The sequence below is a fragment of the Thalassospira sp. UBA4513 genome (genome assembly GCF_002388495.1).
GTDB classification, from domain to species: domain Bacteria; phylum Pseudomonadota; class Alphaproteobacteria; order Rhodospirillales; family Thalassospiraceae; genus Thalassospira; species Thalassospira tepidiphila.
In genome coordinates, this window is record NZ_DGMR01000040.1 from 396 (window position 1) to 56791 (window position 56396).

Annotated in this window: 58 protein-coding genes (1 of these 58 only partly in view); 18 read left to right on the top strand and 40 right to left on the bottom strand. The window is 55.3% G+C overall.

The window, feature by feature from the left end; translation table 11 throughout:
* Positions 1–1446: 1-deoxy-D-xylulose-5-phosphate synthase (gene dxs, locus B2T33_RS19640; RefSeq protein ID WP_286792944.1), on the top strand; the 1446-nt coding region annotated here is incomplete at its 5' end.
* A gap of 78 nt (positions 1447–1524) precedes the next feature.
* On the opposite strand, the gene B2T33_RS19645 is transcribed toward dxs, so the two are convergent.
* The 7 genes from B2T33_RS19645 to dctP all read right to left on the bottom strand — a co-directional run bounded on the left by B2T33_RS19645 (position 1525) and on the right by dctP (position 9379).
* Complete coding sequence (locus B2T33_RS19645; protein WP_286792945.1) at positions 1525–2313, bottom strand: SDR family oxidoreductase; 789 nt, start codon at positions 2311–2313, stop codon at positions 1525–1527.
* 102 nt (positions 2314–2415) lie between these two features.
* Entirely contained in the window at positions 2416–3123 is a 708-nt protein-coding gene (locus B2T33_RS19650) for a YkgJ family cysteine cluster protein (RefSeq protein WP_286792946.1), read from the bottom strand.
* Between the two features lie 268 nt (positions 3124–3391).
* Positions 3392–4918, bottom strand: coding sequence for a malonate--CoA ligase (locus tag B2T33_RS19655; RefSeq protein ID WP_286792947.1), 1527 nt, complete (start codon positions 4916–4918; stop codon positions 3392–3394).
* 12 nt (positions 4919–4930) lie between these two features.
* A complete protein-coding gene (locus B2T33_RS19660) occupies positions 4931–6247 on the bottom strand; it encodes a malonyl-CoA decarboxylase (protein ID WP_008891286.1) in 1317 nt (438 codons plus the stop codon).
* A complete protein-coding gene (locus B2T33_RS19665; protein WP_008891287.1) occupies positions 6247–7563 on the bottom strand; it encodes a TRAP transporter large permease in 1317 nt (438 codons plus the stop codon). The genes B2T33_RS19660 and B2T33_RS19665 overlap by 1 nt, the downstream gene beginning before the upstream one ends.
* Before the next feature lie 12 nt (positions 7564–7575).
* Positions 7576–8265: a TRAP transporter small permease gene (locus tag B2T33_RS19670; protein WP_008891288.1), complete on the bottom strand. Its 690-nt coding sequence runs from the start codon at positions 8263–8265 to the stop codon at positions 7576–7578.
* 106 nt (positions 8266–8371) lie between these two features.
* Complete coding sequence (gene dctP / locus B2T33_RS19675) at positions 8372–9379, bottom strand: TRAP transporter substrate-binding protein DctP (RefSeq protein ID WP_286792948.1); 1008 nt, start codon at positions 9377–9379, stop codon at positions 8372–8374.
* A gap of 315 nt (positions 9380–9694) precedes the next feature.
* Between dctP and B2T33_RS19680 the strand changes: the two genes are divergently transcribed.
* Together B2T33_RS19680 and B2T33_RS19685 are read left to right on the top strand one after the other, a co-directional pair.
* The gene (locus tag B2T33_RS19680) at positions 9695–10372 is read left to right on the top strand and encodes a GntR family transcriptional regulator (protein ID WP_286792949.1); all 678 of its coding nucleotides are present in this window, start codon (positions 9695–9697) and stop codon (positions 10370–10372) included.
* A 62-nt stretch (positions 10373–10434) separates the two neighbouring features.
* Positions 10435–11175: a TlyA family RNA methyltransferase gene (locus B2T33_RS19685; protein WP_286792950.1), complete on the top strand. Its 741-nt coding sequence runs from the start codon at positions 10435–10437 to the stop codon at positions 11173–11175.
* Positions 11176–11209: 34 nt separating this feature from the next.
* On the opposite strand, the gene B2T33_RS19690 is transcribed toward B2T33_RS19685, so the two are convergent.
* The 3 genes from B2T33_RS19690 to B2T33_RS19700 form a co-directional block, all read right to left on the bottom strand.
* Positions 11210–11638 carry a GlcG/HbpS family heme-binding protein gene (locus B2T33_RS19690; protein WP_286792951.1) on the bottom strand — a complete coding sequence of 143 codons (429 nt, stop codon included), beginning with the start codon at positions 11636–11638 and terminating at the stop codon, positions 11210–11212.
* Positions 11639–11767: 129 nt separating this feature from the next.
* Positions 11768–12244, bottom strand: a complete 477-nt coding sequence (locus tag B2T33_RS19695; protein WP_286792952.1) for a DUF2269 family protein — start codon at positions 12242–12244, stop codon at positions 11768–11770.
* A gap of 40 nt (positions 12245–12284) precedes the next feature.
* On the bottom strand, positions 12285–12902 hold the full coding sequence (locus B2T33_RS19700) for a TetR/AcrR family transcriptional regulator (protein ID WP_197145271.1): 618 nt from the start codon (positions 12900–12902) through the stop codon (positions 12285–12287).
* A gap of 116 nt (positions 12903–13018) precedes the next feature.
* Here B2T33_RS19700 and B2T33_RS19705 point away from each other — a divergent pair, with 116 nt between their 5' ends.
* Positions 13019–13684, top strand: a complete 666-nt coding sequence (locus B2T33_RS19705; protein ID WP_197145270.1) for a hypothetical protein — start codon at positions 13019–13021, stop codon at positions 13682–13684.
* A gap of 30 nt (positions 13685–13714) precedes the next feature.
* On the opposite strand, the gene B2T33_RS19710 is transcribed toward B2T33_RS19705, so the two are convergent.
* The 4 genes from B2T33_RS19710 to fabI all read right to left on the bottom strand — a co-directional run bounded on the left by B2T33_RS19710 (position 13715) and on the right by fabI (position 17890).
* The gene (locus B2T33_RS19710) at positions 13715–14329 is read right to left on the bottom strand and encodes an intradiol ring-cleavage dioxygenase (protein WP_197145269.1); all 615 of its coding nucleotides are present in this window, start codon (positions 14327–14329) and stop codon (positions 13715–13717) included.
* A 181-nt stretch (positions 14330–14510) separates the two neighbouring features.
* A complete protein-coding gene (locus B2T33_RS19715) occupies positions 14511–15812 on the bottom strand; it encodes a hypothetical protein (protein ID WP_197145268.1) in 1302 nt (433 codons plus the stop codon).
* Between the two features lie 60 nt (positions 15813–15872).
* Entirely contained in the window at positions 15873–16976 is a 1104-nt protein-coding gene (gene aroC, locus B2T33_RS19720) for a chorismate synthase (protein ID WP_286792953.1), read from the bottom strand.
* An 83-nt stretch (positions 16977–17059) separates the two neighbouring features.
* Positions 17060–17890, bottom strand: coding sequence for an enoyl-ACP reductase FabI (gene fabI, locus B2T33_RS19725; RefSeq protein ID WP_008891298.1), 831 nt, complete (start codon positions 17888–17890; stop codon positions 17060–17062).
* A 202-nt stretch (positions 17891–18092) separates the two neighbouring features.
* Here fabI and B2T33_RS19730 point away from each other — a divergent pair, with 202 nt between their 5' ends.
* Positions 18093–19451 carry a YihY family inner membrane protein gene (locus B2T33_RS19730; protein ID WP_286792954.1) on the top strand — a complete coding sequence of 453 codons (1359 nt, stop codon included), beginning with the start codon at positions 18093–18095 and terminating at the stop codon, positions 19449–19451.
* Here B2T33_RS19730 and B2T33_RS19735 read toward each other — a convergent pair.
* From B2T33_RS19735 to B2T33_RS19745, 3 genes are all read right to left on the bottom strand, one after another.
* Positions 19448–20791 (bottom strand): mechanosensitive ion channel family protein, encoded by a 1344-nt coding sequence (locus B2T33_RS19735; RefSeq protein ID WP_286792955.1) that lies wholly within the window; start codon positions 20789–20791, stop codon positions 19448–19450. The two genes, B2T33_RS19730 and B2T33_RS19735, sit on opposite strands and share 4 nt — an antisense overlap.
* Before the next feature lie 171 nt (positions 20792–20962).
* A complete protein-coding gene (locus tag B2T33_RS19740) occupies positions 20963–21892 on the bottom strand; it encodes a DnaJ C-terminal domain-containing protein (RefSeq protein ID WP_008891305.1) in 930 nt (309 codons plus the stop codon).
* 216 nt (positions 21893–22108) lie between these two features.
* Entirely contained in the window at positions 22109–22585 is a 477-nt protein-coding gene (locus B2T33_RS19745) for an RT0821/Lpp0805 family surface protein (RefSeq protein WP_008891306.1), read from the bottom strand.
* A gap of 146 nt (positions 22586–22731) precedes the next feature.
* Here B2T33_RS19745 and pdxH point away from each other — a divergent pair, with 146 nt between their 5' ends.
* Positions 22732–23352 carry a pyridoxamine 5'-phosphate oxidase gene (gene pdxH, locus B2T33_RS19750; protein WP_008891307.1) on the top strand — a complete coding sequence of 207 codons (621 nt, stop codon included), beginning with the start codon at positions 22732–22734 and terminating at the stop codon, positions 23350–23352.
* 81 nt (positions 23353–23433) lie between these two features.
* Here pdxH and B2T33_RS19755 read toward each other — a convergent pair whose 3' ends face one another.
* A complete protein-coding gene (locus B2T33_RS19755) occupies positions 23434–23742 on the bottom strand; it encodes an ArsR/SmtB family transcription factor (RefSeq protein WP_008891308.1) in 309 nt (102 codons plus the stop codon).
* Between the two features lie 340 nt (positions 23743–24082).
* Between B2T33_RS19755 and B2T33_RS19760 the strand changes: the two genes are divergently transcribed.
* Positions 24083–24940: a universal stress protein gene (locus tag B2T33_RS19760; RefSeq protein ID WP_064790082.1), complete on the top strand. Its 858-nt coding sequence runs from the start codon at positions 24083–24085 to the stop codon at positions 24938–24940.
* A gap of 207 nt (positions 24941–25147) precedes the next feature.
* Positions 25148–25327 (top strand): hypothetical protein, encoded by a 180-nt coding sequence (locus B2T33_RS19765; protein ID WP_063087136.1) that lies wholly within the window; start codon positions 25148–25150, stop codon positions 25325–25327.
* A 61-nt stretch (positions 25328–25388) separates the two neighbouring features.
* On the opposite strand, the gene B2T33_RS19770 is transcribed toward B2T33_RS19765, so the two are convergent.
* Entirely contained in the window at positions 25389–26084 is a 696-nt protein-coding gene (locus B2T33_RS19770) for an SOS response-associated peptidase (RefSeq protein ID WP_286792956.1), read from the bottom strand.
* Between the two features lie 202 nt (positions 26085–26286).
* Between B2T33_RS19770 and B2T33_RS19775 the strand changes: the two genes are divergently transcribed.
* Positions 26287–27030, top strand: a complete 744-nt coding sequence (locus B2T33_RS19775; RefSeq protein ID WP_008891311.1) for an SDR family NAD(P)-dependent oxidoreductase — start codon at positions 26287–26289, stop codon at positions 27028–27030.
* 26 nt (positions 27031–27056) lie between these two features.
* On the opposite strand, the gene B2T33_RS19780 is transcribed toward B2T33_RS19775, so the two are convergent.
* The 7 genes from B2T33_RS19780 to B2T33_RS19810 form a co-directional block, all read right to left on the bottom strand.
* Positions 27057–27563, bottom strand: a complete 507-nt coding sequence (locus B2T33_RS19780) for a GNAT family N-acetyltransferase (protein ID WP_286792957.1) — start codon at positions 27561–27563, stop codon at positions 27057–27059.
* 72 nt (positions 27564–27635) lie between these two features.
* Positions 27636–28175 carry a hypothetical protein gene (locus B2T33_RS19785; RefSeq protein ID WP_286792958.1) on the bottom strand — a complete coding sequence of 180 codons (540 nt, stop codon included), beginning with the start codon at positions 28173–28175 and terminating at the stop codon, positions 27636–27638.
* A 117-nt stretch (positions 28176–28292) separates the two neighbouring features.
* Positions 28293–28898: a hypothetical protein gene (locus B2T33_RS19790; protein ID WP_286792959.1), complete on the bottom strand. Its 606-nt coding sequence runs from the start codon at positions 28896–28898 to the stop codon at positions 28293–28295.
* A 27-nt stretch (positions 28899–28925) separates the two neighbouring features.
* Positions 28926–30143 carry a 5-aminolevulinate synthase gene (gene hemA / locus B2T33_RS19795; protein WP_286792960.1) on the bottom strand — a complete coding sequence of 406 codons (1218 nt, stop codon included), beginning with the start codon at positions 30141–30143 and terminating at the stop codon, positions 28926–28928.
* Between the two features lie 608 nt (positions 30144–30751).
* The gene (locus B2T33_RS19800; protein ID WP_063087139.1) at positions 30752–31594 is read right to left on the bottom strand and encodes a universal stress protein; all 843 of its coding nucleotides are present in this window, start codon (positions 31592–31594) and stop codon (positions 30752–30754) included.
* A 157-nt stretch (positions 31595–31751) separates the two neighbouring features.
* Positions 31752–32357 (bottom strand): hypothetical protein, encoded by a 606-nt coding sequence (locus B2T33_RS19805; protein ID WP_197145258.1) that lies wholly within the window; start codon positions 32355–32357, stop codon positions 31752–31754.
* Between the two features lie 192 nt (positions 32358–32549).
* Complete coding sequence (locus B2T33_RS19810) at positions 32550–33425, bottom strand: LysR family transcriptional regulator (protein ID WP_197145257.1); 876 nt, start codon at positions 33423–33425, stop codon at positions 32550–32552.
* A 119-nt stretch (positions 33426–33544) separates the two neighbouring features.
* Here B2T33_RS19810 and B2T33_RS19815 point away from each other — a divergent pair, with 119 nt between their 5' ends.
* A complete protein-coding gene (locus B2T33_RS19815; RefSeq protein ID WP_197145256.1) occupies positions 33545–33916 on the top strand; it encodes a VOC family protein in 372 nt (123 codons plus the stop codon).
* Between the two features lie 36 nt (positions 33917–33952).
* A complete protein-coding gene (locus B2T33_RS19820; RefSeq protein WP_197145255.1) occupies positions 33953–34669 on the top strand; it encodes a glutathione S-transferase family protein in 717 nt (238 codons plus the stop codon).
* Between the two features lie 87 nt (positions 34670–34756).
* Here B2T33_RS19820 and B2T33_RS19825 read toward each other — a convergent pair whose 3' ends face one another.
* Positions 34757–35446 carry an orotate phosphoribosyltransferase gene (locus B2T33_RS19825; RefSeq protein WP_044828964.1) on the bottom strand — a complete coding sequence of 230 codons (690 nt, stop codon included), beginning with the start codon at positions 35444–35446 and terminating at the stop codon, positions 34757–34759.
* 262 nt (positions 35447–35708) lie between these two features.
* On the opposite strand from B2T33_RS19825, the gene B2T33_RS19830 reads away from it, so the two are divergent.
* From B2T33_RS19830 to B2T33_RS19840, 3 genes are all read left to right on the top strand, one after another.
* Positions 35709–35981, top strand: a complete 273-nt coding sequence (locus B2T33_RS19830; RefSeq protein WP_063087145.1) for a helix-turn-helix domain-containing protein — start codon at positions 35709–35711, stop codon at positions 35979–35981.
* Positions 35982–36109: 128 nt separating this feature from the next.
* Positions 36110–37834 (top strand): SulP family inorganic anion transporter, encoded by a 1725-nt coding sequence (locus B2T33_RS19835; RefSeq protein ID WP_286792961.1) that lies wholly within the window; start codon positions 36110–36112, stop codon positions 37832–37834.
* A gap of 116 nt (positions 37835–37950) precedes the next feature.
* Positions 37951–38736 carry an enoyl-CoA hydratase-related protein gene (locus tag B2T33_RS19840; protein ID WP_197145253.1) on the top strand — a complete coding sequence of 262 codons (786 nt, stop codon included), beginning with the start codon at positions 37951–37953 and terminating at the stop codon, positions 38734–38736.
* Positions 38737–38763: 27 nt separating this feature from the next.
* Here the strand turns inward: B2T33_RS19840 and B2T33_RS19845 are convergent, their stop codons facing one another.
* The 8 genes from B2T33_RS19845 to B2T33_RS19880 all read right to left on the bottom strand — a co-directional run bounded on the left by B2T33_RS19845 (position 38764) and on the right by B2T33_RS19880 (position 48127).
* Positions 38764–39273, bottom strand: coding sequence for a DinB family protein (locus tag B2T33_RS19845; RefSeq protein WP_197145252.1), 510 nt, complete (start codon positions 39271–39273; stop codon positions 38764–38766).
* A gap of 52 nt (positions 39274–39325) precedes the next feature.
* A complete protein-coding gene (locus B2T33_RS19850) occupies positions 39326–40543 on the bottom strand; it encodes a Bcr/CflA family multidrug efflux MFS transporter (protein ID WP_063087149.1) in 1218 nt (405 codons plus the stop codon).
* Between the two features lie 197 nt (positions 40544–40740).
* On the bottom strand, positions 40741–41253 hold the full coding sequence (locus tag B2T33_RS19855) for a DinB family protein (RefSeq protein ID WP_197145251.1): 513 nt from the start codon (positions 41251–41253) through the stop codon (positions 40741–40743).
* A 165-nt stretch (positions 41254–41418) separates the two neighbouring features.
* Positions 41419–42828 (bottom strand): TRAP transporter large permease, encoded by a 1410-nt coding sequence (locus tag B2T33_RS19860; protein ID WP_197145250.1) that lies wholly within the window; start codon positions 42826–42828, stop codon positions 41419–41421.
* Between the two features lie 22 nt (positions 42829–42850).
* Positions 42851–43360, bottom strand: coding sequence for a TRAP transporter small permease (locus tag B2T33_RS19865; RefSeq protein ID WP_252723931.1), 510 nt, complete (start codon positions 43358–43360; stop codon positions 42851–42853).
* Between the two features lie 103 nt (positions 43361–43463).
* A complete protein-coding gene (locus B2T33_RS19870) occupies positions 43464–44456 on the bottom strand; it encodes a TRAP transporter substrate-binding protein (RefSeq protein ID WP_064790094.1) in 993 nt (330 codons plus the stop codon).
* Between the two features lie 321 nt (positions 44457–44777).
* Positions 44778–46127, bottom strand: a complete 1350-nt coding sequence (locus B2T33_RS19875) for a sigma-54-dependent transcriptional regulator (RefSeq protein WP_197145249.1) — start codon at positions 46125–46127, stop codon at positions 44778–44780.
* A 47-nt stretch (positions 46128–46174) separates the two neighbouring features.
* The gene (locus tag B2T33_RS19880) at positions 46175–48127 is read right to left on the bottom strand and encodes a sensor histidine kinase (protein ID WP_252723930.1); all 1953 of its coding nucleotides are present in this window, start codon (positions 48125–48127) and stop codon (positions 46175–46177) included.
* Between the two features lie 302 nt (positions 48128–48429).
* Between B2T33_RS19880 and B2T33_RS19885 the strand changes: the two genes are divergently transcribed.
* Together B2T33_RS19885 and B2T33_RS19890 are read left to right on the top strand one after the other, a co-directional pair.
* The gene (locus tag B2T33_RS19885; protein WP_286792967.1) at positions 48430–49419 is read left to right on the top strand and encodes a mitochondrial fission ELM1 family protein; all 990 of its coding nucleotides are present in this window, start codon (positions 48430–48432) and stop codon (positions 49417–49419) included.
* 82 nt (positions 49420–49501) lie between these two features.
* The gene (locus B2T33_RS19890; RefSeq protein WP_286792968.1) at positions 49502–50452 is read left to right on the top strand and encodes an EamA family transporter; all 951 of its coding nucleotides are present in this window, start codon (positions 49502–49504) and stop codon (positions 50450–50452) included.
* A 53-nt stretch (positions 50453–50505) separates the two neighbouring features.
* Here B2T33_RS19890 and hemN read toward each other — a convergent pair whose 3' ends face one another.
* From hemN to B2T33_RS19910, 4 genes are all read right to left on the bottom strand, one after another.
* Positions 50506–51861 carry an oxygen-independent coproporphyrinogen III oxidase gene (hemN, locus tag B2T33_RS19895; protein WP_197145245.1) on the bottom strand — a complete coding sequence of 452 codons (1356 nt, stop codon included), beginning with the start codon at positions 51859–51861 and terminating at the stop codon, positions 50506–50508.
* Between the two features lie 69 nt (positions 51862–51930).
* Positions 51931–52287, bottom strand: coding sequence for a DUF3088 domain-containing protein (locus tag B2T33_RS19900; protein ID WP_197145244.1), 357 nt, complete (start codon positions 52285–52287; stop codon positions 51931–51933).
* A gap of 61 nt (positions 52288–52348) precedes the next feature.
* Positions 52349–52777, bottom strand: a complete 429-nt coding sequence (locus B2T33_RS19905) for an HIT domain-containing protein (RefSeq protein WP_197145243.1) — start codon at positions 52775–52777, stop codon at positions 52349–52351.
* Between the two features lie 153 nt (positions 52778–52930).
* The gene (locus B2T33_RS19910) at positions 52931–53620 is read right to left on the bottom strand and encodes an FMN-dependent NADH-azoreductase (protein WP_197147698.1); all 690 of its coding nucleotides are present in this window, start codon (positions 53618–53620) and stop codon (positions 52931–52933) included.
* A 123-nt stretch (positions 53621–53743) separates the two neighbouring features.
* Here B2T33_RS19910 and gcvA point away from each other — a divergent pair, with 123 nt between their 5' ends.
* Together gcvA and otnI are read left to right on the top strand one after the other, a co-directional pair.
* On the top strand, positions 53744–54652 hold the full coding sequence (gene gcvA / locus B2T33_RS19915) for a transcriptional regulator GcvA (protein ID WP_286792969.1): 909 nt from the start codon (positions 53744–53746) through the stop codon (positions 54650–54652).
* Between the two features lie 64 nt (positions 54653–54716).
* On the top strand, positions 54717–55508 hold the full coding sequence (gene otnI / locus B2T33_RS19920; protein ID WP_197145241.1) for a 2-oxo-tetronate isomerase: 792 nt from the start codon (positions 54717–54719) through the stop codon (positions 55506–55508).
* Positions 55509–55517: 9 nt separating this feature from the next.
* Here the strand turns inward: otnI and B2T33_RS19925 are convergent, their stop codons facing one another.
* Positions 55518–56396 carry the 3' portion of a glycerate kinase type-2 family protein gene (locus B2T33_RS19925; protein ID WP_197145240.1) on the bottom strand. 384 nt of this gene lie beyond the right edge of the window, so only the last 879 of its 1263 coding nucleotides appear in the window; its start codon lies beyond the right edge, outside the window; it ends in the stop codon at positions 55518–55520.

Here is a 56396-nt window from a genome sequence, read left to right on the forward strand (position 1 = left end):
ATGGCCTATGAGGCGATGAACAATGCCGCCGCCACCGATCAGCGTTTGATTGTGATCCTGAATGATAACGACATGTCGATTGCCCCGCCGGTGGGATCGATGTCGGGTTATTTGTCGCGCCTGATTTCGGGCAAGGGATATCAGGGGCTTCGCAATGCGGCCAAGGGCCTGACCAAGCATCTGCCGCGTCAGATCGAAGAGGCGGCGCGCAAGCTTGAAGAATATACCCGTGGCATGGTCACGGGCGGCACGCTGTTTGAAGAAATGGGTTTCTTCTATGTCGGGCCGATTGATGGTCACAACATGGATCATCTGTTGCCGGTGTTGAAAAACGTGCGCGATGCCGATGTTGATGGCCCGATCCTGATCCATGCCGTCACCCAAAAAGGCAAGGGTTATGGCCCGGCGGAAAATGCCGCGGATAAATATCATGGCGTTGCCAAGTTTGACGTTGTCACCGGCAAGCAGGCCAAGCCGACCCCGAATGCGCCGAGCTACACCAAGGTGTATGGCGAAACGCTGGTGAAGCTTGCGGAAAAAGACGAGAAAGTCACGGCAATCACGGCTGCAATGCCATCGGGCACCGGGGTTAACATCTTTGCCGATCATTTCCCCGATCGTGCCTTTGACGTCGGGATTGCCGAACAGCACGCCGTAACCTTTGCCGCCGGGATGGCGTGCGAAGGGTACAAGCCGTTCTGCACGCTGTATTCGACCTTCCTGCAGCGCGGGTATGACCAGGTCGTGCATGATGTCGCGATCCAGAACCTGCCGGTGCGTTTTGCCATGGACCGTGCCGGACTGGTCGGGGCCGATGGGGCGACCCATGCCGGGGCCTATGACATCGCCTATCTTGGCTGTTTGCCGAACTTTGTTTTGATGGCGGCCGCTGATGAGGCAGAGCTTGTCCATATGACCACGACCGCCTGGGCGATTGATGATCGACCATCTGCGTTCCGTTATCCGCGGGGCGAGGGTGTTGGCGTTGAAATGCCGGCCGAGGGCAAAGTCCTTGAAATCGGCAAGGGCCGTATCCTGCGCGAGGGGGGCAAGATCGCCATCCTGTCCTATGGTACGCGTCTGGCCGAGGCGCTTATTGCCGCCGAAGACCTTGCCGCAAGGGGTTTGCCTGCGACGGTTGCCGATGCGCGCTTTGCCAAGCCGCTTGATCATGAACTGATTGCCGATCTGGCGCGCAACCACGAAGTCCTGATCACCATCGAAGAGGGTTCGATCAACGGCTTTGGCGCGATGGTCCTGCAACATATGGCAGGCCACGGGTTGCTTGATAACGGGCTTAAGATCCGCACCATGGCGTTGCCAGATGCGCTGATTGATCATGACAAGCCGGAAATCCAGTACGAGAAGGCCGGGCTTGATGCCAAGGCCATCGTCAAGACCGCGCTTGGCGCGCTTGGAATGAGCGAAAGCAAGGCGCGCGCCTGATCAGGTCAAAGATTTCGAGATAAACAAAAGGCCGGTTGTCGGAAATGACAGACCGGCCTTTTTCGTTTTTGGCGTTCGTCAGTCGACGTAAATCATCTTGTGCGTCATGCCGCCATCAATGCGGATGGTTTCGCCGGTCATGAAGCCGGATTTATCACCATCCAGCAGGAAGGAGACGGCTTGTGCGATGTCTTCGGGTTTACCAACACGGCCAACCGGGTGTTGGGCCTTGTCGGCTTCGCTGTGGTCAGGTTCGGTTTTGTTGGCGTTTTTCTGCCAGTCGCCAACTTCGATCCAGCCCGGTGCGATGGCGTTGACGCGAATATCACCCGCAAGGCTGACCGCCAGCGCATGGGTCAGGGCAACGATGCCACCCTTGGATGCGGCATAGGGTTCTGTGTTGGCCTCTGACTGGAAGGCGCGGGTGGAGGCGATATTGACAATCGCGCCCTTGGTATCGCGCAGGTGCTGTGCCGCGTGTTTGGTTGCCAGAAACGCCCCGCCCAGATTGACATTGATCACGCGTTGCCATTGATCCCATTCAAGGTCTTCGATGTTGGGAACATGGGGATTGGCAATGCCGGCATTGTTGATCAGGCCATCGATGCGGCCAAACCGGTCAACGCATTGCTGGATGCAAAGTTTGACGTCGGGCTCATGGGCGACGTCGCCCTGCAGAAACAATGTGCGGTCGCGTTCAGCGTCTGTCAGGCTATCAAGCGCGTCCGCGCCCGCATCGGCATCAAGATCAAACATCGCGACCTTCCAGCCAAGGCCCAGAAGATGCTTTGAGATGCCAAGGCCCAAGCCCTGGGCGCCACCGGTGACAAAGGCCGCGCGCGGTGATTTTGCGGACGGGTTATCCATGTCTGCCCCATTTGGTTTTGATGGCAAGGCCGGGCGGATGCGCAGCCCTTGAGGAACTCTGGGGAAATGGTCTTGTTTGCGCGAAATTGCAAGGCGTTTGTATCAGGCGGATGCTGACCCGTTTTCAAGCCGATCGAGCAGGGCGTGAACGAAGCCCTCCTGACGCCCGTTAAGGCCGCGACGGGTTGCCAGATTTTGCAGGGCCTCGGTTGCTGCGATATGCAGGCGGTAATGGCCGGGATCCTGATCAATGCGGGTGGATTGTTGCGCACTGTCGCCAAACACCATGGCATGGCACAGACCGGCATTGGCCGAGGTAAAGGCGCGACAGGTCAGCGGGCGGATGGCGTAGATGCTGCAGCGATCCTGTTCATCAAGCAACGGGCACCGCACCCGGACGTCACTGGTCTTTGTAAACTGTTCGATGTCGGTTGCGGCATTGCGCAGGCGATCTTTCAGCGCATCGATCTGTGGCGTGGTGAAATTTGCCGTGATGTAGGCGGCGATCAGGTCGGTCACACCTGGCGGGACACTGACAAACAGGTGGCAGCAGGCGCTGCATTGATCGCGACAGGCGCGCGGGTGCGGGTTGGGGAAGCTTTGGCGCAAGAGGCTAGACGCCTGTTCGAGTATTGCAATGGTGGCCGCCGCGGCACCGGCAAGCGTATCGGCCGCATCAAGGGCGTGGTCCAGTTCGGTGCGGAAATCGGCAAACATCTGTTCGTAGCGCCGTGATGCCTCGGTCGTCAGGGCGCCGGTCTGGGCGATGTTGCGCGAAACTCGGTCTATTGCGTCATCAAGCTTGGTCATCAATCCCAGTTACTTTCGTGCTGGTCCCTACGACAGGCCTTCAGATTGGTTGTTGGTCGTTATCTAATTTAGCATTGTTTGGCGTTATTCCCTAAAAATTGCATAACGGCGGACTTCGTGACGTCCGGGTTTTGGCCGTGCAGGCAAAAAAAACCGGCCAGATAAATCCGGCCGGGGAGGTAGGGTCAGAGACCCGATGGGTGCTGCGGGAAAGAGCTTTCTGTTAGCAGGAAAGGCTCTGGGCAGCGGGAGTATAAGACTGCAACGCTTATGCTGCAGGGGAGGTAAAGGTGTCTTCGTATTGTTTGCGCAGCTGGGCCTTCTGAATTTTGCCCATGGTGTTGCGCGGCAGTTCCTTGATCACCCAGATGCGTTTGGGCACCTTGAATTTGGCCAGCTTGTCCTGGGTGCGTTTGATGATGGCTTCGGGGTCGGCCTGATCGCCATTCGCGGCCACAATCACACCGGCAACGGCTTCGCCGAAGTCGGGGTGCGGCAGGCCAAAGATCGCGACTTCATCGACCTCGTCATATTCAGCGATGACTTCTTCGACTTCCTTGGGATAGACGTTAAAGCCACCGGAAATGATCAGGTCCTTGTCACGGCCAACGATGGTGACATAGCCGTCTTCGCCGATGGTGGCGAGATCGCCGGTGATAAAGAAGCCGTCAGACCGGAACTCGGACGCGGTTTTTTCCGGCATTTGCCAGTAACCCTTGAAAACGTTTGGGCCACGGACTTCAAGTACACCGATTTCGCCAGCCCCCAGAACATTGCCATCCTTGTCACAAACGCGTGCCTCGATCCCCGGCAGGGTCGGGCCAACCGCACCCGGACGGCGTTCACCATCAAGCGGGTTGGACGTGTTCATGCAGGTTTCGGTCATGCCATAGCGTTCAAGGATCTTGTGACCGGTGCGTTCAAAGAATGCGTCATGGGTTTCGGCCAGAAGCGGGGCCGAACCCGAGACGAACAGACGCATGTTGGCGGTAACATCCTTGGTGAATTTCGGATGGGCCAGCAGGCGTGTATAGAAGGTCGGAACGCCCATCAGGACGGTTGATTGCGGCAGGCGTTCAATCACGTCATCGGCATCGAATTTCGGAAGCAGGATCACCTTGCCGCCATTCATCAGCATGATGTTGATCGCAACAAACAGCCCGTGGGTGTGGAACAGCGGCAGGGCATGCAGCAAAGTATCACCCGGCTTGAAGCCCCAGGCGGAATGCAGCGTCTTGGCGTTCGAGCCCAGATTGTTGTGGGTCAGCATTGCGCCCTTCGACCGGCCCGTGGTGCCCGATGTGTACAGGATGGCGGCAACGTCATCCTTGTCGGCAGCGACGATGTCGGTCATGGCGGTGGCGTTTGCGGCTTCGTCATTGAGGCTGCCATCGCCGTTTGAACCAAGCGACAGGACAGCCGCGACGTCATTCTTGTCACCCAGTTCCTTGGCCGCATCGATATGGGCCGGACGGCAGACGAAGACACGCGGTGCGGCATCACCAAGGAAATAGGCGATTTCATCACCGGTATAGGCGGTGTTGAGCGGCAGGTGAATGGCGCCAAGTTGCAGGCAGGCCAGATAGAGCGCGATCACATCGGATGATTTGTCGACCTGAGCGGCAACGCGGTCACCCTTGACCACACCATGGGATGCCAGCACGCCGGCATAACGACCGGTGCGATCAAGCAGCCACGAAAAACTGCGTTCGGTGCCGTCACGTTCAATCAGAAACGTGCGGGATTTGTCGGCCGGAAAACGGTCCAGAAATGTTTGAAGAAGATTATCTGACATGGTCATACCTGTTTAAATTCCGGCAAGCTGTGCGACGGATTTCGATGTGGCGATCTTTCCGTCATTCATCAGTGCTTCGTGGTTTTTCTCGATATCATTGAGGTGATAGGCGTAGTTCACCATCATGCCGCCCGCCTGACGCAGACCCTTTTCGGAGGTATCGCCAAGCCAGTTCAGGCGTTCAAGCTGTGCACCATTGCCCAGATGGAAGCGGGCAGTGGGATCAAGCGGGGACTTGCCGCGTTTGCAGGTGGCAAGATAGGTGGCACACAGCGCCAAAGTCGGTTTTTGCAGCTTGGCGACCTTGATCGGATCGTTGATCCAGTCGTCTTCGCTAAGCCCGTCCAGCACCTGACCGGCAAGTTCGGCATCGTCGGCCTTGCTTTTCTGGCGGGTGCGCAGCCAACCCATGAAGCCCGGAATGGGTGACAGGGTGGCGAATTGTTTGAGCTGCGGGAATTCGCGTTTGAGTTCCTCGACCACCTGTTTGATCAGGAAGTTGCCAAACGAAATCCCCTTAAGGCCCGCCTGACAGTTGCTGATCGAATAAAAGATCGCCGTATTGGCGGTTTCCGGGGCCTTTTCATCGATTTCCGGGGCCAGAAGCGCCTGAACGCTATCGGCCAAGCCGTGCACGAGGGCGACTTCAACAAAGATCAGCGGATCATCTGGGATGGCCGGATGGAAGAAGGCAAAGCATTTTCGGTCGGTTGCCAGACGACGACGCAGATCTTCCCAGCCCTGAATTTCATGGACTGCCTCATAGCGGATCAGTTTTTCAAGGATGGCCGCCGAGGTATCCCAATCAATGTGACGCAACTCAAGGAAGCCACGGTTGAACCAGCTGGTCAGCAGATGCTGCATATCGGCATTGAGCGGTTCAAGATCGCGGTTGTTTTTCAGAAGTGCGATCAGGGTTTCACGCATATCGACAATGGCCCGCGTTCCGCCCGGCGCCATATTGATCTTGCGCAGCAGTTCCTGACGGATCGGCTCCGACGTTTGGGTCAGGACGGCGAGGTTTGCCTCGGACGGGTCCTTGGCAAAGGCCTCGGCGGCCTTGGTGACCTTGGCGCGATCAGCACTAAAGTCATTTTGCATCATCCGGAAGAAGGCCAGATGGTCTTCTTCGGGAAGGTTTTCCCAAAGCCGCACCACTTCGCGTGCAGCCGCGGTGCCACGTGCCTCGCCCTTTTGCGAAACAAGGTCCTTGCACATGGCGCCAAGCTGCTTGAGCGGGTCCTGCGGGGTTGAGAGTGGCAGATCAAGCAATTCACGACCACGGTCGGCAATGCTTGAAAGCCAGCTTTTGACAGACATGCCTGACATTAGCGTCCTCCGATGATGGTTTCCGGAAGCCAGGTGGCGATCTGCGGGAAGAAGCACAGAATGATGATCGCTGCGATCATGCACATCACGTAAGGGAAGGCGCCCTTAAGGATGCTCTGCAGGCGGATATCGGGTGCAATGCCATTGATGACATACAGGTTCAAACCAACCGGCGGGGTGATCAGGCCGATTTCCATGTTGATCGTCAGGATCACGGCAAACCAGTAAGGATCGAAACCGGCATTGATGATCACCGGCAGCAGGATCGGTGCGCTCATCAGGATGACTGCGACCGGCGGCAGGAAGAAGCCACTGATCAGCAGGAACACGTTGATGAAGCCCATCAGAACCCAACGGTTGACCTCAAGGGCGGAAATCCACTGTGCAATCGACTGGGTGATGAACAGCGATGACAGCATGTAGCTAAACAGGCCAGCAGCCCCGATGATCAAAAGGATCATCACGGATTCCTTGGTGGTGTCACGCATGACATTCCAAAGCTGACCCGGTTTCCACATGCGATAAACGATCATCGCGGTGATCAGGCAGAACAGTGCACCCACACCGGCCGTTTCCGAAGGTGTCGCAACACCGCCATAAAGGGCGAACAGAACCGCACCAATGATGACAAGGAAGGGCAGAACACGCGGAAGGATTTCAAACTTTTCCTTCCAGGTGTATTTGACAACACCAAGGGCGGCCTGGGCATTACCCTGACGCCAGGTCGAATAGAGCGACCAGGCCATGAACAGGGCGGTGACCAGAAGACCCGGCAGAAGACCGGCAAGGAACAGGCGCCCGATCGAGGTTTCGGTCGAGATGCCGTAAACAATCATGGTGACACTTGGCGGGATCAGGATGCCCAGCGTACCGCCAGCGGCAATCGAGCCGGCCGCAACCGTATCGGGGAAGCCGCGTTCGCGCATCGCCGGGATGCCCATCTTGCCGATTGCGGCACAGGTGGCAGGCGACGAACCCGACAGGGCGGAAAAGATCGCGCAGGCGCCAAGGTTTGAAATCACAAGCCCGCCGGGAATACGGGTCAGCCAGCGATCAAGAACAGAATACAAGTCACCACCGGCCCGAGACGAGGCAACAACCGCGCCCATCAGGATGAACATCGGGATGGCGAGAACTTCGAAACTTTCGAGTTTGCCGAACAGGATTTCCGGCAACAGCGGCAGCGAACCGGTGCCATCAAAGGTGATGATGAAGCCAACACTGACCAGAAGCAGGCCAATACCGACCGGAATGCCGGAGAAAAGAACAAGGGTGGTTGCGATGCCAACAACGGCCGCAAGAAGCAAGGGATCCATGATGCGGCCTCCTTAGGAAATGTCGTCGCGAATATCGAACGGTGTCGATCTGCGGGTGATAAGCGACAGGAAATCGGCAAAGAATTGCAGGAACAGCAAGCCAAAGCCAATCGGCAGCGCGGTGTAGGGTTTCCAGAGTGCGACGGCCCAGATGGTTTCAGACAACCAGCCGCCTTCATAGGCCTCTATCACCAGTTCCAGACCATAGAAGCCAAACAGGGCACTGATCGCCATGCCACATGACAGGGTCAGGATGGCAAGGGTCATGCGTGCGCCGCGTTTGAGGTACATCGGGAACAGGTCAACATTGACGTGACCGCGCAGCAATTGAACATAGGGCAGGCCGACCAGGGTGGCCCCGATCATCAGGAAGATGACGGCCTCAGTCTGCCAGACGGTGGATTCATTGAGCACATAGCGCATGAAGACCAGCTGGCAGATGATCAGCATCGCAATGGCAAACATGCTTGCCGATGCGATCCCGCAAATGCGCGATAAGAAATGGATGGCAGAAATGACGCCATCAAGCGGGCCCTTTGGCGCCTGGGACCGGTTTGCGGCCATGGCGTTTTGATGGTCGATCGGCTCGACATCAGGCGGGGGAGGCATATCTGATTTAACGGAATGCGACGCACTTGGTGTCTGCGTGAAATCGTCTGGCAGATCAATCGGAAGTGGGTGCGGGGACATGGCGTTCGACACGCGCGTTCTCCTCTGACGGAACCGTATTGGTCTATATTTTTGTATTATGAGGAATGGGGTGGTGCCGGACAGACCGGCACCACCATCACTTCACGTCAAGAACCGATCACTCGACTGCAAGTGCCATATCAAGAAGTTCCTGACCGTTCGGGGTCTCTTCAACGAACTTCTTGTAGGAGGTTTCCTTGGCCAGAGCCTGCCATGCAGCGAAGTCTTCATCGGTCAGTTCGGCAATATCAACGCCGTTTTCCTTAAAGACAGCGATGCTGTCAGAGTCCTGCTTGCGGCCTTCGGTGGTGTAGTATTCCTCGGCCTTTTTCGCAGCAGCAGCCAGGGCTTCTTTCTGCGCATCATTGAGGTTGTCGTAGCTTTTCTTCGACATCAGGACCGGCTGATACATGAACCACAGTGCGTTGCCTGAGGCCGGGGTGTAGCAGCTGACCTGCTCGTAGATACGATAGGAAACGAAGCTTGAGGAGCTGGTGTTGGTGGCATCAAGAACGCCGGTCTGCATGGCCGGATAGATTTCCGAGCTCGGCATGGCGGCGATGGATGCACCGGCACCTTCAAGCATCTGCTCGAACGATTTGCCGGCGGCACGAATCTGAAGGCCTTTTACGTCTTCCGGCTTGCGGATGCAGCCCTTGGTCGAGGCAAAGCCACCAGCCAGCCAACCTTTGGCAACGGTTACAACACCATCTTCGTTCAGGAGTTCTTCGATTTTAGCCATGAACGGGGATTCGTTGATGCGGTTGGCATGATCGTGGTTTTTGACCAGTGCCGGCATCAGGGTCAGGTTCGCAGCCGGAACGCGACCACCGGCGTAGGCCAGCGGATAAACGATCATGTCGAGCTGCCCGCGTGTCATCGGGGTCCACTGTTCTTTTGCCTTGAACAGGGAGCCGGACGGGAAGATCTGGATTTCCAGATCAACGTTTGCAGCTTTGACTTCATCGGCGATGATCTCTGCAACCTTGTGGCGGATATCGCTGGTCGACCACTGGTGAGACAGCTTGAGCGTCTCGGCACCAGCAGATGCGGACATGCCAAAGGCAGCAACAGACATGGAGATGGCGGCAACAGACGCCGTAAGAGTCTTCTTGAAAATCTTCATCTTTATCCTCCCGGATGAAGCATGCGTTTACGTGCATTTGGCGCCTTTTGCGCTTCTTATTATTGATGCGGTATTTGCATTGAGGAAAAGCGTTACAGATTTCTGGCATGCTGTCCACGCAATTTTGTATACCAGAACGTCATTTTGCAGTGCCACAAATCCGCGCCGTAGTGTTTGCCCAACTATTTTGGAAAACTTGGTTTAAACTTTTGCAATGCAGCAGAAAAACACCGCAAGACGACATCGAAAAGGCTTTGATTGGTACCAGAATATGTGTTCTGGTATACCAGTAAGTGACGATAAACGAGGTCCCACATGTCGCAAAACGGAAAGCTTGCCACTGATCTGGTCCAGAAACTTGAGCGCGATATCGTGACCGGTGTGCTCAAGCCTGGCGACAAACTTGACGAGCGTTCGTTAAGCGAACGGTTCGGTGTGTCACGCACGCCGGTGCGTGAAGCGCTTCAGACGCTTGCCGGTTCGGGGCTGGTTGCGACCATGCCGCGCCGTGGCACCATTGTTGCCTCGATCACGGTTGCCGAACTGATTGAAATGTTCGAAGTCATGGCCGAACTTGAAGCCATGTGTGCGAGGCTGGCGGCACGACGCATGCCGCGTGTGGATATCGAAAACCTGATTGCGCTGTCCGAAGAGTGCAGCGGGCTTAAGGATCATGCCGATGCGGACGCCTATTACGAGGCCAATGTCCGCTTCCACGAGGCGATCTATGCCGGATGCCGCAACAGTTTCCTTGAACGTCAGACCAAGAATGTGCGCAACCGACTGGCTCCTTATCGTCGCCTGCAGTTGCACCGTCCGGGACGTGTCAAGAAATCCAACAATGAACATGCCGATATCCTCAGTGCCATTTCCAATGGCGAGGCCGAGACGGCAGGCAAACTGATGCAGCAGCATGTGGCGGTTCAGGGTGAGTCGCTTAATGATCTTCTGGCGATTGTGCCGCGCGGATACCTCGAACCGCTGGCCAGCTAATTCCGGTTTAAAAGCGACACCAAATGCGTGACCTTTTTGGGCGGGTACGTTAAAACGCGCTCATGGCAAAGAAACGTTTGGATCAGTTGCTTGTGGAACGCGGATTGGTGGAAAGCCGGTCCAAGGCGCAGGCTTATATCATGGCAGGCAATGTCTTTAGCGGCGAGCAACGGCTCGATAAGCCGGGCATGCCGTGCAAGGAAGACATTTCCATTACGCTGCGCGGGCAGCCACATCCGTGGGTGTCACGCGGCGGGCTCAAGCTTGAAAAAGGGTTGGCCGAGTTCGAGATCGACGTGACCGATTTTATCGCGGTCGATGTCGGTGCATCCACCGGCGGCTTTACCGATGTTCTGCTTCAGAACGGGGCGGCCAAGGTTTATGCCGTCGATGTCGGGCAGGGGCAGCTTGATTGGAAGCTGCGTAATGATGACCGCGTTGTGGTCATGGAAAAGACCAATGCGCGGCATTTGACCGAAGAACAGATCCCTGATGACATTGATATCGTTGTTTGCGATGCCAGCTTTATCGGGCTTCGTACCGTGCTTCCGGCCAGTATGGAGCGGGTCAAGACGGGCGGCTATCTGATTGCGTTGATCAAGCCGCAATTTGAAGTTGGCAAGGAACGGGTTGGCAAAAAGGGGGTCGTGCGCGAACCCGAATTGCATCAGGAAGTCTGCGATACCATTTCCGACTGGCTTGCCAATCTTCCGGGCTGGGAAGTGCTTGGCATTACCAAAAGCCCGATCACCGGTCCCGAAGGCAATGTTGAATTCCTGATTTGCGGGCGGAAAGCGGCCTGATCAACAGGCCTGATTCCCATCCGTCCTCATCAGATTACTTGCCGATTTTCTTCATGAAGAAATCAATACCGGCCTGTGCGCAATCCTGATCTTGCGGCGGGGTGCCGGAACTGACGCCGATACCGCCAACGCATTCACCATCAACGAACACTGGCAGGCCGCCCGCGACAATCGACAGCCGGCCGCCAATTTCGGAATCGATACCATAGGCCGGTTTGCCCGGCTGGGCGCTCGCGGCATACTCATGCGTGCCCTTGCGCGCGCCCGATGCGGTAAAGGATTTGTCCTGGGCGATGGTGGTGCTGGTGACCTTGCCGCCATCCATGCGTTCAAACGCGATCAGCACACCGGATTCGTCAGTAATCGCGATACACATCGGCACCCCGATTTCATTGGCGCGGTTGCGCGCGCCTTCGATCAGGATATAGGCATCCTCAATGGACAGGCGTTTGATGGTCAGCATTGGACTTCTCCCGGGACGTTTTCTTTGATGCGATTAACTGGCGGCATCTTAGGGCCTGCGCCAAAAGCCGATCAATCAGATAAAACGGCTTTCCGTATGGTGGAAGGCGCAGCATGTTGCGCCCACCACTTAGAAGTCGGGACGCATGATCATCAGGTAAAGGGCGCCCAGCGGAAACAGGATGGCAATCCGCCCGACCATGTTCCACAGCCTGCGGCATTTCTCATAGCTTGCGGGCATCTCGGTTTCGCCGTTTGCGACGGTCCTGGCCGCGATCTTTGACATATAGATCTGAAGCGGGAGCAATCCCACCAACCACAGCATCGCTGCCATGCCAAACAGACCAATGCCATAGATCAGATAGGGCGCATCCGAGAGCGCGATTCCGGTCGCATGAAAAAGTCCGATACCACCAATCACGATCAGGGCCGAACCAAGCGCCGTAAAGGCAAGGTCGGTGACGTTGATCAGGCGACAGGCAAAGGCGACGACGACCGGGTTGTTGGTCCGGTCTGCCTGTATTTTCCAGACGGCGGATACGATGATATTGCCCAAAAACAGTATGGCGCCAATGACGTGTATGAGTTTGACGGTTGCGTATTCCATCTGATTTTCCGGTTGGTAACAGGCGGCTGCCCGTTAAGGGTTAAGGGGCTTTGTCGGTGTTGACCGGCATGGTCAGGTCTTCGGCCAGAAGGCCCAGAACAAAACTTGAAAGATCCTGATCGGCGGGCGGCACGATCATGCCATCAATCACCAGCATAGCGATGCCGTGTGCCCGGCTCCATGCGGCGAGTGCCCGGTTATAGGCACTGGCGGCCTCGGCCAGGGTCATTTCGGCCTTGCGATCAACCGATGTGACGGCGCGTTGCAAGACGTCAAAGGCGTTATCGGCGGCATCGCGCAGTTCCGGATATTGATCGAGTGGCGGGCGTTCGCGGCCAAAGATCAGACGGAAATGCTGCGGGTTTTCGACCGCGAACTGCACATAGGCAGCCCCCAGCGCCATGATGCGTTCTTCGTGATTGGGGTGACTTTCCGCAGCGCTTTCAAGTTGTTCGGCGAACCTTTCAAAGGCAGCAATCGCAACTGCCGCCAAAATGCCATCCTTGCCGTCAAAATGGCGATAGGGGGCGGCTTCCGACACACCGGTCAGCCGCGCCAGACGGCGTAGCGACAAACCAGCCGGGCCTTCGTTCGTCAGGATGTTTTCAGCTTGTTGCAGGAGGACATTCCGGACATCACCGTGGTGATACTTTCCCATTTGCACGTAACTCGTTTTTCTTATGTTAACTTTATTAACATTATCCGTCGCGCCAAGTTTGTGCAACCCCATTTCGATCTTTCAGATCGACGAAGACTGAATTCGGAGATACGGTTTTGCGTGCATCAGGTTTATATATGCTCGCGACACGAGAATCTAAAAAAGGTGTTAGTAAGGTGATTGGTGAGACTCGCAAAGAAAAGCGAAGGTTCTGGATTTTCTTCTTCGTTGCATTGGTAATTACCGTGGCGGGAGGAAAGCTATGGAAGCTTGCAACTTATGAAGTGCCACAAGGCCTTGCTTCGGATGAATTCAACAAGCGTTGTATTGCTAACCTAGACGACCTTTCTGTACTTGTTACTGATCCCCAGATTGCGCCTTACCTTGTTTCTCAGGAGCGAATAGACGCAGCGTTTCCAGAGAGCGAAGCCAGTATTTGGCAGTATGAGCACAAGGATTACAATAGTGTGGACGTATTGTTGACCTTGGTGGAAAACAAAACTTGCGTGGTTTCAATGACCGACCAAAGCTTAGATGTAACGAAATCAGCTTTGGCGAGCACGCTTGTTGGAAGAACTAAACAGATCGATCTTCCACCCGACAGACCAGGTATGGTTTCGTACATATTGTTTGATGAATCGGGCGCTATTCGGCGTGCGCTAGTAATTGTCGGCCCAACAGGCCATGAGGATTTGGAATTTGGTATCGCTTTGATCAAACCAGAAAATAATCGCCTCCCTGATGGCAGCAGTTTGGATGATTACCCGATTGTAAAACCATAAATCTCGGTTAGGGATACCCGTGACCAGGCATCAGCCCAGAACGAAATCAAACCGGCCGATTTCGCCGTCACTTGCCGGATGCATGTTCATCAGAAGCGCGCTGTCAAACAGGTGATCAAGCTCGTTAAGCGGTTCATCCGGGAAATAAAGCTGGGTGGTCAGGGTTCGGCCATTGGGCGGGGTGATCTTGACGTGGTAGTGCGGGGTGCGTCCGGCATATTCGGCCGGGCGGATGGTATCGAAGTAATAGCGTCCCTGGCCGTCAGTGCGCTGATAGCCGCGCATGTTAAAGCCCTGATTGTCATAACGGCCATCTGAGTCCGCATGCCACAGATCGACAATCGCATTGGCAATCGGCGTGCAGGCCGAGTTCAGCACATAGCCTAGCAGGGTCACCGGCGTGCCGTTGCCAAGCGTTCGGAAGTTGCGTTTCTCCGGTGGATTTTTGCTATAGAACGGGCCTTCGGTCATGGCGCGTGTCGGTCCGATATCCTCCCCACAGGTAGGGGTCGCAAGCAGGGTCTTTTCACTGGCAGCGGAGACCGGTGACAGAATGGAATTGCCGATAAGTGCCGAGCCTGCGGCAAACCAGCCCTTAAGCGCAGACCTGCGCGACAGACGGGATAAGTCCAGATCGATGGTCATTGGTTTTGCCTTTTCCCAACCGCGTTTGGGGTTCGTTTTTTTGTTATGAAAGTTAGATGTGGTCACCCAGCAGAACTACAAGATGGCGTGCAGCAAAAATTACTTCGATCAGCAAAAAAAAATGCGCCACCCGTTATCGGATGGCGCGAGGGGAGTCTGGCGCTTATGGTTTAAAGGCTTATCAGGATTGTTCTTTTTCCGGGGCCGCTGGGTGAGCCGTATCGGTCGTGGACGGAGTATCTGCAGGTTGGGTTGGTGTCTTGTCTTCATCTGAGTCTGACTGCGAACTTGCAGGCTCAGCTTGTGTTGTGTCGGATTGAGTTGCGTTTTCTGATTTGTCCGTCGTTTCGGCGGAGGTGGCATCGGTTGACGCCGCTTGGCTTTCCGGCGATGCGGTTGTTTGGGGCGCGTCCGACGCTTGCGTGCCGTCGGAAGAGGGTTGTGGCACCGGGGCGGTGGCGGCATCGCCTGCCTCGGACTTTGGCTGTTCTTGATCCTGAGGCTGATCGTTTACCTGTGCCGCATTTGACGTATCAGACGCCGCAGGGGCGTCTGGCGTCGTGGTCTCGGTTGGTGCGGCTTTGGCGGTTTCGTCGGGGGCCTTGTTGTCCGGATCAGTTTTGGTATCGTTGGTTGCCTTGGTGTCCGTGGTATCCGTTGCCGGAGGCTTCGTCCCCGCGCCCGAGTCCGATGGAGAAGCGGCTTTGTCCTTGTCGTCGGTCTGGTCCCCGGATTTTGCCTTGGGATCTGTATCGCCTGTGCTTGCCGGTTGATCCTTTTCCGACGTTGGGTCGGGCTGGCTGCCGTCAGGCTTTGGCGTCTCGGCGGGTGCCGGTGTCAGGTCAACCGTTGGGGCGGCTGGCATCTTCTGATCTTCGGGCCGGTCGGGGCGGATCAGGAATTTGTTTGATAGCGTGTCCTTGCCGATCAGAAGTGGTTGATCCAGAGGACCCATTTCCAGAAGGCCGATTTCGACATCACGGATAACGCCACCCAGCTTGATGCGGGTTTTGATCACAGGGGCGTGCACGGGCGGGGTGCTGGCACCTGTTTGAACATCGCGAAAGCCCGCAACGGGCAATGTCAGCTTCCAGACAATGGTGCGCGACTTAAGGCTGCTGTCGGCGGCAGGCGGGGCCTTGATGGTCAGGGAGAAAGATACCGATCCGCTGGCCGTTGCATCGGACGCGTCATCGCTGTTGCTATCGGAACCGCCGGTATCGTCCTTGTCATCGCCGTCATCATCGACAGTGAGGTCGCTGACGAACAGGCAGGTTTGCGGTGCCGCGCCGAGGATCATGGACGGCAGCCCTGAAATCCCCCAGTCGGGCAGGGCGACGGCTTCGTCCGCAAATAGGACGATGCGATTTTTGAGCTGCGCGTCACTGCCAACCGTTCCGCTGGGAGCCGGTTTTTTGTTGGACGCAGCAAGTTGGATCAGGGTTTTGAGCAATATCGGGTTCATGCCACTTAGACGCGGCATGAAACCAGTTGTGATGCGATATTCGCCCGTTCCGATTGCGTCGGAAAACTGGCCCGAAAACTAGCTTGGAAAATGCTTGTTGCTGTTCCAGCCTTCGCACTGTGCGCGGTGGCGCAAAAGGTGGTCGGCAAGGGTGATTGCAGCCATCGCTTCGCCCACCGGAACGCCGCGGATACCAACACACGGATCATGGCGACCCTTGGTGACGACATCGACTTCCTTGCCATAGATATCAAGGCTTTTGCGCGGGGTCAGGATCGAGCTGGTCGGTTTGACGGCAAAGCGCACGACAACGTCCTGACCTGATGAAATTCCGCCGAGAATCCCCCCGGCATGGTTGGAGCCAAAGACGGGCTTGCCATCTTCGCCCAGACGCATTTCATCGGCATTTTCGATACCGGTCAGTTCGGCGGCTTCAAAGCCGTTGCCGATTTCAACGCCCTTGACGGCATTGATCGTCATCATCGCCTTGGCCAGATCGGCATCAAGCTTGTCATAAACCGGATCACCAAGACCAACCGGAACACCGGAACAGACGACTTCGATCACTGCACCAACAGATGATCCATCCTTGCGCAGGCCATCAAGATATTCCTCGAACACCGGAACGGCTTCGGGGTCGGGGCAGAAGAACGGGTTGTTATCAACCTCGGCCCAGTCCCAGTTCGCACGATTGATTTCCTTGGTGCCCATTTTGACCAGGGCCGCACGGATTTTGATGTCATCACCCAGCACCTTGCGGGCAATTGCACCGGCGGCGACCCGCATGGCGGTTTCGCGGGCCGACGAACGGCCGCCGCCGCGGTAATCGCGGGTGCCGTATTTTTCCCAATAGGTGTAATCGGCATGGCCCGGGCGGAACTGGTTTTTGATCTCGCCATAATCCTTGGAACGCTGATCAACGTTTTCGATCAGAAGGCCAATCGGTGTGCCGGTAGTCTTGCCTTCGAACACGCCCGAAAGGATTTTGACCTGATCAGGTTCGCGGCGCTGTGTGGTAAAGCGCGACTGGCCGGGTTTGCGTTTTTCGAGATAATTCTGAATATCGGACTCGGTGAGCTCAAGCAGGGGCGGCACACCATCAACGACACAGCCAATGGCCGGGCCGTGGCTTTCGCCAAAGGTGGTGAAGCGGAAAAGTGTTCCAAAACTGTTGCCAGCCATAACCGATTATCCAGAATTCAAATATTTAAGAGACAAAACGGGCCGCCCATCAGGGCAGCCCGCAAAATCGTATCAGGCCCAGATCAGGATTTCTGGACAGTGATGTCAGGTGCGTCTGCCTGTTTCATGCCAACGGTGTGGTAACCGCAATCGACATGATGGGTTTCGCCCGTAACACCGGTCGAAAGGTCTGAGAGGAAGTACAGACCTGATCCGCCAACATCATCAAGTGTGACGTTACGGCGCATCGGCGAGTTGTATTCGTTCCATTTCAGGATATAGCGGAAATCGCCAATCCCGGATGCAGCAAGGGTTTTCATCGGGCCCGCCGAAATGGCGTTGACGCGGATGCGATCCGGGCCAAGGTCATTGGCAAGGTATTTGACGCTGGCTTCAAGGGCCGCCTTGGCAACGCCCATGACGTTGTAATGCGGCATGACCTTTTCTGCGCCGTAATAGGAAAGTGTTAGAAGCGAACCACCATCGGTCATCAGTTTTTCCGCGCGCTGTGCGATCGCGGTAAAGGAATAGACCGAGATGTTCATCGAAAGCGCAAAGTTTTCCGGCGAGGTATCGACATAGCGACCACGCAGTTCGTTCTTGTCGGAGAAACCGATGGCATGCACGACAAAGTCAAGCTTGCCCCATTTTTCCTTAAGCGTCTCGAACACTGCATCCATGCTGGCCGCATCGGTCACGTCACATGGCAGAACGATGTTGCTGCCAACAGACTCTGCGAGCGGGCGCACACGTTTTTCAAGGGCTTCGCCCTGGAAGGTAAAGGCCACTTCGGCACCGGCCGCAGCAGCCGCACGTGCAATGCCCCAGGCAATCGATTTATCGTTGGCGACACCCATAATCAGGCCGCGTTTACCGGCCATAAGGCCCGAAATATTGTCGGTGGACAGGCTCATATTTCCTCTCGTTCCCACGATCTCTCTCTGGCAGGTAGAGGCATTCAAGAAAAGCCGCGACCGGCCCAGAAGGCATTAGACATTTTGCGCATCCTACACAAAGCGCGGCCAAGGTCAATCTGACCTGTCATAACGTGTGCAGGCACGCTATCTTGTTGATCAGGTGCAGTATAACCGGAAAATGCGTGGGGATAAGCGTTTAATGGCCGAAATTCAGAAATTGCTCGCTGATCGAACCGCATTCTGGCGCTATGCCGGTATGCGTTTTGTCCATGACAAATCCATACAGCGTGCCGCCGGTTTGTCCTATACGACGCTTTTGGCGATGGTGCCATTTCTGGCAATTGCCTTGACGGTTTTGTCGGCCTTTCCGGTTTTTGATCAGTTCAAGGACACAATCATGACCGTGGTCCTGAACAATTTCCTGCCGGAAACCGGCGCGCAGGTCACAGACTATCTTGGCAATTTCTTGCAAAATACCGGACAGATGACGGCGATTGGCACGATTGTGCTGGGACTGACGGCGGTGATGTTGCTCAGCGCCATCGAAGGGGCGATGAACGATGTGTTTCGCGTGACCAGCCCGCGTAAATTGCTGTCGCGTCTGGTGGTGTTCTGGACACTTTTGACGGTTGGGCCGATGTTGCTGGGGCTTAGCCTGTCACTGGCGTCCTATTTCTTTGCCATGCGATACCTGGTGGGTGGCGAAGCGGTTGCCGAGCATATCGGTCAACTGACGTTTCTTGCGCCGTTTGTCCTGTCGGCGGTGGCCTTTTCATTGCTGTTTATCGGCATGCCGAACCGTTCGGTCGAGATTGTTGATGGTGTGGCCGGTGGCGTGGTGGCCGCCGTTTTGTTCGAAAGCCTGAAAAAGGGCTTCGCGTATTACGTCACGACATTCCCGACCTATCAGACCATCTATGGCGCGGTCGCGATTGTGCCGATCTTTTTGCTGTGGATGTATCTGACCTGGATCGTGATCCTTTTGGGCGCGCAGGTGGCAGCCGCGCGGTCCGAGTGGCGTGCGGCACGCGCCGCCGGCCTGATCCCCGATCCGCGCGGTGCGGTGCCGGGGCATATGGAACGGATCATCGCCGTGCTGCGGGTTCTTGAATATCTGCAAAGTCGTTTCCACGAGGCCGACAAGCCGCCGACCTATCGCAGGATGATGCGCGACGTCAAACTGGGTGGGCGTGATCTGAACTGGGCGTTAGCAGCATTGCGGCGCGAAAAGCTGATTGATCGTTCCGAAAATCATCGCTGGCTGCTGTCGGGGGACCTGTCGCGGATTTCGTTGATGGATCTGATGAGCCGCCTTGGCCTGTTTCTGGATTACGACCGGTTGCTGGTCGTGCAGACCGATAGCGGCTGGCCGATTGCCATGCGCGAACGCCTGATCGAACTGGAAGAAAAACGCAAAACGGTTCTGGATGTGAAGGTGGGCGATCTGCTTGATACCCCGCGGCCCGAAGATAAAATCCCCGAACAGATCGAGAAAGACCCGGATCACGAGAAACAAGACGATATCAATCAGAAAGACATGACTGACATCATAAGTTAGTCGTTGCGTCCGGGGGCTTTGGCGTGGGTCATCTCGACGCGGATCGGTTCATCGCTGCTGCGCAGGTGCAAATCGCGTTGCGGGAACGGGATTTCGATATCGTGTTCGATGAACGCATCCCAGACATTGAGCAAAACTTCGCTGATGATATTGCCGCGTCCGTTTTGCGGGTCGTTGATCCAGAACCGGATTTCAAGATTGACCGAGTTGTCACCAAAACCGCGCATCAGGGTATTGGGCCCCGGATTGTCCTGCACGCGTGCGCATTTTGCCGCCGCCTCGTTACACAGCTTGATCGCAAGGTGGGGATCGCAGTTATAGGAAATGCCGACCGGTACCTTCAGGCGCAGCTTGACGTCCGAGTGGCTCCAGTTTTCGACCTGATTGGTGATCAGATCTTCGTTCGGGATCAGGAATTCCGTGCCATCGCGGGTTCGAACCGCGGTGTAGCGCGCGCCCAGTGACTGAATCCAGCCAAAGGTATCGCCAATTGCAATGACATCGCCGGGCTTGATTGAACGGTCAAGCAACAGGATCACGCCGCTGATCAGGTTGGCAAAAATGCGTTGCAGACCAAAGCCGATCCCGACACCAACTGCACCACCAAATACGGCGAGTGCCGTCAGATCAACCCCCATGGTCGAAAGCGCAAACAAAACGGCGATCGACAGCAAGACAAGCTTGAGAAGCTTTGCCATCAGGACCTGCACCGAGGGCGTCAGGTGATGGACCTTGCGGATGCGTTGTTCAAACAGGCGTGAGGCAAAGGATGCCACCCACAGCAAAACCGCAAGGGATAAAACGGCTTTGATGATGCCATAGATCGAAATGCGGAACTCGCCGAATTCAATCGCATGCCCGTCAAGGATTGCGATACCTGGTTCCAGCCATCCGACAATGTTGAGTGCCGCCAACGTCCAGGCGACGGTGGCAATGGTGCGTGACCAGACAGGATCATTGACAATGGCGGCGGCCAGACGAATGACAATCCACGCATTCAGAAGACTTGCCACCAACCGGATGATGTTATGGCGGTAGCCAGCCTGAATGGCGATGGCATCGAGCAGCCAGATGGCAATGACAAAAATCAGCGGGAAGGCAAGACTGGGCAGAACCAGCGCAAAGCGTCGAAACCCGGCATAGGGTAAAAGTGGCTTCCAGTCCTGCAAGCGTGCGAGAAGCGACGCCAGACGACCACGCAGCAAAAAGGCCGGGATGGTGGCAAGCAGGCAGGCAGCAATCTGGATCAGGATCGGGACCAGCAGGACATTTGCAGAGATCCAGGCGATTGCCTGTTCAAGCCATTGCAAATAGATGTCCGGATTGCTGAGCTGTTCCATATTGTCCCTGATGATCGGTTTCGTTCTTTGCGACAAAGCCCGTTAAAACAATATGGTAACACGGAACGGGATTAACAGGCACCTTTCAACGCAGGGCCTTTTGTATCGCCCAACCCCGAGTGCCAACGGACCAAGAAAAAAGCCGGCGAATGCCGGCTTTGGATGGATGGGTTAGCGCGCCTTGTAGGGATGCTTTTCAGACCAGTCCTTGATGAACTCGACCAATTCATCATCGCGTTCTTCGGGCAGCTTGACCGTCAGGTGAACATATTGGTCACCGCGTTTGTTGCCCCGGTCATAAGGCGCGCCTTTGCCGCGCAGGCGCAGTTTGGTGCCGCTGTTGGCGTTGGCGGGCAGCTTCATATTGACCTTGCCATCGACAATCGGCACTTCGATCGAGCCCCCCAGAATGGCTTCGGGCAGGCTGATTGCCAGATCACAATGCAGGTCATTGCCTTCGCGCCGGAAGGTTTTATCCGGATGGACATGCAGCTTGATCAGCGCGTCACCGGCCTCGCCACCATTCATGCCAGCCATCCCCTGGCCTTTAAGGCGCAGGGTCTGTTCGTTTTCGCTTCCGGGTGGAATGCGGACCTCAAGGCTTTTGCCGCTGGCGAGATTGATCCGCTTTGTCGTGCCAAGGATGGCCTCGGCGAAATCAAGGCTCAGCTCATAGGAGATATTCGGGCCTTTGACCTTTCTGGGTTTGCGTTCCCCGCCAAAGCCACCGAAACCGCCGCCGCCAGAACGTGCGCGTCCCTTGCCGAAAATTTCGTCAAAGATGTCCTCGGCATTGGCACCGGAAAAGCCGCCGAACGGATCACCGCCGCCAAAGCCGCCACCGGCATGTCCGCCGCCACGGGCAAACGGGCTGGTTTCGCGACCATCGGCGTCGATTTCACCATTGTCGAATTTCTTGCGGCGCTCCGCATCACCGAGAAGGTGATAGGCGCTCGATACCTTTTTGAAGCGTTCTTCGATTTTGGCATCGCCCGGATTGACATCGGGGTGAAGTTCACGCGCCAGTTTGCGATAGGCCTTTTTGATTTCTTCCTGACTGGCGTTTTTGGCGACGCCAAGTGTCTTGTAGGGATCCTGCATTTACTGACCGGTTCCAGAAACTAAAAGCACGTTATGTGATTTGCACGTTGTGTTCATTATTAGATCATGCGCCGCAAAAGATGAACCATTTTGCCGCATCTGATCCGAAACAATGAGATTAAGGCGGGTTTGCCACCCGAACCGATGACCAGATATGAAAAGGCGGCGCAAATCGCAAGGATCGCACCGCCTGTCATTTCAGATTTTTAGCAAGGCTTAGTTGACAACTTTCCAGCTGCCGTCCGGCTGACGGCAGGCGGTGCCATAAGCCGTTTCTTCCTGACCACCGATCATCACCGTCTGCTGGTATTCGCGGCAATATTCCTGGGTTTTCGGTTCCTGGTAGGTGCGGGTCGGGGTCACCGTACCCTGAACACCGGTATCGGGGTTGTTCCAAGTGGTGGTTTGACCTGTCGGGGTGGCTTCCAGCGTGCGCTGGGTGCTTTTTGCCATGATGGCGCGGTCGGCATTATCAAGCGACTTGCCGACTTCGCTGCCGATAAAGGCGCCGGCAAGCGTACCAAGCGCAACACCGACAAGCTGGCCACTGCCCTTGCCGAACTGTGCGCCTGCGACGGCACCACCGACGGCACCAAGAAGTGTGCCGGCCGTTTGCTTCTGACCCTGATCCTGGGCGCAGCCAGCGATAAAGGCGGTCATGACCACCGGGATAACGATCTGACGGAATTTCATGTTTAATTTGCCCATCTTGTCTTTACAGTCCCAACCGATATTCTTTGGGTATATATATTGATCCAACGTTGTTGCTGCCACCGTAGTTCCGAAATATGTCGTCCTGACGGCAACAAATTTAATCAGCCAAAGGAAATCCTTTCGCAATGAACGAGAAAAATGCGCCAAAAATTGGGCATGAACCCCACGATGCCCCGTTCGACATGTTCGAAACCTGGTTTGCGGACGCAAAAAAGGTTGAGACTGCCTATCCGGATGCGATGACGCTTGCGACTGCCGATGCGCAAGGTCGCCCGTCGGCGCGCATTGTGCTGCTTAAGGGTTTTGATCCGCGCGGATTTGTTTTCTATACCAACTATGAAAGCCGCAAGGGCGACCAGTTGGCCGAGAACGGCTTTGCCGCCCTTTGTTTCCACTGGAAGACGCTTGAAAAGTGCGTGCGCATCGAGGGCAAGGTTGCCAAGGTCGATGCGGCCGAGTCAGATGAATATTTCGCATCCCGCCCGCGTGGCAGCCAGTTGGGGGCGTGGGCATCCATTCAGTCGCGCCCGATGAGTGGCCGGTTTGATCTTGAAAAGCGGGTGGCGGAATTCACCGCCAAATTTGGTCTTGGCAAAGTGCCGCGCCCGGAACATTGGGGCGGTTATCGCCTTGTCCCGGACCGGATCGAGTTCTGGGCAGAGGGCAAATTCCGCCTGCATGACCGCAAGCTGTTTACCCGCGATGACGCCGATAGCGGCTGGGATACGCAAAAGCTGTTTCCGTAAGGACGCCACGAGACTCCAAAACGCAAAAAACGCACAAGGTGATCAAGCCTTGTGCGTTTTTGTATTCTTGATCGGTGCGTTTTAGACTGCGGGTTCTGGCGGGCAGAAGGTGTCCTGCAGCACAGCGATGATCTTCATGATGTCGGGATTGGCCAGCGAATAATAGATTGTTTGCGCATCGCGGCGGGTTTTTACAAGCCCTTCGCGGCGCAGGCGTGCAAGGTGCTGTGACAGGGCGGATTGTTTGATGCCCAGTTCATTTTCCAGCGTGCCAACGGATTTTTCCGTGTCGCCGAGAGAGCACAAAATAAGCAGACGCCACTCATTGCCGAGCGTTTTGAGAAATTCTGCAGCTTCACGTGCATTCTCGTGCAGTGCCGTATAGTCCATCCGCGAGTAACCCCGTTCTTAACTCTGCACACCAGGTCGCATTTTTGCTTTGAATGCCCGGTATCCTACCCAAGAGAATAATATCTCGATCTTTAAAGCGTCATCGTAATCGTTGGCATTCATGTTACAATCATTTTGTGCATGGTCGATTGAGAAAAACCGATCTGGCACCAACCACCGACATCAACAAAGTATAAGAATAATAATAACTTTCGCAAATTTTTGATCTTGAACAAAGAAAGCTGGGGCAAAAGACCTCAGACTGCTTGGCAGTAAAGGCATTATCAGTCGGTATTTCAGGCAGGTTCAATGACCTGTTCGACAGGCGGGAGTAGTTAACATGGCAATTCGCACCATTCTGGCACCGGTAGCAGGCACGGCAATCGACAAACGTGTGATGGCGACGGCCTTTAAACTGGCCAAGTCATTCAACGCGCATCTTGAGGCGCTTTTTGTTGCGGCCGAGCCACAAGACGCCATTCCGATTGTTGGCGAAGGCATGTCGGGCCTGATTATCGAAGAAATGATCCAGGCCGCCACCACCGAAACCGAAAAACGCGAAGCCAGCGGCAAGGCATCCTTTGCCGCCGCCGTTAAAGAGGCCGGCATTGAAGAGTCCAACACACCGAGCGCAGATGCTAAACCGACCTGCGCTTGGCGCAAGGATAGCGGGCGCGAAGATGAAACAGTGGCCCGTCGCGGGCGACTTTTCGATCTGGTGGTGATTGGCCGGGATCCCAAGGAAGCCTCCGCATCGCTGACCTTTGATGCGGCCCTGATGGAAACCGGACGTCCGATCCTGGTGGCACCTGAAGTAACCCCGGCGACCATCGGTGAAAAAGTCATGATCGCCTGGAATGGCGGGATCGAGGCCGCGCGCGCGGTTACTTCCGCCATGCCGATGTTGCGCAATGCCAAGGAAGTTACGATTGTCAGTGTCGGCGAGGTTCCCTATGGCCGGGCGTGCGCCAAGGCGCTGGCCGAACAGTTCAGCTGGCACGGAGTCGATGCGGCCGTGGTAGAAAGCACGGAAACCGGACAGGTTGCTAATACCTTGATTTCCGAGGCAGAAAAATGCGGTGCCGATACCATTGTTCTGGGGGCGTACAGCCATTCACGCTTCAAGGAGATGATCCTTGGCGGTGTGACGCAGGATATGTTGGCAAAATGTGCCTTGCCGCTTTGGATAATGCACTAAGTCAAGGGGCTGCTTAAGCGCCTGATATCGCGAAATTATATTACCTAACCGATGGTATATGACTGAAAAGGCGCATTTTCGATGCGCCTTTTTTTGTTGCGTTGCGGGATAAATAGGAACAGGGTTACAGAAATAAGAACGTGACGAAACCCCGATGAACGAGGTGTTTCGCATTGTGGGAAATCAACGTCTGACAGGGGAAAACCCATGTTGTCATTGCGCGATATCATCGATTTCGCTTCGATGTCCGAAGACCTGGCACAGGAACTTAACAATCCGAATGTTGGTGTGCCTGATCTTGCTGCGTTGCTGTCTGGTCAAGCTGGCGGTGCGTTGCAGTCATGCAATGCGGCGCCGTGTGCGGCCAACGACGTTGACAGCGACTAATCATCTTATTCCCAATTTTGGACTGATTGGGCCAGACAGGCCGCGTGCCTGCCCAAGCAGCCTATTTTGAAAACAGATCAATCTGGTTTGCTTTCTCATCCGCATCCGTATTGGGATCTGTTTTGGGGTGATCCGACCTTTCTTCCTGCCATGAAAGTACATGATCGGGCAACTGGCCCAGCATGTATCCCAGATCTTCGAACGCCATGTGCGGATCAAGCCAGGACGCCAGATGGTTCGGGCCGATCACAGCCGGCATCCGGTTGTGAATATGGGCGATTGAGCCCGATGGCGCGCAGGTGATGATCGTGGCCTCACGACCGTTTTCGAGGCCCGCAAACAGAAACGGTTGATGATCGGGCAGGGTGATGCGGTTCTTGTGCTTTGCCGTGCCGTCCTTGCGCCATTCATACCATCCGTTTGCCGGGATCAGGCAGCGGCGGTTCAAAAGTGGTCGGAAGGTTGGCTTTTCGGTCAGGGTTTCGGCGCGCGCATTGATCATAGGGCTGTTCATGCCCGGGATGCTCAGCCCCCAGTATCGAATGGCGGCCTTTTGATGTGGCAGAATGACGGCTATCGGATCGGTCGGCCGACGCGTACCGGTCAGGCTGTCGAAGGCGGCGTCTTCGTCCTCGTCATCGGGTCCGTTGCGATTGAACCCGTCGGGCAATGGCATGCGAATGATATCTTCCATTTCCAGGCCAAGCTGAACCTGAAAGGCGCGGATATCGCTGTTAAGATCAAAGCGGCTGCACATGGTCTTGCCCATCTTTACAATGGCAAAAACATAGCCTGTTTCACATCCCTTGCCAAATGCCTGTGGGGCAGCATATATCGCGACGGTGACTGCAGAAAAATCTTACAGTACAAGGCTTTTCCTTCGATGGCGGGGCCTGTGGTGCTATAAGAAAGTCAGCAAAATTCTGTTTGCGTGCATATCTTGTGAAGTGAGTACACCAATGAGCAGCAATGCCCCGAAAACAGTCGTCCTGACAGGTGCCAGTCGTGGCATCGGCCATGTTACGGTTGGATATTTTGCCAAGCGCGGCTGGCGGGTGATTTGCTGTTCACGCGAAGCCCCGCCGCCGAGCTGCCCGCGCGATCCGGCGTTGGGTATTCACATCCGTGCCGATCTTTCCAAACCGGCAGAGGTCGAAGCCTTTATCGCCGAGGCGAACGAAGTTCTGGGCGATGATCCGTTGCATGCCCTGATTAACAATGCCGGTGTGTCGCCCAAGACCCCCTATAAGGAACGGCTTGGCTGTTTGAATGGTGATATCGCTGCCTGGCGCGATGTGTTTGAGCTGAACTTCTTTACGCCGCTTACACTTTCGCGCGGGTTTGCATCAGCACTGCATCGGGGCAAGGGGGCGATTTGCAACATAACCTCGATCGCGGGGCATTATGTCCATCCGTTTGCCGGATCGGCCTATTCGACCTCAAAAGCAGCGCTTTCGGGGCTAACGCGTGAAATGGCCGTTGAATTTGCCGAACTTGGGGTGCGGGTCAATGCGGTTGCCCCGGGCGAAATCAAGACTGATATGATTTCCCCGGAATATGAGGCACTTGTGCCGCGCATTCCGATGAACCGAATGGGCACGCCCGAAGACGTGGCGGCAGCGGTGCATTATCTGGTGGGGGATGACAGTACCTATGTCACCGGCACGGAGATCTTTGTTACCGGCGGGCAGCATCTGTACTGATCGGCAGATCGGGATTGGATGACTTCTTAGCTGTCAGCCTTGACGTAAAAGGCCGGGTCGTATTCAACGAAGCCAGCCGGGATTTCATCAACCAATGGGCGTGCCATGAAATATTCATCGGGCACGCCTTCAAGCTTCAGATCGGGTAGGGGCGCAAAGCCAAACCGGCCATAATAATCCGGCTCGCCCAGAACGACACAGCCATGGGCATCATCGGCGCGCAAATGGCTGATGCCGCTTTGGATCAGCTCGGAGCCAATGCCTAGGCCCTGACGATCCGGCGTGACCGCAACCGGGCCCAGGCCAAACCAACCACAGGCTTTGCCATCGATTTTCACCGGTGAAAACGCGATGCAGCCAACAATTTCATCGTCCTGTTCCGCGATCAGGGAAAGGGTGAGTTGACCACTTTTTCGGAGCGCATCGACGATCAAATGTTCGGTCTGCTGACTGTGGGGTGCAGTTGCGAAGGCACCATCCAGCAACGCGTGAATCGCCGCGATATCTTTTTCGGTTTCTTCACGTATCAACATTTTCCGTCCCTGCCTGTGACGTTGGACCTGCTTCCTGCGGGTCATCCATCACGACTATAACGGGAAAACGGTTTACGCTGAAAGGCTTTTAAGCCAGTCGCGTTTTTGCTCCAGGCGTTTGACTTCCATTTCGAGCCAACTGGTGAAGTTTTCGGCCTCTTTTGCGTGCTCGTCCCGCAGGGCCAGCACGCGTTCGAGATCAAGTTCGCAGACGTCTTGCAGGATTTCGATCTGTTCGGTGCGGATGTCATGATCAAGCAGATGCAGGAACCGCATCTTGAGCGCCATGATCAGGCGTGAAAGCTCGCCCGATGTATCGCGCACATTGCCCTGCATCAGTTCGATGAACTTCTTGTGCCCAGCATCGGTCAGGCTCAATTGCGCGTCAGACAACCCGCCGCTTGAGGTATCTTCCTTGACCAGCCCTTCAAGCTTGAGCAGCTGAAGCGAACTTCCCATCATATCCAGGGACGGCCCCATGATGTGCGACATGAAATGGCGCACCTCGTTGGCCAGATCGCCATAGCTGATCGGCTTTTCGGAAAGGGCAAGGGTGCCAAGTGCGCACAGGCGAAGACATTCTTTGGGGAGCAAGGTTTTATCCGAATACATGGGCGGTCCCTGTTTGATGACAGGTCCGACATTAACGCGAACGGTTCTTAATTGCAAACTATAGCTCTATGCACACTAGATATATTGTGATGGTAAGGAACTGCAAGGCCTTCGCTGCTAGTTGGCAAGCTGATACAAGCGGTTTCCTCGGGCACTAAGAGATGTTGTAAGTGTTCCGTTTCGAACCATTTCACTAAGTGTTGTTCGGAGAGCTAGTGAATTCGTCGTCGCTAATTCTTCGTAACCGTGTTGTTTGCCTGCTACCCGTTGCAGACGCAGGGCTGAGATTGGCTTGTTATTGGAGAAATCCAAATAATTGATAATCAGCTTCGAAATTCTGTCATGAGAGAACATATGCTGCCAACCGGCGGGATCATCATTTTCTTTGAGAGTGTGTTCAATATATTCAAACCGTTCCTCAATTCCGAGAATTACCTCGTTCGCTTCTTCAGTTTGTTCTTCAAGCATTTCACGAAACTCTACAGGCCCAATTTTTGTGAAAATTGAACTGAGACGTTCGTGATTTGCATTGATAAGAAGTGCGCAAACTGCCGACAATATAAGGAAGTATGGTATTCCTAGCTCAGCGGGAGCAGGCATCTGCTCATAATTGAAAGCGAAATACACCACGTATGTTACAGAGCCAAAGAAAATGAGTGCGCTTAGCAGATTTACTAAACGCAAAACACCTTTAGAATAGAGGTTGCCGCTGTTTTCGTTCATCCTTGATCACTTAAATCTGGAATTGCCTCAGGCGACCTTGGAAATGCCCAGTTTGCTCCAGACCGACAGGAGCGAGTCGATCAGATGATCGACCAACTCGTCATTGTGCAGCGGGCCCGGCGTAAAGCGCAGGCGTTCGGTGCCGCGCGGGACGGTCGGGTAGTTGATCGGCTGGACATAGATGTCATGTTCGAACAGCAGACGGTCGCTGGCTTCCTTGCACATGGCCGGATCGCCCACCATCAGGGGAACAATATGGCTTGGCGCGTCCATGACCGGCAGGTCGACCGCGCGCATGCGTGCGCGCAGGGTATCGGCGCGTTCCTTTTGGGCAAGGCGTTCGACATTGCTTTCTTTCAGGTGGCGCACGGCTGCCAGCGCACCCGCCGCAATGCTTGGCGGATGGGAACTGGTGAAGATGAAGCCATTGCCGAAGCTGCGCACGAAATCGACGATTTCAGGCTTGGCCGCGATATAGCCACCAATCACGCCAAAGGCCTTGGCAAGCGTGCCCTGGATGATGTCGACGCGGTGCATGACGCCATCACGTTCGGCAACACCACCGCCGCGCGGGCCATACATGCCAACCGCATGGACTTCGTCCAGATAGGAAAGCGCGTTGTATTTTTCGCAAAGATCAAGGATCTGACTGATCGGCGCGATATCGCCATCCATCGAATAGACAGACTCGAACGCGACGATCTTGGCGCGCAGCGGGCCGAGATCCTTAAGGATTTCCTCAAGATGGGCGACGTCGTTATGTTTCCAGATGCGGCGCTCTGCCTTGGAATGGCGCATGCCTTCGATCATGGAATTGTGGTTTTCGGAGTCGGAAATGATTACGCAATCCGGGAGCTTCGATCCCAGCGTTGACAGCGTGGTCCAGTTCGCGACATAGCCCGAGGTCATCAGAAGGGCGGCTTCCTTGCCATGCAGGTCGGCGAGCTCCCGCTCAAGCGCGACATGCAGATGGTTGGACCCGGAAATATTGCGCGTGCCACCCGCACCGCCACCCTGACCGGTGATGGCGTTCTGCATGGCTTCAAGCACCTTGGGATGCTGGCCCATGCCAAGATAATCGTTCGAGCACCACACGGTGATTTCACGCGGGGCTTCGCCGTTATCGGGGTGATAGAGCGCCTTGGGGAACTTTCCGACAATACGTTCGAGATTGGCGAATACACGATAGCGGCCCTCAGCCTTGAGGCCGGACAGCGCATCTTTGAAGAAGGTGTTGTAATTCATACTTGTTTCTTTCGCCTGTCTCTTTGCAGTGTCACGGACTTTGTATCTGGTCGTGGCATCACAAAGCTCTGGTCTCGTCCAGATCAGCGACCTGATTCTGGACATATCCTCCGGTTCGACCGGGTCTTTATGGTTCCCTTATCAACCATGAAGGCGGATACGGCATTGACCCTTGTCAAAAATTAAAGCGATTCCAGTCTTGTTTGGAACCATCAGATCAGAGAAGGCGATCCATCTCTCTTGTGTCGATCTCTTTTCGGAGCAAGCTCCGTTTTGTCTTAAGACCCAATTTGGCCTCGTTGGCGTCATTTGGCAAGGATTCGAACAGCTTTTGCGCCACAATTAAATCGTTTTCATCCATCGGAAAAATCAATCATGACAGAAATTACATATGATTTTCAATATGTATTAATGTTGATGATCAGATAAATTTGCGGGTAATTTTTGGATTTGGTGACGGAACCAGAAGCGGATTGCTTGATTTTTCCTTGGTTAGACAAGGGATTAGTCCGTGTGCGGCTGCCTGTTAGCAAGGTCGCAATCGACATAGCCAATAAAAAACCGGCCGAAAGTTCCGGCCGGTTTTTGCAAATGCCAAATGCTGCTTCCTAGTGCGACATCAGGACAGGAACGGTCATGTGACGCAGAAGGTGCTGGGTGACGCCACCAAGCATCAGTTCACGCAGGCGCGGACGGCCATAGGCGCCGCACACCATCAGATCGATGCTTTCATCGGCTGCGCGCGACAGAATAAGGTCGCCAACACTGATGCCAGATGCGTTCATGCTTTCCTTCTTGGCATTCACGCCATGGCATTTCAGGCGTTCGCCAATATCGACACCCGGAACCGGCATGGTATCGCGGGCACCCTTGTTCGGGTCGGCACAGAGAACCAGAACGGATTTTGCAGCCTCAAGGAACGGCATGCTGTCATTCATCGCACGCACGGCCTCGCGATAGGGCTTCCAGGCGACCATGACGCGATCACCGATGGTATCAAACTTGCCGACATAGGGCACAAGCAGAACCGGCGCGCCTGCGGTCAGGATGACTTTGTCCGGCATTTCCGAGACAGAGCACGGATCGGAACTTTCCGGGTCGTGCTGGCCCAGAACCGTCAGATCATGATGGCGGGCATACATCGCTGTGGTATCGGCAATTTCGGACGCCGGGCAGGAGGTTTCCTGCCAGCTGAAAGCAACACCGGCTGCATTGCAGGTTTCTTCGAACTGGGTGCGTGCAGCCTTTGCTGTTTCCGCCATCGCAGATCGCTGCTGATTGATGATTTCCTCGGTGATCTGGACTTCCATGAAGCGCGGAATTTCAGGATAGGGCAGCAGGAAAAGGCCGGTAAGGTGCGCGTCCTGCGCCTTGGCAACTTTCAACGCAACAGAAAGGCGTTCCTTGCAGGCAGCTGAGGTGTCGATATGAACAAGAATATCCCGATACATGATCCGATCTCCATTCGGTAGGTGGCGTGGGGCTGACCCGAAATCTGTCAAATTGCCCTTGGCCTTAATGTCTGCGGCTACCCTATCGTCGTCTCGGGATGGTTTCTTTGCTCTATCTCAAATTAAATTATTCCAAGTTGTAATTTCGGGCCAAGTATCACCCGTCCGCACCCGGTTCGGTCATCGGGATGGTTTTTTCCATGGTCGGAATGTCACTGCCAGCCGGAACGCCTGTGGTGGCAGGGGGCGTGACGGGGGAAGGTGACATCGGTGCGCTGTTGTTCACGGCGGGCATCGTTGGCATCGCCGGATCATCGGTCGGAACACTGTTTGGCATTTGCATCGTGTCGCCTGACATCATCGAAAGCGTCTTGTGCAGTTGCTGTGACAGGGTGCTCCAATTTGTTTGAAGCGTTGTGCAGGCCGCGGCATCGCCGGATTGAACGCAGCGCTGCGCCATCCGATCAAGAATGCCCAGTGCAATACGGGCTTCGTCGATCTGCTTTTGGCGCATTTCATCCATCGCCTTGCGGTTGGGATCGTCCATCATGACCAGATTGTCATTTTCCCCCGCAGACGTAGATCCCGTCATGGTGGCCGGTGATGCCGGACGGGTATTCTGGGCCGGCGCGCCCCACGGGGTAACGATGGTGTCGGAACTGTTGGACATCGTAACCGGTTCTTCGACCGGGGCCATGCACCCCGACAGGGCAAGGCCCAGTCCGATTGCGGGCAGGCATTTGGCAATCTTGCGCATCGACATGCGTTGTTCCTCCGACCGGTGGCGGGCGCGCCTTGGTCACGTCAGTTTGTTGTCCCGAACTCTGCCACAGTCGCTGCTATGACTTTGCTTTTGCTTGCGAACATATTGAACGTCGTTACGGAGTCTGTCCAGTCCGGGCAAGTGCGTGGCCAAGGAATGCAATCAGACGGTAATATGGAGCTTCCGTCACGTTCAAAGTTCTTTGCCCGGTGAAAGCCGCGGATCGTCCTTTAATGATTTGGCGATCCATCGCATGGTTTCGCGGATCCGCGATATGTTGCGCAGATCAGGATGGGTTAAAACCCAAAGCTTGTTTGCCGGTATTTCCGGCAAAGGCGCAAGCAACCGCAAACCGGGAAGGGCAAGGTCGGATGGCAAACAGGCCAGACCGCATCCGGCGTGCGCGAGATGCGCCATCGCGATCAGATCATCGGTTTGCTGTTTATGCGGAGTGCGGCGGTTCGCATCGAGCCATTTATAAGGTGCGTAGCTTGCCAGTGTTCCGGATGCGCCGATGAAGGGCTCCGCCAGCAGGTCATCAAGCTTTGCGGGCTGATATCGGTCTGCGGCACCATAGATGCCCCATTCCAGTGTGCGGATTTCCTTGCCAACAAGATGCTCGGGCGGGTTGGCCGCAACCCGCACGGCAATATCGGCATATCGCTGTGTCATGTTGAATTCGAGGTTGCTGGCAAGCAGTTCGATTTGAATATCAGGCCATTGGTCCTGAAACCGGGCAAGATGGTCTGGCAAAAAGAAATAGGAAAAACTGGTCGGTGCGGTGATGCGCACCAAACCGGCCGATGTAGCATCAGCGCCCGAAATGGTGGTGTTGATGACATCAAAGCTGTTCATGATTTGACGGGCGGGGACAAGCATTTCTGTCCCGGCATCGGTCAGGCTGTATTGGCCGCGAATGCGATCAAAAAGCCGGGTGCCTGCCTGTTCTTCAAGCGCATGAATATGGCGAAACACCGTGGTGTTGCTTACCCGGATTTTCTGCGCGGCCAGTTCAAGCGACCCTGTTTCTGCGATGGCCAGAAACGACTTGATATAGTTCCAGTCCAATCGGTGCTCCGTTTCAAATTTGCAATCAGATACTACAAAATTGCCTATGTATTGCAAAATTGAAATTCCTTACGGTGTCGGTATCAAGGAATTCATATTCATATGTCAGGAAAGAAAACATGATCGGATACACATCACTCGGCACCAATGATCTATCCCGTTCGGGCGCGTTCTATGACGCATTGCTTGCCGATTTTGGTGCACAGCGCGTCTTTGAACAGCCGGACTTTATCGTCTGGAGTGCTGGCGAAAACAGCCCGGCATTTTCGGTGCATGTTCCGTTTGACGGGAATGCGGCAACGGTTGGAAATGGCACGATGATCGCCCTTTCAGCCGCGTCACGTGACCAAGTCGATGCGCTTTATAAAAAGGCGATCTTGCTTGGTGCGACGTCGGAAGGTGAACCGGGACAGCGCCATGAGAACGGGTTTTACGCGGCCTACTTCCGCGATCTCGATGGTAACAAGCTCAACATCCATCATATGGGCTAAGGCGATGATTGGTTGTGATGCGGCGGGGGAGTGGAGTTGATATCATCATATCATTTGATCGGTCACCGGCTTTGCCCCTATGTCCAGCGTGTCGCGATGGTTCTGGCGCAAAATGGCATAGCCCATAAACGCACCGACATTGCCCTTGATGCCAAGCCTGACTGGTTTCTGGCACTAAGCCCGACCGGAAACGTTCCTGTTCTGGTGGTTGATGATGAGCGGACCTTGTTTGAGGCCGCCGCCATCTGCCAGTACCTTGAGACAATTACGGGTAAAAAACCGTGTGGGGCGGATGCCTATGACCATGCGTTGGCGCAGGCGGTGGTTGCGATTGGCGATAAGTTATTATCGCTTACCGCGGATCTGATTTATCGCGATCTGTCTGAAAGCAGCGTCGATGCGACGATGCATCAGATCCACAAACAGATGTCGATTGTGTCGGATCTGATGTCGGCACAGGTCGTGGACACGGACAAAGACCTTTCGATGCTCGATATCGTTTTTGCGACGGTTTTTCGGCCGTTTGCCCTGATCGCAGTCGGGTTGAACCGGGATCTGTTTGCCGGCTTTCCCGGGTTGCGTGGCTGGGCAAGCGATTTGGCCAAGCACGAGACGGTCCGAAACGCAGTGCCCGCCACCTATTATCGGGAACTGCACGAATTCATCGCGTGCAAGGACGGATATCTGGCAAACCGTTTACGCATGATACCGCAAGACAACATCGTCCTTACGACCGCCAAGTCGGTCATGTGATTACGCTGTGAGCCGCCATAAAGGCAAAAAAAAAACGCCCGCCGAATTTATCGTGCGGGCGTTTTTCGTGTTTGTGATCGCGCTGGATTAGTCGTGTTTGCCGCCATTGGCCTTTGACCAGCCGATCGGGTCGTTCAGGAAGGAACGCACACCTTCGATGGCATCCTTGCTGAAATATTCGCCTTCTTCGGCAACGGCGAGAACATCGGCCCAGGTTGCAAGGTAATGCATTTCGATGTCGTCCTTGCGCAGTTCATCAAGCGCACCTTCGAAAATGTCATAGAAGAAGACGACAAACGCATGTTTGCACTCGGCACCGGCTTCGCGGATGGCGTTGACGAAATTGACCTTCGATGCGCCGTCGGTGGCAAGGTCTTCGACCAGAAGAACGCGCTGTCCTTCGTGGATGTCACCTTCGATGCGGGCCTTGCGGCCAAAGCCCTTGGGCTTTTTGCGGACATACTGCATCGGCAGGTCAAGCGCATCGGCGAGCCATGCGGAATAGGGAATACCAGCTGTTTCACCACCAGCAACCGCGTCAAAGGCCTCGTAGCCAGCCGCATCGGATACCTGACGGGCGGCGAGTTCAATGACCTTGCGACGTGCGCGCGGGAAGGAAATCAGTTTGCGGCAATCGATGTAAACCGGGCTGGCCCAGCCGGATGTCAGGATATAGGCCTCTTCTGGGCGGAAATTCACAGCCCCGATATCCAGCAAAATCTTGGCGACAGTTTTGGCAGCATAGGTGCAATGCGCGGTCGGTTTCTCAGTGGTCATGGCGGCTATACCTTCTCCGGATCGACTATTTGCCGACCTCTTAGCGCTTTTGGCCGAAAAGCGCAAAGAAAAGCCGCTGACCATCTGGTCAGGTTCCTTTGTGGTTTCGGTTGCCCGAGCAAGGGGATGCAAGTGGGGTTCTGTTGTCATTATGATGATACATAATACGCCAGTAGTGATATCTGAGATATCATAATTGAAGTTATAAGATGAATTTGTTACATCTGGAGTTTGATGATCTGCCTGTTGGAAGGGTGACTTGATGATTACAGCCGGACAGATGCGGGCCGCGCGGGCCCTTTTGGGGATTGACCAGAAAATGCTGGCAGAAATGTCAGGCGTCTCGGTTCCGACCATTCAGCGCATGGAAGCCAGTCAGGGCAATGTGCGAGGAGTCGTAGATACCCTTTCAAAGGTGGTTGAGGCGCTTGACCGTGCAGGTATCGAGCTTATTGGCGAACAGGTTCCGAGTATGGGGGCAGGTCGGGGGGTTCGGCTGAAGGAAGCGGAAACCCGACAATCGAGAAACGATTAGCGTGCATTCAAAAGTGCCGGTTCGTGTAGTTGCCGCACAGGATGACTGCTGATCGGTAAGGGCCTGTATCATCCCGGACGCGCCGGGGAATTGATGTGTGCAATCACCCAACGAGGGTGCCAAGCAAAATGAAGCCAGAAAATCCAGAGAAAAGCCGGTATCCCAAGCCGGATTTTGTCGAACTGTTTACACCGAAGCTGATCACCGTTCTGCGTGAAGGGTATGGTCTTGCGCAATTGCGTGCAGACGCGATTGCCGGGCTGACCGTTACCATCGTTGCCTTGCCATTGTCGATGGCGATTGCAATTGCATCCGGGGCGACACCGGCACAAGGCCTTTATACAGCGATTATTGGCGGGATACTGGTCTCGCTTCTGGGCGGGAGCCGGTTTCAGATCGGGGGGCCGGCAGGTGCCTTCATTGTACTGGTCGCAGCCACTGTTCAGGCGCACGGCATGGATGGCCTGTTGCTGGCAACGATCATGGCGGGCGTGCTTCTGGTTTTGATCGGCCTGTTCAGGCTGGGCACCTATATCAAGTTTATCCCCTATCCTGTGACGGTTGGTTTTACCGCCGGAATTGCCTTCATCATCTTTGCCAGTCAGATCAAGGATCTGCTTGGACTTGATCTTGGTGGTCCGGAGCCGGGACCGTTTCTTGAAAAGCTGCCGGTTATCTGGGCCGCTTTGCCGAGTGTGGATCTTGCGACCGTGATGTTGTCAGGGTCGACTATTCTGGTGATTGTCGGGCTTAAATATGTTCGCCCGCATTGGCCGGGCATGCTGATTGCCGTGGTCGGTGCCGCGTTTATAACGGCTGTGTTTGATCTTCCGGTTGCGACGATCGGCAGTATTTACGGCGGCATTCCAAGCAGTTTTCCACTGCCATCCTTGCCCGATATTGATTTTGCCAAGGCGCAGGCGGTGCTTCCAAACGCCATTGCCTTTGCGCTTTTGGGGGCGATTGAGTCACTGCTGTCTGCTGTGGTGGCCGATGGCATGACGGGACGTCGGCACAGATCAAATTGCGAACTGGTAGCACAGGGTGTTGCAAACGTTGCATCGGGCCTGTTCGGGGGCATTTGCGTTACCGGCACAATCGCGCGCACAGCAACCAATGTGCGATCCAAGGCGCACGGTCCGATCGCCGGAATTTTGCACGGCGTATTTCTGTTACTGTTCATTCTGATTGCGGCCCCCTTGGCGGGGTTCATTCCCCTGGCATGCCTTGCCGGTCTGTTGGCAACCGTTGCCTGGAACATGATCGAAAAGCACGCCATCGTTACTTTGCTGCGATCATCGCGTGGTGATGCGGCGGTTTTGCTGACAACGTTGCTTCTGACCGTGTTTCGCGATCTGCTTGAGGCGATTGTTGTCGGGTTTGCGTTGGGATCGGTTCTGTTTATCCGGCGTATGTCACGCATGGCCGATATCGAAAGCGCTACCCCCTTTGTTGCCGAGGACCGGGCGGATAATCAGGTCGTCTTGATGGCATCGGATCCTGTATCGGCCGGTGATCCCGACATCGTTGTTTACCGAATTTCCGGCGTCTTTTTCTTTGGGGCGACGGCGGCCTTCGGATCGGTGCTGGATCGTATCGGTGATACGCGCCGCGCACTGGTTGTTGATTTTTCAGCCGTGCCTTTTCTTGATTCCACAGCCGCCAATACGCTGGCAAGTTTGGTTCAAAAAGTACGCAGCCGGGGCGGGCTGATTGTCTTTAGCGGCACGAAACACGATATCCGGCGCGATTTGTTTGTCCACGGGATGAAGCCGCCGGCAATCCATTACGAGGCGGATGTTGAGCAGGCTGTCAAATGGCTGGGCGATAAGCTTGGCACGTTGCGGGATTAACCGCAGTCGGGCGCAGCCAATTGGTCTTTTGTTGGCAAAACAGCATTTTGGGTTTATTCGGTATCGTTATGCCGATTTAAGCTGTGCCCAAACAGCAAGCCCCAAAAGGAAATGCCATGACTGATCAGACCGGACTGAATGTCACCATTGATGATCGCGTTGCCACCATCACGATCTGTCAGCCGGAACGCAAAAATGCCCTGACCAAACCGATGTGGGGCGCGTTGGCGACGATTGTTCACGAATTGTCGGATGATCTTGATCTGCGCAGCGTGATTATTCGCGGTGGCGAAGGGGCTGGTTTTGGTGCCGGGGCAGATATCCATGAGTTCGTGCGTGAACGGTCCGGGTTCGAGAAAGCACGCGATTACGGCATGCTGCATGCCGAGGCGCTTCAGACCATCCAGAACTGCACGCATCCGGTGATTGCCGCAATTGACGGCCCGTGCATGGGGGCGTCTTTCGTGCTGGCAGCGGCGTGCGACATGCGCATTGCCGCCGATAACGCAAAGTTCGCTGTGCCGCCGATGAAACTGGGCGCAACACTTGGCTATCCCGAGCTTGAAATCATGCTTGATCTGCTGGGCGAGGCGGCGTTGTTTGAAATCCTGCTTGAAGGGCAGGTGTTTGATGTCGTCCGTGCACGCGAGATCGGCTTTATCGCCCGTCATGTCGCGCTTGAAGTGTTTGACGAAGAAGTTGCCAGGACCGGCAAACGCATTGCCGGTGGTGCGCCACTGACGCAGCGGGCGCACAAAAGCATGCTGAACCGCCTGCGCCAGGGTGGTTCAATTGATATGCATGAATTTGATGAAGGCTACCGCGCCTTTGAAAGTGCCGATTTCAAGGAAGGCTACACCGCGTTTCTTGAAAAACGCAAACCGGTCTTCACCGGGAAATAGGCAGGGAGGGCTTTAACAGTCGGCCTGTTAAAGTCCCAAATCCGGTGTCAACGGCACGTCGGTGATGCCGTAATCAATACCCATCTTGTGCAATTCGCTGGTGATCTGGGAGCGGTGATGGGTTTGGTGATTGAAGAATTGCACCAAAAATAGCGGGCGGGGCAGGTTGCGGGTAATGCCGTCGACACCGGTGAATTCGCGATATCCATCCTGCCAGTCACGATCGTCCGAGGCGACAAAAGCCTCGATCTCGGCATCAAGATCGCGGCGGATTTGGCGCAACTCATCAAAATCACCGGCGACCTGGGTGTGGGCGTCATAGGCCGGGGCGTTTCCGGTTTTCATGATGCTGAGAATACGACGGTCTATATGCACCAGATGATTAAGGGTGGCATTGATCGACTTAAAGAACATGCCGCGATCACGACGGCGTTCTTCGTCGCCAATCTGATCGCAAAGATCATAAAGCACGCTGTTCTGCCACGTGTTGTATTTGGCCATTGCGCAGCCATAGTCGTCAAATGTCATCCGGGCCATTGAAGATATCCTGAAATGAGTGGTGGCGGGGTCGGTGTGATCAGCAGCTTGATCAGGTGGGGGATTCTGTCTGTTTTGCGTCGGCCATAAAATGGACCATCAGATTGGCAAAAATTGCAAAGCCCAGCATCGATACGGTCAGTGGCAACAAAGTGTTGTCATGAAAATGACCGATGACGATGCCTGCAACCGCGCCGGTGGCGAACTGGATCGTTCCCAAAAGGGCCGTCGCCGTACCGCCGATATACGGGAAATACTGCATGAAGGATGCCGTGGCATTCGGGGCCGTCAGACCGATCAGGCCGACCGAGAACATGATGAACGGCACCACTGTCCACAAGCTTGGCTCAAAGACATTTGTCGCAATGAACAAGCCGATGGTCGCGACAAGTTGAATGCCGGTGCCGATTTTTAGAATCTGATGACATTCGAGGCGTTTGAGCAACGGATTGTTGAGCCGGTTACAGATGATAATCACCGCAACATTGGCCCCGAACAGATAGGGGAAGTAAGCCTGCGGTACGCCAAAGAAATCGATATACATAAACGGGCTGTCGGTGACGAAACTGAACATCACCGCACTGGCCCCGGCATGGGTTAGCATAAAGCCAACCGCCTTGCGCGTGCGCAGGACTTCCAGATAAGTCCACCAGACCCGGCGAACCGGGCCGGGATGGCGTCGGCGCATCAAGCTTGTTTCGGGCAGTTTCAGGTAAACGATGGCAAGCATCAGGCTGCCATAGACAATCAGCAGCACAAAGATCGACTGCCATGTTGACCAGACCAGCAGTAACGAGCCGATGGTTGGTGCGACAAGCGGTGCAATCATCATGATCACCGCAATCAGCGCAAACATGCGCGCGGCTTCCTTGCCTTCAAACAGATCGCGCACCGACGCGCCGACAATCACAATCGAAAACCCGCCGCCAATGGCCTGGAAAAAGCGCATGACATTAAGCGAAAAGGCGCTGTCGACGGTGGTGATGATCGCGCTGGTGACGATATAGATTACCAACCCGACCAAGGCGATGGGACGTCGACCAATCCGGTCAGACAGCGGTCCTCCGATCAGTTGCCCCAAGGCAAATCCGATCAAGAAGGTACTGACGGAAACTTCGACAGCATGGGTGGCTTCGCCGAAGTCGCGTGCCATTGCCGGGATCGCCGGCAGGTAGGTATCAATGGCAAATGGTGCTGTCGCAACCAGTGCGGCAAGCAAGATGGCAAGCTTTTTCGGGTCAAGCGATGCGCTGGGCAGGGGCGTGGACATGCGCAATCAATTCCGTTCAGTGTTTGGCGGCGGGTCAGAGCCCCGATCAGAGGGCACGCGTTGCGCGGAGTATGCAAGCACGCGCAGGTAAGCAAGGTGACCAAGGCGCAGCAATGTGGGGCGTCGGGTGTGATAATCCCGAGCCCTGTATTATCCATAAAATTCAGGCTTCTGCCAGCGGTTGCTTGGATTGCGTCTTAGCTTATTGGCAGATCGGGCGTGTAGGGCACGTCCGTGTTGCCGTAATCAAGGCCCATCTTGTGCAGTTCGCTTGTGATCTGAGAACGATGATGGGTTTGATGATTGAACAGTTGTACCAGAAACAGCTGTCGGGGGATTTTGCGGGTGACGCCATCAGGGAAGGGAAGTTCGCGGATTTCATCCTGCCAGCTGTGATCGGTGCCTTCGACGAATTCGGTGATGTCGGCATCGACTTCGGCCCGCATGGCCTTAAGCGTTTCGAAATCGTCGGCAACGATGGTGGTTGGTTCGAACGGACCAGCTTCACCGGTGCGCAGGATGGTCAGAATGCGCAGATCAACATACAGGATATGGTTTAGCGTGTTGTGGATGGAGCCAAAGAACATATTGCGATCCAACCGCCGTTCGACATCGCCGATCTGATCGCAGAGGTCAAACAGCACGCCGTTCTGCCAACTGTTATAGGTCGCCATGCAGCGGCCATAGTCGTTGAAATTCATCTTGGACATTTTGAAACCGCTCCTTCCAGAGGCGCAAGCAGGCCTGGTTTTTCTTGGTTGTCATGGGTTTAACCAATACTACCGCATGTCGCGGGCCGAGGCACTGAAATACAGCAAGGGCGGCATCCGATTGAATGCCGCCCTTGATTTTTGTATGTATCCGATCAAACCTGGTTAGTGGGTCATGATCCGTTCCGGCCCCATGAGGGTGGTCGGAAGCCAGGTCGATATCACCGGGACATAGGTGATCAGGACCAGGAAGCCCAGCAGGATCAGAAGCCACGGGAAGGCGGCCTTCACGACCTTAAGCAACGGCATGCCGGTAATCCCGGATGTCACAAACAGGTTCAATCCGACCGGCGGCGTAATCATGCCGATCTCCATATTGACCACCATGATGATGCCCAGATGGATCGGATCAATGCCCAGCTGCATGGCAATCGGGAACAGGATCGGCGCCATGATCAGAAGGATCGCTGATGGTTCCATGAAGTTGCCAGCAATCAGCAGAACAATGTTGACGACAATCAGGAAGCCCCAAGCCGGAAGACCCCATCCAATGATGGTTTCGGCAATGGTGTGCGGAATGCGTTCAGAGGTCAGAACATGGGCAAACAGCATCGCGTTGGCGATGATGAACATCAGCATGATCGTGACCTTGCCTGCATCGAGCAGGACGTGACGGACTTCCTTGTCAAACGGGATCAGGACCAGTGCCTTGCCCATTTTCGGAATGTTGTGCGCCATCAGGCTGCCAATGCCGGTATTGCCGTTTTCCGGCACCCACGAAAGTTCCTTGATCGGGCCCATGTCGCGGTAAAACAGCACGGCAACAAACATGGCATAGAACGCGGCAACCGCCGCGGCCTCGGTCGGGGTGAAGACCCCGCCATAAATACCACCCATGATCAGCAGAACCAGCAACAGGCCACCCGATGCCGAAAACAGCGCGCCGCCCCATTCACCAAGGGTCGGGCGGGGCTGGCTTGGCAGTTTCTTGATGCGTGCGACGATATAGATCGCAATCATCAACATCAGGCCGACCATGATCCCCGGAATAACGCCAGCAAGGAACATGCGCCCAACCGAAACCTCGGTCGCGGCGGCGTAAACAACCATCACGATGGATGGCGGGATCAGAATGCCAAGCGTACCGGCATTACAGATGACACCAGCCGCAAAGCTTTGCGGGTAACCTGCGCGCACCATGCCGGCAATCACGATGGAGCCGATGGCAACGACGGTTGCCGGGCTTGAGCCCGAAACAGCCGCAAACAGCATGCAGGCCAGAACCGATGCCATGGCAAGACCACCGGGGAACCAGCCCACGGTATCAATGGCAAAGCGGATCAGGCGGCGGGCAACACCCCCGGTCGACAGGAAGGCCGATGCCAGAATGAAGTAGGGAATGGCAAGAAGGGTGTAGTGCTCCATCCCGCCAAAAAGCTTTTCTGCCAGGGTGGCAAGGCTGTCGTCGCCAAAAAGAAGGATGGTCGAAAGCGACGCAACACCCAGCGAAATGGCAATCGGTGCGCCAAGCGCCATCAAGCCAAACAGCAGGATAAACAGGAATGCGATAGTCATTTGAATGTTCCCCCTGTCCGGCTTACGATTTTGGCGTCGAAGCGGTGGCGGACTTGTCGTCCTCCACAGTGCTTGCGCCAAGCTGGTCAATCGCTTCGCGTGCTTCGTCAGCCAGATTGAAGCCGACCTGTTGGCCGGTAATGATGCGCCAGCCAACCTGTGCCAGACGGAACGCCAGCAAAGCGGCACCCACCGGCATGATCAGATAGACGATCCACAGCATGATCGGGCTGTCTTCGGCTTCCATTTCAAGCATGTGGTTGAAGCTGACCAGCTCCCAGCCGCCAATAATCAGCCAGCTCGAATACAGAATGCCGGCCGCGACGACGATCAGACCGATGACGCGCTGGGCATTCTTGGGGAACAGGCGAACGAGGGCGTCCACCCCGATATGCGACCCAACCTTGACCCCATAGGACATGCCAAACAGGATCAGCCAGGCAAAAAGAAATTCCGTGGTTTCCAAGGCCCAGGTCAGGCCGGAATTGAACACGTAACGCATGACGACGTTTACAAAGGTAAGCGACGTCATAGCGGCGAGCAGGAGGGCAATAATGCCCTCCTCCAGCCGGTTAACGACCGTTGAGATCATCTTGAACGGCCCTTTTCCGATGATGTTGGAAAAAAAGTACGGATCAGTTGCACGCAGCAGCGGCGTCGATGATGTCCTGGCCGATATCGCCAGAGAACTCATCCCAAACCGGTTTCATTGCAGTCTGCCATTTGGCGAATTCTTCGCCGGAAAGCTGCAGGATTTCGGTTTCGCCGGAGTCAATCACTGCCTGACGCTGTTCAGCGGTCAGTTCCGCCGACAGGCCGTTTGCGTAATCGCTGGCTTCTTTCATCGCCTGGGCGAGGCCGTCGCGGATTTCCGGATCCAGACCTTCCCACCACTTGGTCGAGGTGACGACCATGTAGTCAAGCAGACCGTGGTTGGATTCGGTGATGTAATCCTGAACTTCGAAGAACTTCTTGGAATAGATGTTCGACCAGGTGTTTTCCTGACCGTCGACAACGCCGGTCTGAAGGGCCGAATAGGTTTCCGAGAAGGCCATTTTCTGCGGAACCGCATCAACAGCTTCGAACTGGGCGGCGATCACGTCAGACGACTGAATACGGAATTTCTGACCAGCAGCATCTTCCGGTGCGCGCAGCGGCTTGTTGGCCGAAAGCTGTTTCAGGCCATTGTGCCAGTAACCAACGCCGGTCAGGCCTTTGGACGACATCGCGTTCAGCAGTTCCTGACCTTTTTCGCCGTTCTGGAAGCAGGAAACCGCATCCATGTCCTTGAACAGGAACGGAAGATCATAGACCTGAAGTTTTTTGGTCCATTTGCCGAATTTCGCAAGAGACGGTGCGCCGAACTGAACGTCACCACGCAAGATGGCAGCAAGAACCTTGTCGTCATCAAACAGCTGCGAGTTCGGATAGATTTCGATCTGGACCTTGTCGCCAAGAATTTCTTCAGCGCGTTTTTTAAAGAAGTCGGCACCCTGGCCTTTCGGGGTGTTCGGCGCAACAACGTGCGCGAACTTGATCACTTCCTGTGCCGACGCGGCAAAGTTGGACCCCAGAAGTGCTGCGGCAGCAACGCCAGCAGCAAGAATGCTTTTGCTGATAGGACGCATCAAAACGTCTCCCTTGATGAATTAAATCTGTTTTCCCGTTAGCGCGCCATTTTTGGCGTCGTTCTAAAACGCCGTTTGGCGCTGTGCCGTAATCAGCAAGCTCTGGGCCAGTTCGAAATCAGTTGGATTTATGTAATTATATCAATGAAGTAAGGTGAATTTCATGTTGCTGCGATGCGGCAAATTTGGGCTGTTTCGTGTGTGAAGGCGCACACGAATTTCATGCCAGTGTGCGGACTGCCGCACACGATGCCGGGCGCGGATTTGACGGGGCGAGACAATAAAAAAGCCCGTCTAACTGACGGGCTCCTGATCGGTTGATTAGCGCGGGCGTCGGAATTCGGCCGGGACAATGTTGTATTTGGTCAGCTTGTCGTAAAATGTCTTGCGTGGCACGCCAAGTGCACTGACCGTGGCCGTAACATTGCCGCCATGTTCGCGCAGGGCTTCGGTAATCAGGCTTTTTTCAAATGCCTCGACTTGCTGGGGCAGGGGAACGGCATAATTGTCTTCGCCATCCTCGCTGTTTGTCAGGGGATCAAGACCAAGCACCCGCCGTTCGGCGGCATTGCGGAGTTCGCGCACATTGCCCGGCCAGTCATAGGCATTGAACCGTGCCAGTTCCGCCGCACTCAAGGCGGTGACGGTACGCTCAAACCGCTTGGCAGCGTCACGGGTGAAATATTCAAACAACAGCGCGATGTCATCCTTGCGATCACGAAGCGGGGGGATATGCAGTTGCACGACATTCAGGCGATAATAAAGGTCTTCGCGAAACTCACCGCGTGCCGATGCGGACCGCAGATCGACCTTGGTGGCAGCAATAACCCGCAAGTCGATCGGCAGAACCCGGTTTGATCCAAGCCGTTCAACCGCGCGTTCTTGCAAAACACGAAGAAGCTTGATTTGCAGCGCCAGCGGCATGCTTTCGATTTCATCAAGGAACAGCGTGCCCTTGTGGGCAAACTCGAACTTGCCGATACGTTTGTGATCGGCCCCGGTGAAGGCGCCGGCTTCGTGGCCAAACAGTTCTGATTCAATCAGATGTTCTGGCATGCCGCCGCAATTCACAGCCACAAACGGGCCGGGACGACCCGACATTTCATGCAGGTTGCGCGCGATCACTTCCTTGCCCGATCCGGTTTCGCCGTTGATCAGGACATGGGCGTTGGTGGCCGCGACATTCCCGATGAGGGTGCGGAGCTTTTCCATCGCCGGATTGCGGCCGATAAAGTCCGATGCGTTTTTGGAATGGCGCGCCAGTTCGATCTTGAGCGTGCGGTTCTCAAGCACAAGGGCGCGGTGGCTCATTGCGCGGCGGGTAATGTCGATGAACAGATCCGGGGCATAGGGCTTTTCGATAAAGTCAAAAGCCCCGTCATGCATGGCCTGAACGGCGGTTGCGACATCACCATGCCCGGTGACCAGAATAACCGGCATTTCCGGATCGATCTTTTTGACCTCTGTCAGCAGATCAAGGCCGTCCATCTTCGGCATGCGAATGTCGGAAATCACAATGCCCGGCCAACCTTTTTTCAGGCGTTCAACCGCAGACGCGGCGTCCGAGAAGACTTCGACTGGGATGTCGGCAAGTTCCAGCGTTTGCTGTGCGGCTTCACGCACATCTTCGTCGTCGTCAACAAACAGAACGCATTCGGCACTGGTTGGCACTGGCTTATCCTTTGACCTGATAACTGGATCAGAGGACAATTTGCGTGTCAGCCCTGATCGTGATGGTTTGCAAGGTGTGTGCGGGTTTCTGAAGGTGTTTTAGCAGCCGTGAAGGCGGGCGTCGAGATGCTGTTTTTCGGCTCCGCATCGCCGGGGCCATCATAGCGGAGCTCGACAATGAAGGATGCGCCGCCTTGCGGGCGGTTTTCCGCACGGAGCGTTCCGCCAAAGCTTCGAATGATGCCATAACAGATCGAAAGCCCAAGCCCCAGACCATCACCAAACGGTTTGGTGGTAAAGAAGGGGTCAAAAAGCTTGGGCAGGTTATCTGGCAAAATGCCATGCCCGTTGTCATTGACCTTCACAATCACCCGGTCTTCGCCGCCGGTGATCGCGATATCAATTTCGGGGTTTGCCATATTCTGGCAGGCATCCGCCGCGTTATTGATCAGATTGGTAAAGACCTGGGTCAGCTGATTGGCTTCGGCAATGACGTGTTTGACATCGCCGTGCTGGTGCAGGGTGATGTTTTCGACACCTGCGCGCCCGCTTTCAATCGCAAGATCAATTGCCATTTGCATCTGGGCCGGGACATCGACCGGATGATTATCCTGTTCCGGGCGGCGCGAAAATGTTTTGAGATTGCCGGTAATGCGCCCCATGCGATCGGTCAGTTCTGAAATCCGTTGCAGGTTGCGGTTTGCCGTTTCCTTATTGTCGCGTGCGATGAACTTCATCGCGTTTTCCGCATAGTTCCGGATGGCGGTCAGGGGCTGGTTGATTTCATGGGCGATCCCGGCGGACATCTGACCAAGGGCGGCAAGCTTGCTGGTTTGGACCAGCTCGGCCTGGGCCGTGCGAAGCGCGTCTTCGGTGCGTGACCGTTCGGTAATTTCTTCTGCAAGTCGCTGGTTGGTGTTCATAAGGTCGGTCGTGCGCAGGCGAACCTGTCGTTCAAGTTCGCGTTGCGACCAGTCGCGGATTTCAAGCTGTTCAAGCATCGCGCGCCGGCGTTGCAGGATGATGAAAATCAGACCGGTCAGAATGATATGCGCAGCGCCGCCCATTGCACCGGCACTGATCACGGATCGATCCAGCACGGATTTATCGGTCAAAAGAAACATTCGCCAGCCCTGTTTGGGAAGTGTGCTTGCCGTCACGAGATAAGTTGTCTTGTTTGGCGTGGTCTGGCGCGTTTGCACTTTACCGGTTGCTTGTTCGTTGGCAGATCTTGCTTCGTCTTCGCTGGCAACCGGGCCGAGGCTGAGGATTGCCGGGCTATCATCAACAGGCCATGCCCCATCCAGCAACGGCATGGGTTCAAGCGGGTAGTCACCATATTTGCGCGACGCGATCAGGCGGGGGCGATCATTGTTGCCGAGCCCGGCAAGGTCGCGAAACCGCCAATCGAGATTGGATGAAATGATAACGACGCCGTTCTGATCGGTGACCAGAACGCTTTCGCTGCCGCGTGCCCAACGCTGCACAAGGGTTTCAAGGTGGGTCTTGACCACCACGGCACCGGCAAAACTCGTCCCGTCCGGGCGCACCGGGTGGGAGATATAATAGCCCGGTACGTTCGAGGTAATCCCGAAGGCAAAGTAATGACCGGTCAGGCCGCTTTTGGCCTGCTGGAAATAGGGGCGGAATGAAAAGTTGCGTCCGATAAAGGACGCATCGCTGTTCCAGTTGCTGGCAGCCAGGGTGTCGCCATTTTGATCCATGAAATAGATGTCTGAGGCGCCGCTGTCGGCTGCCAGTTTTTCAAGGTAAATGTTGACGGCCTTTGCAATCACCGGATCGGCATGGATTGCAAGATCGATGATGCGTTTATCCGATGCCAGCGTAATCGGCAGATATTCGTGTTCCTTGATCGCGCCCTGAAGGTTGGATCGATACAGCTCAAGCTTGTTGCGGCCATCTTCGGTGATGTCGATCAGCTTTGCCTCATGCCAGAACGTCGTGACCAACCATACTGTTACCGGCAGCAGTGCAAGCAAACCGCATAATACGATCCGGGATATTCTTTTGATTGAAACCGAAGAGTTCAGCATTCTGTCCACGTTGGCGTTGGGCTTTGATCTACCCCTTCTTAAGGGTGGGAAGTCTTCCCTTAAAGGTGGGGCGTCGGGATTAGATTACAAAAAGATTTCAAAGCCCAGCGCAAATTTTACCGATTCTTCTCGTGCTTGATAATCGTTGGATCAGGCTGTACCTATCAGGAAAGCATCCGCGGGATTTTCAGACCACATTTATGCACGGTTGATCAAGCCCGAACAAACCTGTCAGGAAAGTTCCCTGCATGAGCGACGAAGACACACACCTGATCTGGGTTCTGGCCGATGACCGGACCGGCAATGTCAATCAGTGTTTGGGGGTTGCCGAGGCTCTGGCACAGCCTTTCAAGCGCATTGATATCGGGTTTACAAAATTTGTGCGTCTTCCGAACTTTATCCGCCGAACCAGTCTGATCGGGATTGATGAGGCATCGCGCAGGCGACTGGTGGCGCCATGGCCGGATCTTGTCATCTGTTGCGGGCGGCGTTCCGCGCCCGTGGCGTGCTGGATCAAAAAGCAAAGTCGCGGCCATACCCGCATTTGCATCATCATGCGCCCGGATGGCTTCGAAAGTGCCTTTGATCTTATTGCCGTCCCGGCACATGACCGTTCTGTCATTCGTGAAAATATCGTCGAAATCCCGGGTGCGCCGCACCGTGTGACCGAAAGCAGGCTTTTGATCGAGGCCGACAAATGGCGCCCGCATTTCAAAGGTCTGCCCGAGCCAAAGTTCGCCCTGATCATTGGCGGAAGTACCAAGCGCACGACCTTTACCAAAGACATGGCAGAACAACTGATCGACAAGGCGGTTGAAGCCGCAAGTGCGGTCAACGGGTCTTTGCTTGTCACCACCAGCCGCCGTACGGGTGTGGAAAACGAAGCCCTGATCGCCGAGCGGTTGGCAGCGTCCGGCGTGCCTTATCACCTGCATGACTGGACATCCCAGGCCGAAAACCCGTATTTCGGCTATCTCGCGCTTGCCGATGTGAAGATCGTGACCAGTGATTCCGTTTCGATGTGTTGTGAGGCGGCCGCGGCACCGGGTGGTGTCTATATCTTTGATCCCGATGGTCTGGCCAACAAGCGGCATAAACGCCTGCATCAAAGCCTTTATGAAGGCGGCTATGCCAGACCGCTTTTGCCCGACACCGAACTGGTGCCATTCAAGCATCCGTCCTTGCAGCCGGCCCGCATGGTTGCGCAGCGCTGTCTGGAGCTTTTGGGGGCTCCCTGACCTGAAAGGTCGATAACACCTTGTTTTGTTGTGGTGTATCGGGTCTATTCACCGGGCACCACCACCAAGGAATATCGCCCCGATGTCTTCGTCCCCGACCGATCCCACAGCTGTGCGTGTGTTAAATGCACCGCAATTGTTTCCACGCCACATTGCAGTTGCGATTTTGGCCGCTGTTGCCTGCTTTTTTGCGGCAAACCATGTTGCCGCACGCCTGACTTTTGAAAACGGGACAGGGCTGCTTCTGGCTGTTTTATGCCGCTCGGCTGTTGCGCTTTCGATCCTGATTGCGATCGTCTATTTCAAACGTCATTCCATTCGTTTGCCGCGGGGTCTGGTGCGCTGGCAATTGGTGCTTGGCCTGATGATCACGATCCAGAGCCTGTGTCTTTATTCCGCTGTGGCCCGTGTGCCGGTCGCCCTGGCGCTGCTGACGGCCAATACCTTTCCGATCATTCTTGCCTTGCTGACATGGGGGCTCGGCGGTCCGCGCCCGACATTGCGTGCGGCAGGTTTGATGTTGTTTATCCTGTCGGGTCTTGTGCTTGCGCTTGATCTGCCGGGTATTCTCGGCGGCGGGGCTGAGGTGACATCAAGTTGGTGGATGGGCATCGGCTTTGCGCTGATGGCAGCGACCGTTCTTTCGGTGGCCTTCTGGGTAACCGATCACAAGCTTGCCGGGATCAGCGGGCCGGTACGCTCGATGTTCACCATGCTGGTTGTTTTTGTTTCGATGATCATTGCCGGGATCGGCGATGTTGTGCCGGGTGGTATGGGGCTTCCGAATGCCATGCCGGGATGGATGGGGCTTATGGCCTTGATGCTGCTGTACGGCGGGGCGTTCGCGGTTCTGTTCATCAATGTGCCGCGCCTTGATATGGCGCGCAATGCGCCGGTGATGAATATGGAGCCAATCGCTACATTGCTGTTTGGCTGGGTCATTCTGGGGCAGATGATCAGCCCGATCCAGATGCTGGGCGGTCTGGTCGTCGTCAGCGGTATTGTCATTCTGACCCTGCGCAAAGGGGCCTGAGTCGAATAAAAAAAGGGAGCCATTTGGCTCCCTTCATGCAGCGTGTTTGTTTATCAAACGGCTTGTGAATGACGCCCGTGCGCGTGGTTCAGATAGGTATCAAATGCTGCGCAAACCGCGCGCACCAGCGGACGGCCCAACTCGCTCAGTTTAATGTAATTTCCCTGAACTTCGACAATGCCATCCCGGGTCATTGCCTTGATGCGCTCAAGCTCTGGCGCGAAGCGATCGGCCGAAATGCCGTGGCTGGCGCAAACCGGGTCAAGGTCGACGGCAAGATTGCACATCAACTCATTAATGATGTCGCGGCGCAATTTGTCTTCGCTGGTGAGGGCAACACCCTTTTCAATGGCGCATTTGCCACCTTCGACTGCGCGCTGCCAGCGGGCCAGTGCCGGGTCATTTTGCGCATAGCCCTGCGGCAGGGACGAAATTGCAGACGGGCCAAACCCGATCAGGGCTTCTGCCCGGTCGGTGGTGTAACCTTGGAAGTTCCGGTGCAGCAGGCCATCAGACAGGGCGCGCGCCATGCTGTCGGCCTGATGGGCGAAGTGATCAAGGCCGATGGCGACAAAGCCATGTTTGGCAAGGCGGTTCTGGATTTCCTCATACTGTGCCCAGCGTTCCCCGGTATTTGGCAGGGCCTCGGTCGGGATAAGCTGTTGATGCTTTTTCATCCATGGCACATGGGCATAGCCAAAGACCGACAGGCGATCAGGGCACAGCTCCACCGTCTGATCAACCGTTTCGCGCAGTGAGTCCACGGTCTGGAACGGCAGGCCATACATCAGATCGACATTGATGCCGGCAATCCCGTGCGAGCGCAGTTTGGCAATCACATCACGGACAAGCTGCATGCTTTGAATACGGTTGACCGCCGTCTGGACCTGTTGGTTGAAATCCTGAATGCCGATGCTGGCACGGTTAAAGCCGCACTCGACCATGGCTTCCATGAAATCATCGGTCGCAGTGCGCGGATCCATTTCAATGGCGATTTCGGCATCATCAAGGATATCAAGGCGAGAACGGATTGCGGCCATGATGGCGCGCAGGTCGTCGGCCTTGAGGATGGTCGGGCTGCCGCCGCCAAAGTGAATGTGCGACACTGTGAATTTCTGGTCGGCAGGCAGTTTGCCAAGCGTACCTTCGATCTCGGTCAGAAGGGCTGTGACATAGCCATTCACCGGCTTGTAAGTTTTGGTGATCTTGGTGTTGCAGCCGCAGAACCAGCACATTTCCTCGCAATAGGGGACATGCAGATAAAGCGATAACGGTTGCGCGGGATCAAGATCACCCAGCCAGCCTTCAAACACCTCGCCATTCACATCGGCATGGAAATGCGGCGCGGTCGGATAGCTGGTATAGCGCGGCAGTCGCAGGTCGTATTTTTCGTAAAGGGCAAGCTGCATGACGGACATCCCGAAAATTCGTTCTGTCCGTCTTTTGCATTATTCCAAACTTGCCTGCCTTGATATGCGTCAAGGGTGGGGAACAGGGAAACCGTGTCGTTCGCTTAACGCCAGCAAAATGTTGTCCTTGCCATCAATGAAGGTATGACCATTTGCTGTGCCGGTTTGAAGCGATGATGTATCGCCAGATTTCAGGATCATTACCGGAAGTGACTGATGATCTTCGCCCAGAAGCGCAATCACATCGTGCCGTGGGCGAGGCCAATTGATATGGCGAATATCAAGTCCGGCAAGCAAGTCCGGGAAAGATCCCAAAACCCCGTCAATCAACGCACAATGCCAGCAGTAAAAGCGTTGGTTTGGCCAAGCAGGATCTTCAAAGTCGGGTTTGAGCAGGAATATCGTATCGCGTTCCAGATCCGGCATGGGGTTTGGCCTTTTTGGTGGTGGCACTCGGTTTGCGCCTTGGCGATGTCAGGGACGGCCTTCAAAGATGCTTGAAGGCCGATATCAGATCGGCACGAAGGGCGGCCAGACGGTCACGGCCTTCGTCTTCGTCGTAGGGTTCGGCGGTGCCAACGCCCCAAACTGGGCCTGGCCATGCGGCATCATCCTTAAAGCGGCCGATGACGTGGCAATGAAGCTGCGGAACCATATTGCCCAGCATCGCGACATTGGTTTTGAAGGCATCAAAGCGACGTTTGATGACGCTTGAAACCGCCGCGACCTCATCGCCAAGGGTTTTGCGGTCTACCGCACTCAGATCGTCATAATCGACAAGGTCGGGGCGTCTGGGCACCAGAATGAGCCAAGGATAACGTGCATCATTCATCAAAAGCACATGCGATAGCGGCCCGTCGGTGACAAGGGTGGTATCGGCGGCAAGCTGGGGATGAAGTGTGAATGCGTTATTCATGGTCAGTCCTTGTTATCGTGATAGCCCGATCAATGTCCCTGCTTATAACCTGCCGTTCTTTCTCTGTCTTGGTCTGTGGTGTGAAATCCGTCAGATGGCTGTGCGGATATGTGCGAAAATTGGCGGGAAGGTCAGGCCCTCCCGCCCGGTAAATCATGCGACCTTTACATCGCGGTGTTTGGCAAGAAGCAGATCAACAAGACCGATGACTTCTTGTTCGGCTGCGTGAATGGAGGCCTCGGTTCGTTCGTCGGCAAATTCGTCATATTCAATGGCCGCACCAAACTGATCGGTGATGCCGATATATTGCAGCGGGGTAAACAGCCCGCCTTCGACAAAGTTCAGGTGCGCAATACGACCATCCGGCCCATAGCCATAGTCGCCACGTGATGACAGGGCGACAATCGATTTGTTGCCGGTCACCATTGGCCAATAGGGAACGTCGCCACGCGTTCGGTCAAAGCCGAATGTCCGGCCAACGCGGACAATGTTATCCACCCAGGCCTTCATCTGTGACGGCATGCCAAAATTATACATTGGCACCCCGGCAACGATGATGTCGGCCGCAAGCAGTTCGTCGACCAATTGATCGCTTTCACTCAAGGTGTGGCGCATCCATTCTTCGCGCTCTTCGGGTTTGGTGAATGCAGCATGGACCCAATCCCCGGTCACCGGGCTTGGCGGATTTGCGCCGACATCGCGGTAGATGACTTCGGTTTCCGGTCGCCTGGCCAGCCAGTGTTCGATGAATTTGGCCGTCAAGCGGCGGCTGTGCGAACCATGTTGTTTCTGATCGGATCTGCCGGGCCGGGCGCTGCTGTCGATATGAAGAATTCTGGTCATCATGTTCTCCATGTGATGAAAATGGTTCATCTGTATTTTGGTTTGATAACCAAGGATTGACGGAATTTTATTCCCACGGCAAAATCGAATTCCTCAGCAAACAGATGAGTTGAATTCATTCATATGTCGTTGCCGCCACTTGCGACGCTGCGCGCCTTTGAAGCCGCAGCACGCCATCAAAGTTTCAAGAATGCCGCATCCGAGCTTGGCGTCACGCCGACTGCGATCAGCCATCAGGTTCGCCTTCTTGAAGAAACGCTGGGTGTCCGGTTGTTTGACCGCAAGCCACGGCAGGTTGTTCTGACCGATGTCGGGCAGGAGTTGTATCCGGTTTTGCGTGATGGCTTTGCCGCCTTTGCCAAGGCGGTTGATCGGGTGCGGAACCGCCCCGTATCGCGCAGCATGACGGTTTCAGTCATTCCATCCTTTGCGGCAAAATGGCTGTTGCCACGCCTGCCCCGGTTTCAGGCAGAATACCCCGATATCAATTTGCGACTTCATACCTCGCCAGAGGCCGTCGATCTGGCCGGTGGTGTGGCGGATGCAGCCATTCGATATGGTGTCGGACCCTATCCGGGATTGGTTGCGCACAAGATGTTTCGCGAACAGTTCGTACCACTTTGCAGTCCGGCATTGGGCCTGAAAAAACCGGAAGACTTGCGCAATGCGACTTTGCTGCATTTTGACTGGCTACGCCCCGATGATGCGACCCCGACATGGCAAAGATGGGGGCAGGTGGCAGGCGCTGCAGATCACTTGCCATCCGCCGGGATCAGTTTTTCCGATGACAGTCACGCCATTCAGGCGGCGATTGCAGGCCAAGGTGTTGTTTTGGCCAGTCCGGTGATGGTGCGCGCAGAAATTGATGCAGGATTGCTGGTGATGCCATTTGGCCCGGAAATCAAAGGGCATTGCTATCACTATGTGCATACGGGCCGGGGCGATAACCTTCGCGAAGTTGAAGCATTCGGGGAGTGGATCAGAAGCGAAGTGGCATCTTCGGTGCCAATTCCCGAGCAATCCGACGATTGACGATTGACCTTGCGGGCTGCATCGGAAACCATATGCGATTGTTAATCACTCGTGTGGATGGATCATGCCCCGCTTTGCTGCCAACCTTTCGTTTCTGTTTGCCGACTTGCCGTTTGAAAAACGGTTCGCCGCGGCGGCAGATGCCGGCTTTGTCGGGGTGGAATATATCGGCGCCTATGACATGCCGCTTTCCACGGTCAAATCGCTTTTGAATGACAACGGTCTGGAACAGGTTTTATTTAACCTGCCCGCCGGTAACTGGGAGGCGGGTGACCGCGGTCTTGCATGTCGCCCAGGGCGCGAGGAAGCTTTTCGCGATTCTGTCGTAAAGGCGCTTGATTACGCGGCGGCAACCGATTGCAAGATGCTTCATTGCATGGCCGGGCTGATGGGCAAGGGCGAAGATCCCGGCGAACTTGCCCGGCTTTATTGCGACAATCTGCTTTATGCTGCGGACCTTGCCGATCAGGCCGGGGTCGATATCCTGATCGAGCCGATCAATCCGCTTGATATGCCGGGTTACTTGCTTAATTCCGTTGAACAGGCGGCCGTGATCCTTGAACAGCTTGATCACCCGCGGCTGAAACTGCAGTTCGATATCTATCACGCCCAGATTGTTGGCGGGAACATCGCCGCGCGGCTGGATAAACATATCGACAGCATCGCCCATGTTCAGGTCGCCGGTGCACCGGGTCGGCATGAGCCTGACAGCGGCGAACTTAATTACCCCTTCCTGTTCTATATGCTGGATCGCATTGGCTATGAAGGCTGGATCGGCTGTGAATACAAGCCGCACGGCAAGACCGAAGACGGGCTTGGCTGGGTCCGTCCTTGGATGCCAAAACCCGGTGCCTGATTCCCGAATCTATTCGATCAGAATGGCCCGAAAATCGTTGACGTTGGTCAGGGTCGGGCCGGTCACCAGAAGATCATCGATCTTGGCAAACGCGCTGTACGCATCGTTGTTGGCAAGGTATTCGCGAAGGTCGATACCGGTCTTCTGGGCGGTTTGCCAACTTTTGGCGTCAATGATTGCCCCGGCATTATCTTCGCTGCCATCAATGCCATCGGTGTCAATCGCCAGTGCTGTGAAACCCGGCTGATCGCGAAGTTGCAGCAAAAGTGACAGCAAGAACTCGCTATTGCGGCCACCTCGGCCACCCTTGCCGCGCACGGTGACGGTTGTTTCGCCGCCCGACAGCAGGACACAGGGCTTTGCCGCCGGTTGGCCATGGTTGGCAACCTGATGGGCAATTCCGGCATGGACGATGGCGACTTCGCGTGCCTCACCCTCGATGGCGTCACCAAGGATGACGGCATTCAGCCCCATGTCACGCGCAACCGATGCTGCGGCCTCAAGGCTATCCTGCGGGCGGGCTAGCATGATGGTTTCATGGCCGTCAAAGCAGGGATCATCGGGCTTTATTGTCTCGTCCTCTGCACTTTGCAAAAGGTCCTTGGCGGCCTGCGGAATGTCGATCTGATAATGGCGGATGATATCAAGCGCATCCTGCCCGGTCGTCGGATCGGATACGGTCGGCCCGGATGCAATGATCGCCGGATCATCACCGGGCACATCAGATACAAGATAGGTCACCATGCGCGCCGGTGCCGATGCCTTGGCCAGGCGGCCCCCCTTGATTGCGGAGAGGTGTTTGCGCACGCAGTTCATTTCCGAAATCGTTGCGCCACTGCGCAAAAGCGCCTTGCTGATGGCCTGTTTGTCTTCAAGGGTCAAACCCGG

Excerpts from the sequence above, each read along its gene's own strand:
- B2T33_RS19900 (WP_197145244.1), bottom strand. The coding sequence starts at position 52,287 with ATGCCGGATCTGGAACGCGATACGATATTCCTGCTCAAACCCGACTTT.
- B2T33_RS19775 (WP_008891311.1), top strand. The coding sequence starts at position 26,287 with ATGAGCAGCAATGCCCCGAAAACAGTCGTCCTGACAGGTGCCAGTCGT.
- dctP (WP_286792948.1), bottom strand. The coding sequence starts at position 9,379 with ATGAAGATTTTCAAGAAGACTCTTACGGCGTCTGTTGCCGCCATCTCC.
- B2T33_RS19765 (WP_063087136.1), top strand. The coding sequence starts at position 25,148 with ATGTTGTCATTGCGCGATATCATCGATTTCGCTTCGATGTCCGAAGAC.
- B2T33_RS19660 (WP_008891286.1), bottom strand. The coding sequence starts at position 6,247 with ATGTCAGGCATGTCTGTCAAAAGCTGGCTTTCAAGCATTGCCGACCGT.
- B2T33_RS19700 (WP_197145271.1), bottom strand. The coding sequence starts at position 12,902 with ATGGGAAAGTATCACCACGGTGATGTCCGGAATGTCCTCCTGCAACAA.
- B2T33_RS19740 (WP_008891305.1), bottom strand. The coding sequence starts at position 21,892 with ATGCAGGATCCCTACAAGACACTTGGCGTCGCCAAAAACGCCAGTCAG.
- B2T33_RS19680 (WP_286792949.1), top strand. The coding sequence starts at position 9,695 with ATGTCGCAAAACGGAAAGCTTGCCACTGATCTGGTCCAGAAACTTGAG.
- fabI (WP_008891298.1), bottom strand. The coding sequence starts at position 17,890 with ATGAGCCTGTCCACCGACAATATTTCGGGCCTTATGGCCGGTAAACGC.
- B2T33_RS19655 (WP_286792947.1), bottom strand. The coding sequence starts at position 4,918 with ATGTCAGATAATCTTCTTCAAACATTTCTGGACCGTTTTCCGGCCGAC.
- hemN (WP_197145245.1), bottom strand. The coding sequence starts at position 51,861 with ATGCAGCTTGCCCTTTACGAAAAATACGACCTGCGACTGCCGCGCTAT.
- B2T33_RS19735 (WP_286792955.1), bottom strand. The coding sequence starts at position 20,791 with ATGGAACAGCTCAGCAATCCGGACATCTATTTGCAATGGCTTGAACAG.
- B2T33_RS19745 (WP_008891306.1), bottom strand. The coding sequence starts at position 22,585 with ATGAAATTCCGTCAGATCGTTATCCCGGTGGTCATGACCGCCTTTATC.
- B2T33_RS19650 (WP_286792946.1), bottom strand. The coding sequence starts at position 3,123 with ATGACCAAGCTTGATGACGCAATAGACCGAGTTTCGCGCAACATCGCC.
- B2T33_RS19905 (WP_197145243.1), bottom strand. The coding sequence starts at position 52,777 with ATGAATAACGCATTCACACTTCATCCCCAGCTTGCCGCCGATACCACC.
- B2T33_RS19760 (WP_064790082.1), top strand. The coding sequence starts at position 24,083 with ATGGCAATTCGCACCATTCTGGCACCGGTAGCAGGCACGGCAATCGAC.
- B2T33_RS19645 (WP_286792945.1), bottom strand. The coding sequence starts at position 2,313 with ATGGATAACCCGTCCGCAAAATCACCGCGCGCGGCCTTTGTCACCGGT.
- B2T33_RS19865 (WP_252723931.1), bottom strand. The coding sequence starts at position 43,360 with ATGACGTCGCTTACCTTTGTAAACGTCGTCATGCGTTACGTGTTCAAT.
- B2T33_RS19870 (WP_064790094.1), bottom strand. The coding sequence starts at position 44,456 with ATGCGTCCTATCAGCAAAAGCATTCTTGCTGCTGGCGTTGCTGCCGCA.
- B2T33_RS19800 (WP_063087139.1), bottom strand. The coding sequence starts at position 31,594 with ATGTATCGGGATATTCTTGTTCATATCGACACCTCAGCTGCCTGCAAG.
- B2T33_RS19805 (WP_197145258.1), bottom strand. The coding sequence starts at position 32,357 with ATGTCGATGCGCAAGATTGCCAAATGCCTGCCCGCAATCGGACTGGGC.
- B2T33_RS19885 (WP_286792967.1), top strand. The coding sequence starts at position 48,430 with ATGAGCGACGAAGACACACACCTGATCTGGGTTCTGGCCGATGACCGG.
- B2T33_RS19845 (WP_197145252.1), bottom strand. The coding sequence starts at position 39,273 with ATGGCCCGGATGACATTTGACGACTATGGCTGCGCAATGGCCAAATAC.
- B2T33_RS19730 (WP_286792954.1), top strand. The coding sequence starts at position 18,093 with ATGGCCGAAATTCAGAAATTGCTCGCTGATCGAACCGCATTCTGGCGC.
- pdxH (WP_008891307.1), top strand. The coding sequence starts at position 22,732 with ATGAACGAGAAAAATGCGCCAAAAATTGGGCATGAACCCCACGATGCC.
- B2T33_RS19860 (WP_197145250.1), bottom strand. The coding sequence starts at position 42,828 with ATGACTATCGCATTCCTGTTTATCCTGCTGTTTGGCTTGATGGCGCTT.
- B2T33_RS19710 (WP_197145269.1), bottom strand. The coding sequence starts at position 14,329 with ATGACCATCGATCTGGACTTATCCCGTCTGTCGCGCAGGTCTGCGCTT.
- B2T33_RS19850 (WP_063087149.1), bottom strand. The coding sequence starts at position 40,543 with ATGTCCACGCCCCTGCCCAGCGCATCGCTTGACCCGAAAAAGCTTGCC.
- B2T33_RS19825 (WP_044828964.1), bottom strand. The coding sequence starts at position 35,446 with ATGACCACTGAGAAACCGACCGCGCATTGCACCTATGCTGCCAAAACT.
- B2T33_RS19890 (WP_286792968.1), top strand. The coding sequence starts at position 49,502 with ATGTCTTCGTCCCCGACCGATCCCACAGCTGTGCGTGTGTTAAATGCA.
- B2T33_RS19840 (WP_197145253.1), top strand. The coding sequence starts at position 37,951 with ATGACTGATCAGACCGGACTGAATGTCACCATTGATGATCGCGTTGCC.
- B2T33_RS19780 (WP_286792957.1), bottom strand. The coding sequence starts at position 27,563 with ATGTTGATACGTGAAGAAACCGAAAAAGATATCGCGGCGATTCACGCG.
- B2T33_RS19685 (WP_286792950.1), top strand. The coding sequence starts at position 10,435 with ATGGCAAAGAAACGTTTGGATCAGTTGCTTGTGGAACGCGGATTGGTG.
- B2T33_RS19770 (WP_286792956.1), bottom strand. The coding sequence starts at position 26,084 with ATGTGCAGCCGCTTTGATCTTAACAGCGATATCCGCGCCTTTCAGGTT.
- B2T33_RS19695 (WP_286792952.1), bottom strand. The coding sequence starts at position 12,244 with ATGGAATACGCAACCGTCAAACTCATACACGTCATTGGCGCCATACTG.
- B2T33_RS19835 (WP_286792961.1), top strand. The coding sequence starts at position 36,110 with ATGAAGCCAGAAAATCCAGAGAAAAGCCGGTATCCCAAGCCGGATTTT.
- B2T33_RS19855 (WP_197145251.1), bottom strand. The coding sequence starts at position 41,253 with ATGTCCAAGATGAATTTCAACGACTATGGCCGCTGCATGGCGACCTAT.
- B2T33_RS19785 (WP_286792958.1), bottom strand. The coding sequence starts at position 28,175 with ATGTATTCGGATAAAACCTTGCTCCCCAAAGAATGTCTTCGCCTGTGC.
- B2T33_RS19690 (WP_286792951.1), bottom strand. The coding sequence starts at position 11,638 with ATGCTGACCATCAAACGCCTGTCCATTGAGGATGCCTATATCCTGATC.
- B2T33_RS19815 (WP_197145256.1), top strand. The coding sequence starts at position 33,545 with ATGATCGGATACACATCACTCGGCACCAATGATCTATCCCGTTCGGGC.
- gcvA (WP_286792969.1), top strand. The coding sequence starts at position 53,744 with ATGTCGTTGCCGCCACTTGCGACGCTGCGCGCCTTTGAAGCCGCAGCA.
- B2T33_RS19715 (WP_197145268.1), bottom strand. The coding sequence starts at position 15,812 with ATGCCGCGTCTAAGTGGCATGAACCCGATATTGCTCAAAACCCTGATC.
- hemA (WP_286792960.1), bottom strand. The coding sequence starts at position 30,143 with ATGAATTACAACACCTTCTTCAAAGATGCGCTGTCCGGCCTCAAGGCT.
- B2T33_RS19665 (WP_008891287.1), bottom strand. The coding sequence starts at position 7,563 with ATGGATCCCTTGCTTCTTGCGGCCGTTGTTGGCATCGCAACCACCCTT.
- B2T33_RS19790 (WP_286792959.1), bottom strand. The coding sequence starts at position 28,898 with ATGAACGAAAACAGCGGCAACCTCTATTCTAAAGGTGTTTTGCGTTTA.
- B2T33_RS19830 (WP_063087145.1), top strand. The coding sequence starts at position 35,709 with ATGATTACAGCCGGACAGATGCGGGCCGCGCGGGCCCTTTTGGGGATT.
- B2T33_RS19755 (WP_008891308.1), bottom strand. The coding sequence starts at position 23,742 with ATGGACTATACGGCACTGCACGAGAATGCACGTGAAGCTGCAGAATTT.
- aroC (WP_286792953.1), bottom strand. The coding sequence starts at position 16,976 with ATGGCTGGCAACAGTTTTGGAACACTTTTCCGCTTCACCACCTTTGGC.
- otnI (WP_197145241.1), top strand. The coding sequence starts at position 54,717 with ATGCCCCGCTTTGCTGCCAACCTTTCGTTTCTGTTTGCCGACTTGCCG.
- B2T33_RS19910 (WP_197147698.1), bottom strand. The coding sequence starts at position 53,620 with ATGACCAGAATTCTTCATATCGACAGCAGCGCCCGGCCCGGCAGATCC.